Below are 45,434 nucleotides of genomic sequence, written 5' to 3'. Positions count from 1 at the left end.
CAGGCACCCACGCCCCCCCCCCCGGCCCCCCCGCCCACCCGGCCCGGGGGGGGGGGGTACGGGGGGGGGGGGGGGGGGGGGGGCCGGGTTGGGCGCCCCCCCCCCCCCGACCGCAATCCACAGGCCAAAATCACAGGCCCAAACCACAGGCCGCAAACCGCACGCCGCAGCGCGGGTACCGGCTGTCGGCTGTTGGTTGTCGTCCCTTTGAGCCCCGGGCTCAGCCCTTGAGGCGAGCCATCCACGCCTCGACGTCGTCCGAGGTGCGCGGCAGGCCGGCCGACAGGTTCCGGTTGCCGTCCTCGGTGACGAGGATGTCGTCCTCGATCCGGACACCGATGCCCCGGTACTCCTCGGGCACGGTCAGGTCGTCGGCCTGGAAGTACAGGCCCGGCTCGACGGTCAGGCACATGCCCGGCTCCAGCGTGCCGTCGACGTACGCCTCGGTGCGCGCGGCGGCGCAGTCGTGGACGTCCATGCCGAGCATGTGGCCGGTGCCGTGCAGGGTCCAGCGGCGCTGCAGGCCGAGCTCCAGGACGCGCTCGACGGGTCCTTCCAGCAGGCCCCACTCGACGAGCTTCTCGGCGAGCACGTGCTGCGAGGCGTCGTGGAAGTCGCGGAACTTGGCGCCCGGCTTGACGGCGGCGATGCCGGCTTCCTGGGACTCGTACACCGCGTCGTAGATCTTGCGCTGGATGTCGGTGTAGCTGCCGCTGATGGGCAGGGTGCGCGTGACGTCGGCGGTGTAGAGGGAGTGGGTCTCCACACCGGCGTCGAGGAGCAGCAGGTCGCCGGAGCGGACGTCGCCGTCGTTGCGGACCCAGTGCAGGGTGCAGGCGTGCGGGCCGGCGGCGCAGATGGAGCCGTAGCCGACGTCGTTGCCCTCGACGCGGGCGCGCAGGAAGAAGGTGCCCTCGATGTAGCGCTCGGACGTGGCCTCGGCCTTGTCGAGGACCTTCACGACGTCCTCGAAGCCGCGGACGGTGGAGTCGACGGCCTTCTGGAGCTCGCCGATCTCGAAGGCGTCCTTCACGGCACGGGCCTCGGAGAGGTAGACGCGCAGTTCCTCGTCGAGCTCCTTGGTCACCTTGTCGGTGAGGGCGGTCTCGACGACGGAGTCGTGGCCCCGGACGTTGCGGACCGGGCCCTCCGCCTCGGCGAGGGCCTCGGCGAGCTCGCGGACGTCCTTGGCGGGGATGCCCAGGAGCTGCTCGGCCTCGGTGAGGGAGTGACGTCGGCCGACCCACAGTTCGCCCTGGCCGGAGAGCCAGAACTCGCCGTTCTCACGGTTGGAGCGGGGCAGCAGGTAGATCGTGGCGGTGTGCCCGGTCGCGCCCGCGGGCTCCAGGACCAGGACGCCGTTCTCGGTCTGGTCACCGGTGAGGTACGCGTACTCGGTCGAGGCGCGGAACGGGTACTCGGTGTCGTTCGAGCGGGTCTTCAGCCGGCCGGCCGCGATGACGAGGCGGTCTCCGGGGAAGCGCGCGGACAGCGCGGCACGGCGCTCGGCCGTGTGCGCCGCCTGGGCGATGGGCTCCAGGCCGCGGAGTTCGGTGTCGGCCCAGCCGGTGCGCATGCTCTCCGCGAGTTCTTCGCTGACGCCCGGGTACAGCCCGTTCTTGCGCTGCTTGTGCTTCTTCTGGGGCTGCTCTTCTTCCGGGGTCTCCGGGGTGAGCTCGTCAGCCACGTCTTCTCCTCAGCTGCTACGACATGCAGGTACCGGGTATGGACCTCATCCATCGTATGTGCGAAGAGAAGGCGCCCGGAGGGACCTGTGACATATCAGTCAAACCGGACGATCGCCTTCCGCGACCTGCGCGCTCCCCCGTCTCAGTCGAACCGGACGGCGAGCAGCACCACGTCCTCGTCCGGGTTCGCCGCGGGCGCGGCCGGGTCCTCCCCGGGCAGCACGGTCCGCAGGATGTGGTCGCAGATGGCCCCCGGGTCGTCCCGGGCGCTACGGGGAACCCCCGCGGCCGCCGCGTGCAGCCGGGCGTACGCCCGGTCCATGGCGTCGCCGGTGCGCCGCAGCAGGCCGTCGGTGTAGAGCAGCACCGTTTCTCCCGAAGCGGGCTCGATCTCCACGCTCGGTGCCTCCCAGCAGGCGAGCATCCCCAGCGGCGCGGAGAGCGTGGTCTCCACGTACTCGGTGCGACGCTCGCCGATCAGCAGGGGCGGGGTGTGCCCGGCCCCGGCCAGGATGACCTTCCGCGCGGCTGGCTCGCAGTACGCGAAGAGCGCGGTCGCCGAGCGGGCGGGCTCGGTCAGGCGGAGCAGTAGTTCGAGGTCGGACAGGACGGCGACGGGGTCCTCGCCCTCCATGACGGCGTACGCGCGCAGCGAGGCCCGCAGCCGTCCCATCGCGGCGACGGCGCTCGGCCCGGAGCCCGTGACGGATCCGACGGCCAGTCCCATGGCGCCCTCGGGCAGCGGGAGGGCGTCGTACCAGTCGCCGCCGCCGCGCGGTCCGGTGTGGTGCCGGGCGGCGAGCTGTACCCCGGCGATCCGGGGCAGCCGGCTGGGCAGCAGTTCCTCGGTGACGGTGGCCAGCCGGGTGCGGGAGCGCTCCACCTCGACCATCCGCGCCAGGTGCTCGGCGGCGTGCCGGACGTAGAGCCCGGCGAGGTCGCGCTGCCGCTCGTTGGGTTCGGCCTGTTCGTCGTAGAGCCAGACGGCCGCGCCGAGCCGGCCGGTGGCGTCGGCGGTCAGCGGCAGCGCGTAGCTGGCCGCGTAGCCGAGCCGGGCCGCGACCTCGCGGTGGCGGGGGTCGACGGTGGGTTCTTGGCCGCCGGCCCCGGTGGCCGCCGGCGCGGCGCCGGGTTCGGGGAGCACCTCGGAGCCGCCGTGGGCGTCCGGGAGCCCGTCGAGGATGCGGCCGTAGGAGGTGGCGCTGCGCGGCACCGTCTCGATGTGGCCGAGGTCCGCGCGTCCCAGGCCGAGGCCGATCGTGGTGGTGGGGCCGAGCCCGTCGGAGGGTTCCAGGACGACCAGGCCGCGACGCGCGCCGACCAGGGCGGCTCCGGCCCGTAGGAACTCCCGCAGGGAGGAGTCGAGGTCCCGGGCCCGGGCGAGGCGCTCGGTGAGTTCGTGGAGGGTGGTGAGGTCGGAGACCATGCCCGCCAGCCGGTCCTGGATGACGCTGCTCGCGGCAGGCTGGGCGGCCTGGGCGGGGGTGGTGCGTACGGGCGTGGAAGCGGGCGTGGGCGCCGGAGTCTGCGCTGACGCTGTAACTGCTGGATCGATTCCAGCCACTTTCGGCAGATGCGGGGCGCTCATGGCGTCCGCCTTTCCACCTGGTGCGATTCGCCATATAGCATCGCAAACCCCCAGATCGTGCTGCGCCGCCATCGATGGATTTACATCTACACGCACACGAGGAGCGATGTCCAGCATGGCGCCAGCGGGAATCCTGGTGTCCGAGGGACGACAACTCACTGTCCGGCCAGGGCTAAAACTTGGCCGGAAAAAGCTGGAAGCGGACGGTTTTTGCGATCGACTGGGCGGGCGTCGTAGCGGCTTCGGGTACGTAATCGGTAGTGCCCAGGGTCAGTTGACGCCTCCCGGCACCGCCGGGAACCGCCCGGCACGTGCCGTCGTCCTTAGCGGCGGCAGCCGGTCTCGACACCGGTGCGGGTCGCTCTCCGCCCCCGCCGGACGTTTGATGGACCCGTAAGAAAACCGCACGGACCGTGTGAACCCGCTTCCGGTGGACAGTGACGCGAAACGTGTACGTGTGGTGAAACACCGCTCACATGGTGTGATGTGGCCCCTCGGCGTTCAACGGAAAGGAACGAGCGCTCATGCGCGAGATCCTCGGAAGGCGTCTCCAGCGGCTCCGCGACCGGTGGAAGACCCCGCGCGCCGCCTCCCGCGCCGCTTCGGCGGCCGCCGAAGCCGCGGGTCGGTCCCCGCTCGACGAGGCGCTCAGGTGCGCCACGCTCCTGCGGTGGCCCGTACTCCCGGGCGTGGGCCGGGCCGGCGCGGACAGTGCGCGCTGCGCCTGCCCCGACCCCGACTGCGTGGTGCCCGGCGCGCATCCCTTCGACCCCGGACTGCTCGCCGCCACCACCGACCCCAAAATGGTGGCCTGGTGGTGGGCCAAGCGGCCCAGTGCCCCGCTGCTGCTGGCCACCGGCGGCACCGCGCCGTGCGCGGTGAGCCTGCCGGCCGCCGCCGCCGCGCTTGCCGTCGTACGACTGGACGCGCAGGGCATGCGCCTCGGGCCGATCGTCGCCACGCCGACCCGGTGGGCGTTGCTGGTGGCGCCGTACTCGCTGGAGCGGCTCGGCGAACTCCTGTACGCCAAGGACCACGTGCCCGCCTCGTTGCGTTTCCACGGCGAGGGCGGGTACTTGCTGCTGCCGCCCTCCACCGCCTCGGGGGGTGGGCAGGTCTGCTGGGAACGCGAACCGGCGACGGGTGAAGGCGGCTTGTGGTTGCCGGACGTCGAGGCGGTCGTGGACGCGCTCGTGGAGGCGAGCAGCGGCGCCCCGGGTGGTGGCAGCCGGCTCGCCTACTGAGCGCGGCGGACCCGGGAAGGGAACGTGCGGGGAAGCGCCGGGAGATCCCGGTGGCGGCCGCATCACTCGTACGGGTGCCAGCAGGGCCGGTTTCCAAGGGAATTGGGCGCGGGGATCTCCGGGGCCCTTTCCGGCGTCGCTATCTTCGGCGAATGAATCTCCGCCTGATCGGTATCGGCGCCGGTGTGCTGGTCATCTTGTCGCTTCCCCTCGCCGGGGCGATCGCCGGGCCGGATTTCGCCGGTGAGGATGACGGAAAAGGCGGGGGTTTGCTCTCCTCGCTCGGCCTTTCCGGCCCTTCCCGTACGCCGGTGGCGCCCGGTACCCCCGGCGCGGCACGGTCGGCCGAGCGCGAGGTCCTCCCGTCGCAACCCGGGCCGGACGTGCGGCCCCGTACGGACACCCGGTGCGGTCCGGAACTCTCCTCCCCGCACGGGGTGGAGGCGCAGACCTGTGTCCTGGAGAGCGGGGGGCAGACCTGGGGGCGCAGCTACTACCGCAACACCAGTGGGCGGACCCTGGACGCCGTGCTGACCGTCATGGGGCCCGAGGGACGCACGGTGCAGATCCGCTGCGTCGTCGGGGCGGGGGACGAACCGGGTTTGTGCGAGACGCCCCAGGAGGAGTCCGCGGGAAAGCCGATCGACTACTCGGCTGTAGCGGAATTTGCAGTTCCGGATGAGGAAGGGCAGCTGCTCCTGCGGTCCGGGAGCAACTCACCGGAGCCGGGCGACGGTTGACCGCAGCCTGAAATGGAAGGGCCCGGTCGCTGGCGACGGGGGATGCACCAGCGACCGGGCTACAAGAACGGTAACAAGAGATCGCCTGTTCGCAAATTCGATCTCTGATATTCAGACACCGATTTGCAGGCGATTAGAGGGAGTTGCCGCCGCCGTCACGGCTCCCGCACGCCGGCCGGCGTCAGCTGAGCGTCACCTGGCGGTTCGTGAGACCACCGCGTGCGCGGCGTTCCTCGGCGGTGAGCGGGGCGTCCGTGGACAGGGCCGCGGCGAGCCGCTCCGCGAACTCGGCCGCCGGCTTCTCCACGTCGTCGGCGGAGACCCCGGTGGGCAGGTCCCAGACAGGGACGACGAGGCCGTGCGCGCGGAAGGAACCCACGAGTTTGGTGCCCTCGCCGAGCGAGGAGGTACCCGCGGCGTGCAGTCGCGCCAGCGCGTCGAGCAGCTTCTCCTCGGGGTGCGGCATGACCCAGCGCAGGTGGTTCTTGTCCGGCGTCTCGCACCAGTAGGCCGCGTCGACGCCCTCCAGCTTGACCGTCGGGATGGCGGCCGCGTTGGCGCGTTCCAGCGAGGCGGCGATCTCGGGGGAGGACGTCTGGGCGCTTTCCGACTCCGGAATCCAGAATTCGAAGCCGCTGTGCACAACCGGCTCGAAAACGCCGTCCAGGTCCAGCAGATCCTGCAGGCGGGTGCCCTCGGCCGGAACTCGACGGGCCGGAACCGGCGTTCCCGGTTCCGCCACGAGCGCGCGCTCCAGGGTGTCGGCCATATCGCGGGCCAGGTCACCGGTGGTCGAGTCGTTCTGCAGGCCGAGCAGGACGGAGCCGTCCTCGCGGCGCAGGGCCGGCCACGCCATGGGCAGCACGGTCACCAGCGTGACGGACGGGACGCCCTCGGGCAGTCCGTCCTTGAGGGTCAGCGGGATCGTGGCGGCGGGTACGAGCTCGCGCAGCGCCACCCAGTCGCATTCGCCCGGCAGGCCCTCGAAGGGACGCTGCACGTGCTCGGTGACGGCGTGCGCGGCGGCCGCGCCGTGGCAGGCCTTGTAGCGGCGACCGGATCCGCAGGGACAGGGCTCGCGCGCGCCCACCACCGGGATTTCCCCGTTGTTGAGCTGCGGCTTCGCGGTCTTCGCGGCGGGGCGCTTCTTGGCCATCGTGGGTGTCTCCCGGTTGCGGCGGTACGGCGGGTCTCTCTGGTCGCGAGCCTAGCCGTTCGTACCGCCGGAACCGGTGGGGTGCGGCCGGGAGCACGGTCGGCGTGCGCTCCCGGACGGCCGCCCGCGCGGATGATCCGGTACTACGGGGATCGATGCGGATGGGGCGGACGATGCGGTCGGTTGGTAGTCGGTCGCTAGTCGGTTGGTGGGTGCGGTCCCGTGCGTGGGATCCCGTCACGGATCCAGATCTTCGAAGGCCGACGCGAAGCCGATCGCCGGGGCAGTGACGCGCGTAGCGAAATCGTCGTGGCGCGCCCCACGGGCAACGATCACCCACACGGTGACCTCGCCCGCCGCCCCGTCCCGGACGCCCCAGTCCTGGGCCAGGGCGCTGATGATGTTCAGCCCGCGGCCGCCCCGCGCGGTGACCGAGGGCGTGGCCGGAACCGGGCGGGTGGGACCGCCGCCGTCCGTGACCTCGACCGTCAGTCGTCCCGCTTTGTCGACGCGCCACGCGGCGCGTATCTCCCCGTCGCCGATCTCCCGAGAGCCCAGGGGCCGGCCGTGTCGGCAGGCATTGCTGAGCAGTTCGGAAAGGATCAGTACGGCATCGTCCACGACCGATTCGGACAGGCCGCTGATGCGAAGTTGTTCGCGCATGCGGTGTCTCGCCTTGCCCACGCCCGCAGGACCATGGGACACGTCCATGCACGAAGACGTGGGCACTTCCTGTGCCATCACCAACGCCACCCCCGGTACCTCCTTAGCCCCACGCCATGATCTGGATGCCCCAATGGCCTGGACCGGAAACCGCCACAACCGGGTCCTCTGACGCATTCATGACCACCGATCGCGGAGCGGATGCGCCGGAGCACACCCTGTCACGGGCGGGTCGCCTGTGACGGGTGCGCAAATACGGACGTCAGCGCCCCAGTTGTGACAGAACCTGACGGGGCCTGTTCGTGATGATCGCTTCCACGCCCAGGTCGGCGCACAGCTGAACGTCTTCGGGTTCGTTCACGGTCCATACGTGAACGGAGTGCCCCGCGGTCTGGAGCTTGCGGATGAAGCCGGGGTGGCTGCGCACGATCCGCATGCCGGGTCCGGCGATCCGGACCCCGGCGGGCAGTCGGCCGTCGCGCATCCGGGGCGAGATGAACTGCATCAGGTACACGGTCGGGATGGTCGGGGCGGCGGAGCGCACCCGGTGCAGGGAGCGGGCGGAGAAGCTCATGACCCGGACCGGGTGGGGGCCGTCGGCGGGCGGGGCGTCCAGGCCGAAGCGCTTGAGCAGGAAGAGGAGGCGCTCCTCCACCTGTCCGGCCCAGCGGGTCGGGTGCTTCGTCTCGATCGCCAGCTGGACCGGCCGGCCGGCGTCGGACACCAGCTCCAGCAGCCTCTCCAGGGTGAGGACGGAGGTGCGCTCGGGGTCGGCGTCCCAGTCGGGGGACTCCTCGCGGTCCTTCCAGGATCCGAAGTCGAGGCCGGTGAGGTCGGCCAGCTCCAGGGCCGAGACGGCGCCGCGACCGTTCGACGTACGGTTCACCCGGCGGTCGTGGACCAGGACCAGATGGCCGTCGGCGGTCAGCCGGATGTCGCATTCGAGGGCGTCGGCGCCGTCCTCGATGGCCTTCCGGTAGGCGGCCAGGGTGTGCTCGGGGGCATCCTCCGAGGCGCCGCGGTGGGCGACGACCTGGATGGGGCGCGGCGTTGCGTGGGTCACCCGGTCATGGTGCCATCGTGGCGCACCCGCGCGTCGGGGCGAGTCCTGGGGATGCGCCCGAAATGTCGGGGATAAAGGATGGGGGAGACGCACAGGTCCGGCTTACAGTGCTCTGACGGGTCATGGGAAAAGCTTCACCCTGGAACTTGCGCGGCGCGTCGAACGTTTAGTCGGACCGAGGTCGGGTCGATATCGCCAGATATTTCCAGTAGCTGTGCCAGCCGTATAAGCCGTGTGTAAGCCGTGTGTGACGAGGAGAGAGCGCTGTGAGCACCGAGAACGAGGGCACCGCGGCCCCGACGCCCCCCGCGGCCCCGTCCGCACCTCCCGTGCCGGTGGCCGCTTCCACGCCCGACGCGGCTCCGGCCGACCGGATTCCCGGGACCCCGGCCGCGCCGGCTCCGGCCCCGGGCGTCGAGCAGACCCAGCAGCTTCCGCCGACCGCGCCGCCGGCGCCGCCGCAGGCCCCGGACCACGCCCCGCCGGCCCCGCCCGCTCCCGTGGACCCGGCCGCTCCGGCCGCTCCGGCCCAGGGCTACGCCCAGGCGCCGCCCTACGGGCAGCCGGCCCCCGCGGCCGCGTACGGCGCCGAGGGCTGGCCGCCTCCCCCGCCCGCGGTTCCCGCGTACGGGGCCGGCGGCCACGGCGGCGGTACCTGGGGCGCACCGCTCGGCACCGACGGCACCCCTCCCCCCAAGCCCAAGGGCAAGGGCGGCCTGATCGCGGGCGTGCTCGTGGCTGCCCTGCTCGCCGGCGGTGTCGGCGGTGGCATCGGGTACTGGGCCGCCGACCGGAGCGAGGGCGGCTCCGGCTCGACGACGATCACCGCGAGCACCCCCAAGGACCTCAAGCGGGACTCCGGCTCGATCGCCGGACTCGCCGCCGCGTCGCTGCCCAGCGTCGTCACCATCGAGGCCTCGGCCTCTGCGGGGGACGGCGAGGGCGGCACCGGCACCGGCTTCGTCTACGACCAGCAGGGCCACATCCTCACCAACAACCACGTGGTCGCCTCCGCGGCCAACGGCGGCAAGGTCTCCGCGACCTTCTCCGACGGCAAGAAGTACGAGGCCGAGGTGATCGGCCGGGCCCAGGGTTACGACGTGGCCGTCCTCAAGCTGAAGAACCCGCCGGCCGGCCTCAAGCCGCTCGCGCTCGGAGACTCGGACAAGGTGGCCGTCGGCGACGCGACCATCGCGATCGGCGCACCGTTCGGCCTGTCGAACACGGTCACCACCGGCATCGTCAGCGCCAAGAACCGCCCCGTGGCCTCCGGCGACGGCTCCGGCAGCAAGAACTCGTACATGAGCGCCCTGCAGACGGACGCCTCGATCAACCCCGGCAACTCCGGCGGTCCGCTGCTCGACGGCCGCGGCGCGGTGATCGGCATCAACTCGGCGATCCAGTCCGCCGGCAACGGCGGCTTCGGCGGCGGCCAGGCCGGTTCGATCGGCCTCGGCTTCGCCATCCCGATCAACCAGGCCAAGAACGTCGCCCAGTCGCTGATCAAGACGGGCAAGCCGGTCTACCCGGTGATCTCGGTCTCCGTCGACCTCCAGGCGAAGGCCGACGGCGCGAAGGTCTCCGAACAGGGTGCCCCCGCCAACGAGCTGGTCGACCCGAACGGCCCGGCCGGCAAGGCGGGCCTCAAGCCCGGCGACCTCATCACCGAGTTCGGCGGCAAGCCGGTCGACAGCGGGCCGACGCTGATCAGCATGATCTGGACGTACAAGCCCGGCGACACGGTGAAGCTCACCTACCAGCGCGACGGCAAGCCCACCACGGTCGACATCACGCTCGGCTCGCGCGTCGGCGACAAGTAGCGGGCTGATCAAGCCGGTGGACCTCGGGTCAACGGGGCGATGAAACAGGCTTGATGGGAGGGGCCGTGGGCGGGATTCCGCTTACGGCCCCTCCCAACATCCGCTTATGCTTCGGTCGTGTTCGATTCACGGCACATACGGACATTCCATGAAGTGGTCACCGCGGGGTCCTACTCGGCGGCCGCGCGCGTCCTGGGGTACACCCAGCCGGCGATCACCCAGCAGATGAAGGCGCTCGAACGCGCCGTCGGCACACCGCTGTTCACCCGCGTCGGCCGGAAGATGAAACTCACCGAGGCCGGCGAATCCCTGGCCCGCCACGCCGAGTCCATCCTGGGAAGCCTCTCGGCCGCCGAGGCCCAGCTGAAGGCCTACACGCGCCTGCGCACCGGCCGCGTACGGGTCTGCGGCTTTCCCAGCGCCAACGCCACCCTCGTCCCGGAAGCCCTCAGCCAACTCGCCAAGGAACATCCCGGCGTACAGGTCGAACTGCTCGAAGGGGAACCGCCCGAGTCGCTGCGCCGGCTCCAGCGCGGCGAGTGCGACATCACGCTGGCCTTCACCTATCCGGGCCTGCACGAGGAGGTGCCCGAGGACGTCGCCGAGGTCAGGCTGCTGGAGGACCAGCTGACGGTGCTGCTTCCGACCGGGCACCCGCTGGCCCGCCGCCGGGCGGTGCACCTGGGCGACCTCGCCGAGGAACGGTGGATCGCCGGCTGCCCGCGCTGTCAGGCGAACCTGCTGCACGAATGCGCGGAGCTGGGGTTCGTCCCCGACATACGGTTCGCGACCGATGACAACCTCGTGGTCCAGAGCCTCGTCGCGCAGGGCCTGGGCGTGGCGATGATGCCCGCGCTGGTCCTGCCCTCGCTCTCGCTCAACCGGGTCTGCGGACGCGTGCTCCAGCCGGCGGCCCGCCGCCACATCGCCGCGTACGTGTACCGGGACCACTTGCGGATCCCGGCGACGGCCGTGGTGCTGGACGCGCTGAAGCAGGCCGCGTCGAACCGCGTCGGCTGCTGATCCGACGGAACCGAACCTGCCCGACCCATAAGCGGAGCTTGGGTTTTCAGGGCAGAACTGGTGTTGGACGTGATGGACGGCCGGGCGGACGCTGCTCGTATGACCACCACCACGCCGGCCCGAACGACAGCGAGGATGGCCGCCCTCGTCAGTGAGATACGCAAGGTCGTGGACCGGGGCCTGGCCCCCGACCTGACCGCCTACCTGGTCGGAGAGCGGCTCGCCCCGCACCTGGGCACCCCCGACCTGCTCACCGAGGGACAGCGCGAAGGACACCCCGACCGCTACCGGCAGCACATCCTGCACACCGAACCGGACGGCAGCTTCTCGGCGGTCGCCCTGGTGTGGCTGCCCGGCCAGGAAACCTCCATCCACGACCACGTCTCCTGGTGCGTCGCCGGGGTGCACGAGGGCACGGAGAGCGAGATCCGCTACCGGCTGGCCCCGGCGGCGTCCCCGACGGAGCCCGCGCGCCTGGTGGCGACCGAACAGGTGGTCAACGGACAGGGCGACGTGTGCGGCTTCGCCCCGCCCGGCGACATCCACAAGGTGCGCAACTCCTGTCGTACGACGGCGATCTCCTTGCACGTCTACGGCGCCGACGTGGCCCGCCTGGGCAGCAGTGTCCGTCGGGTCTACCCGGAGCCGGTGGACTGATGGCACTGCTGAACCGCACCCCGCACCGGCCGGAGCGGGTGCGGCTGCTCGATGTTTCACGTGAAACGCCGAGCTCCTGGCCGGGGTTGATCCTGGCCGCCGCAGGCGCTCTGGTGGCCTGGGGCGTGCACCTGCTGGTCCCGGCGGTGCCGATGCTCACCGCCGCCGTCGTGCTCGGCATCGCCGTCGCCCACCTCCCCGGCCTGCGGACCGTCGTACGGGGCCCCGCCCGCCCCGGTCTGTCCCTGGCGGGCCGGCGACTGATGCGGATCGGCATCGTCCTGCTCGGCCTGGGCCTGGGCCTCGACCAGGTGGTCAGGCTGGGCTGGGCGACCGTATTGATGGTGACCGGCGTCGTCGTCGCCACCTTCCTCGGCACTCTGTGGCTGGGTCGCCGCCTCGGACTCCCCGGCGACCAACCCCTGCTGATCGCCACCGGCTACTCGATCTGCGGCGCCTCGGCGATCGGCGCGGTCAGCCAGGTCTCCGGCAGCGACGAGGAGGACGTCGCCTCCTCCGTGGCCCTCGTCACCCTCTGCGGAACCCTCGCCATCGCCGTTCTCCCGCTGCTCCAAGGCCCGTTGGGGCTCTCCGACCCGGCCTTCGGACGCTGGGTGGGCGCGAGCGTCCACGACGTCGGGCAGGTCGTGGCGACCGCGCAGACGGCGAGCCCCGGCGCGCTCGGCGAGGCCGTCCTGGTCAAGCTGATGCGGGTGGCCCTGCTGGCCCCGCTGGTGGCTGCGGTGGCCCTCTCGCTACGGGCCCGCCGACGCGGAGTGCGCACGCCGTCGGGGCGCAGGCCCGCCCCGGTACCGCTGTTCGTGGCCGGGTTCCTGGCCGCGGCCGCCGTGCGCGCCACGGGCCTGCTGCCCGACGCGGCGCTGGAGTGGGCGCACACGGCCCAGGAGGCGCTCCTGGCAGCCGCCCTGTTCGGCCTCGGCAGCGCGGTGCACCTGCCGACGCTGGCCAAGACGGGCGGGCGCGCGGCTGTGTTGGGGCTGGGGGCGTGGGTGATGGTGGCGGGAGTCTCGTACGTGGGGGTCCTGCTCACCGTATGAGTCGACCATGAGGCGGGGCAGCGAGCGGAGTTGGCCATTTCATGGCCGGAACCGACCGAACGTTCAGACTGCCCGCTGACTTCTCGCGACCTCCGTGCGACGCTGCCCCGGCCATCGCACGGCAGCACAGTCGATCGGCACCGATCGATGGAACCGAGTCCGCACCGACTGATCCGCACCGACTGATCTGCACCGACTGATCCGCACCGACAGATCCGCACAGACAGAGCTCTTCACCCCCACCCTGCCCGGGCCGGACCGGTCCGGGCACGGCAGAAGGAGTCCTGCGTGAATCGTCATCGCACGGCGGCGTCCGTCCTCCTCGCCGCGGGCACCCTGCTCGCGGGAGCCCTGACGGCGGCCACCCCCTCGGCCGCCGCGGAACCGTCGCCCACCTCGTTCCGGCAGCAGCACAGCCAGGGGTTCTGGACCGCGGAGCGGATGCGGCAGGCCGTCCCGCTCGACGTGACGGCCGCTCCGGGTTCCGTCCGGACGGCCCCCTCGACCGCCGGCCGGCCCACCCTCGTGGCACCGACGCCCGCCTCCGTCCCCGCCCCCGCCCCGGCCTCCCTCACGGCTTCCGCGGCCTCCCCCACGGCGTTCCCGCAGGCGGGCGGGGCTTGGACGGGCGGCGGGGCGGTCGTGAAGACCTCGGGCCGGGTCTTCTTCACCATGGGCGGTCGGACCGCGTCCTGCTCCGGCGACTCGGTCACGAGCGCCAACGGCAGCACGGTCATCACCGCCGGCCACTGCGTGAAGTACCAGGGTGCCTGGCACACCAACTGGGTCTTCGTGCCCGCCTACGACAACGGCAACGCGCCCTACGGCCAGTGGCCCGCGACCAAGACCTTCGCCACGGACCAGTGGGCGGCGAGCGAGGACATGAACATGGACGTCGGCCTCGCCGTCGTCGCCCCGCTGAACGGCCAGAAGCTCAGCCAGGTCGTCGGGGCCCAGGGCATCCTCTTCAACGGGGGCTACAACAAGAGGATGTACTCCTTCGGCTTCCCCGCTGCCGCGCCGTACGACGGCTCCAAACTCGTCTACTGCAGCGGGAACAGCAACAAGGACTTCCTCCTCACCAAGGACCACGGCCTGGGCTGCAACATGACCGGCGGCTCCAGCGGAGGCCCCTGGTTCCAGGACTTCAACGAGGTGACCGGCCTCGGCACCCAGGTGTCGGTGAACAGCTTCGGCTACGTCTTCCTCCCGAACCGCATGTACGGCCCGTACTTCGGCAACGAGGCCAAGGCCGCCTACGACAAGGCCCAGACGGCCTGACCCGGCCGGCTCCCGGCCCCGCCCGGAACACCCACCCCACCCACCCCCACATCCCGGTACTCTGTACCGGCCAGGTGGGTTGCCCGAGCGGCCTAAGGGAACGGTCTTGAAAACCGTCGTGGCGCGAGTCACCGTGGGTTCAAATCCCACACCCACCGCCACAGGTCAGACGACGCGCTGATCAGAAGGGGTGTCCCGACCAGGGGCACCCCTTCGTCATGCGGGCCTGTCTCACCCTGACCCGCCCCTGTGCTGCTTTGGATCATCGTGTGTGGACCAGGCGTGGACCAGGACCCGGGTCGTATCCCGCCAGCTGAACCTCTCGTCGGAGGTGGCCTCGGCAGGAGCGGGCGCAGGAGGCACTGACGCCGCAGCAGAACCACGAAACAGGTTGGTGGCCAGGACGCGGCTGAGCGCAGATTGGACATAGGGCGCGACGAGTCGGGCGCGCAGACGCGGGATGTGAAGGCCGGCGCCCGAGCCAGAAGGTCAGGCAAGTGCCCTACGGGCGAAATTTGCCCGTCGGGTCGGGACTATTGACGGGCCAACTGAGAGAACTGGCATCGAGCGCGAATGATCTCTCGATGAATTCGAGCGAGATTTGAGTATCCGGGCGCGCGTCGATGCGGGTGGCTATTCCCAGCTCCGGAGGGATTTCAAGGGCGACTTGCGAAATCCAGTCTAGGATTTCGAGGCGACTCTCCTCGGGGCTGCCGGATGGTAGCACTGCAATTATTTCGTAGCTGACACCCATAGGCGTGGTCTCGAAAGTTGCAAGAATATCTCGGGCCTCTGCTGCAATTTTTCTGGTCCGCTTCGCTTTGACTTTCTTGATGAGCGAGTCGGCCAGCTTTACATATTGCTGAGGAATGGCCGGTCGATCGTACCTAAGTCCGAGCCAAGTCTTGAGGCGGCGCGGATTGGGTGTACACGTTACATGTTCCGCTGCAGCCAGAGTCAATGGGTGTACTAGAAGGCGCGGTAGATTGTTATCGATATGGGCGCCGGAACTGTCGAGCCGAAAAAACTGGCTGCGGATTCCCCAATCAGATGGGGGGTTTTCGCGCAGTACGGGGCGTAGCTCAACCAGCACTGGGCATGCCTCTTCGAGGGTTGCCTTCCAGGCAAGCTCGCAATCCTGAGCCACCACGACCCACTCGTCGTACACTTCTCGGCGCTCTTGTGGCCGACCATCTGCGACGGAGACCCAGGACAGGGGCAGGGGGAGGTGCAGTTGGCACCCCTGTCGCCAACCCCTGGAACGAAGGGAGGTCGGAGCGCACTCTGGCTCGTCTTCGTGTTGCACGTCGATGGCGCTCAGATCATCTCCACGGTCGCATCGGGCAGAGGAGTGTTTCTGCCAGAGGTGAGCATGTCCTCTCGGGGGCCGTGTAGTGCCTCAAGCGTGCGGCTGTAGGCCCGGGGGAAGTTTTCCGAGATGAGGAGCGCAGTGGCCGTTTGCCCATCGTTCCCGCGTATTTCTAGTGCAATGGAAAGGCGATTGGGATTCGCGCCGGCTGCTTGATAAAGGCGGCGCATGAGATTGTGTAGCGCGGGGACACGTGTTGCGGCTGGGCGTGACTTCGGGGAGACAGTGCCGTCTGTCTCCAGTTTTCGCACAGTCGTGTGAGAAGTTCCTAGGACCTCGCCGAGATAGCGCTGGGACCAGCCTGTCCAGCTTCTAATCTCGCGGATCATCTGTGGGAGAGGTGAGGTGACCTCATCCGCACTCTCTGGAATCTCCACCCATCGGGTGAAATCGCTCAGGAAGTTTCTCCCCGTGCTCTGCTGGGGAGCGAGTCGGACCCACGGGTTGGAGTTTGTGGCGTTCCCCAGCACTTCGGCAGAAATCCCGAATGAGTCTGGGTTGCTGTAGCCTGACTTCCCAAGCCCTTGCGAGGGCCAGGTGGTGCTACTCATTTCCTTCCTCCCCTCGGACCGTTACTTCGAACTCTTCCTTGCCGGCATCTGTGACCGCCCAGAAAAAGATCTTCTCGATTTCCGTGTGCAGTTCATGGAACTGTTCGGCCAATGCCTTGGGGTCGAATTTTTGCGGCGCTGCGATGAACATGTCGATGTCCAGGACTAGAGACGGCGCATCGAGCGGGCGGGGCGGCACCCCAGCGATGACGCTACCGGCTGGCACCACTCCGTATCGAGTGATCCCCTCAACTGGCTTGTCCAAGGCCCAGGCGAAGTTGCCCGTAGGAGGCCGCCGTAGCCGAGTCTCAGTGATCGTCGCCACGAGGTGCTCCGGTGGTGTCAGCTCGGGATCCGCGAATCCGATGATCTGTGGCTTGAACCATGTTGACCAGCCGAGGCGATCGGTTCGGACGACGTTCATGTAGCGCGTCCCGATCCTGTCGCACCTACGAACGTTCATGGCCTCGGTGAGAGCTGTGCAAACCTGTTCGAACATGTCCTCTATGTCCTGCAGGCCCGGGTAGTCACTGCCGCCCACGCTCAGGCTGGCGCTACTCTCGGTCACCGTCAGCGTCCACCCGTCGTCGTTGGTGAACTCGTTGATCCAAATCTCGTTTGAGTCCGATGCGGCGGGGCCCGTAGGCCCTACCAGCATGGATACCTGTTGAACCCGGTTCCGATTCATGTAGGGGAACAGGTCAAAGAGAGCGTCTTGCAGGGGTGCGATGCCGTCAAGTGTCTGAAGGCGGGCCAGTACCGGGAAGCTCACCTGAATGATCACCTGAGCAAGCGGTGCTCGCCCCATGGCGTAGCGCGGAGGGTCAGGCAGCAACAGCATCCAAGCTCCAAGTTTCCAGGAAAGTTCCATCACCGTATCTCTTCCCCACCGCGGGGACGAGCAGTACGTAGCCAATGGCTGATTCCTTAGAGTCGGTGCTGGCGCAGAGAGGATTGCGATCTACTCAGCTTCAAGTGCCCTTTCGATCTGACTGTTCGCGTGCTGCTGGTTGCGGCGGATGGCCTTGGCGTAGAAGCGGAACAGCACGGCGATGCTGTGGCCGGCGCGGCGGGCGACCTCGGCCGGGGAGACGCCGGACTCCAGCCAGAGGGAGACGCACGCGGCGCGGAGTCCATAGGGGACCTCAGCCAGGGGGGTCTTCACTTCCTGCTTGGTGAGGACGGCCCGGCGAGCAGCCTTCCAGATGTCGCCGTACTCCTTGCTCAGGAGGCCGCCGCCGCGAGCGGCGCGGAAGAGTCGGCCGTCCTCGGAGGTGCCGAACTCCGCGATGTGGTCGCGGATCAGGCGGACCAGGACCGGCGGGATCGGTACCTCGCGGGTGGCCTTTCGGGCGCGCTTCTTGAGGCCCCTGGAGTCGTAGGACTCCCCCGAGTCGGTCCAGCCGGAGCCTACGCGCGGGGAACTGGACGACAGGATGACTTGGCCCCAGCCTTCCTCGGGCAGAGTGAAGTCCGACTCGCGGAGACCCACGGCTTCGCCGGGACGGGTGGCCGCGTAGTAGAGACACCCGAAGAACGCCTTGAGGTGCCGACCACGGTCGTTCTGTTCGCCCAAGGCGTCGATCAACTTGCGGGCCAGGGCCGGGCCGGGGACGTATCGGAAGTCGATCTCGTCTTCAGTCTCGGGTGCCGTCCAGTCCACCTTGGTCAGGGGCAGGGAGGGCAGGCGGTCCAGCTCGACCGCGTACCGCAGGCAGTTGCTGAATACGGGCACCTTGCGGTTCACCGTGTTGTCCGCCGCAGCGGTCCCGTCCATCTTGCGGGCGAGCGCGTCCAGGGCGGACCGCACGACCGTCGGCGTGTTCAGGGACGAGATGTCCACGGACTTCCGGCCGATCCAGTCGAGGGCTGCCACGATGGCTTCGGGTGCTTCCTCGGCTTCCACCCGGGCCACGAGTTCGCCGTCCTGGTCGAGGACGAGGCGGAAGGCCCAGGAGTAGAGGGCGGTCCGCAGGACCCGGGGAGCGGGGGCACCGCGGTTGTCCTTCACCAGGCGCGGGGTGACCGTGGCGAGCGCGTCCGCGATGCTCGCGCGGTGCTTGGCCGAAGCGTTCGGCCACTTCATTGCCACGTACTCCCGGGTGTGCGCGAACCAGGTGGGGGACTGGGCCGCCTGCACTTCGGAGGCCGGCAAGCCGGTCTCGGTGTCGAACTGCTCGCGCTTGCGCAGCGCGGCCAGCAGCTCGGAGCGCCGGCCGTCCGCCTGGGCCTTGATCTTGTAGCTCTTCGAAAACGGCTGCACGCCGACTCGCCAGCGCAGCTGATAGGCCGCAGCGCGGTCGGGGCGCTTGCGGATGCCCCAGATCTGCACGTCGAAGGTCAGCACGCGGGCACCTCGCAGCCCTCGAACCACGCGTCGAGGTCGGCACGGCGGATGCGGATCTGTCCGTTGGGGAGCTTGAGGCAGCGGGGCGCGTTGCCGCGAGCGCGGAGCCGGTAGAAGGCGGCCCGCGACATGCGCAGCTCGGCCAGCGCTTCCACCATGGTCAGCATGCGGGTGGTCGGTGCGGCGGTCACTGCCATACCTCCCCTTCGGTCTTGGCGCGTTCCTTGTCGGCGCGGGTCTGGTTGATTTCGTGGCGTGTCTGGTTGGCGAGGAGTTCTTCGCCGGGGCGGTAGCCGGAGGCGAGGTAGGCCCAGGAGGACTCGGTGACGAGCACGGTGTCCGGGGCTGGGGCGGGGTGGCCAGCGCGGACGCGGGCGGTGTCAGCCTGAGCAAGGCGCCAGGCGCGGCGGATGTCGCGGAGTGCGCTGAGGGTGGTGGAGTAGGCGCGGGACTTGGTGGAGAAGTGGCCGCGGAAGCCGAGCATGTGGGCCCACTTGCAGAGCTTGAGGTCTGCGAACTCGGGCAGGCCGCCCAGGTCCCAGGCGGTACGGATCATCTGTCGGACGTGCCGGTGTACGGGCAGCTTCCGAAGGGGTTCGGCCTGGCGGGTGCCTTCGCAGTCGGGGCAGAGATCCTTCACCCGGCCCCCGACAGTCCCCCGGCCGGAGCAGGTCCGGCAGACCAACGAGCGGTCCACGGTGCCTGAGTCCTCGGCGCTCTTGGTGGCGTACTTGGCGACGTACCCGGCCACGGCCGCGTCAGTGAGTTCGCCGTTCCCCAGCGCGGTGATCTCCCGCACGTCGAGCATGGCGCCCCAGCGAATCTCCTGGTCTCCCACGGTGTCCGAGGAGACGGTGAGGGCGGTGCGGGGGACGGCGTTGCGGATGGCGTGCGTGAGGTCATCCACAGCGGCCCAGGCCGGCGGGGTGCTGGTGTGGCCGTCGGGCCCGTCGATGCGGACGACCGCGTGGAAGTGGACCAGGCCGCGCTTCTGGTACTCGGCGACCTTGGCGAAGGACACGCGCAGGACCTGCTTCATGTCCTTCTGCGTGATCCCGAAGTGGGCGGCCAGGGCGCGGCGGAGGTTGAGAGTGAAGCGTGCCCACAGGGCCCCGGCGTGGGCGTTCCACAGCACGGCGCCGGTGTAGTCGTACGACTTAGGGGCCAGGGGCGTGCCGAGTTCGGGAGCGTCCTCGGGGTGGTGGGCGCCGCAACGGCAGGGACGGGGCTTGCCGTCCTTGGCGGTGGGCCGGTTGTGGACGGGCCCGAAGGAGGGGGCCGTGAGGGTGAGGAAGACGCGCGGGTGAGTGCGGACGGACTCGGGGACGTCCTTGCCGCCACAGAGCCCGGCGCGGACGAGGTGGAACGTGTCGGCGGCGTAGGTACGGGAGCAGGCAGGGCAGCGGGAGGCGCGGCGGTTGCCGCAGGTCGTCAGGAGCCGTCCGGTGGGCTCGTCGCTGGTGGAGTACGAGCGGATCGTTTCTCCTGTGGCGGCGTTGCGGGTGTGGGTGTGGCCGACGAGGTTGACGGGGCGGGTGCAGCCGCGCAGGCGGGTGATCTGGTCGAGGGTGCGGTCGAAGTTGTCGAGGTTGGCCAGCTCGATCAGGTCCCGGACAGCGGGGCTGATTACGTGCCGCAGGTCGAGGTTGCGGGGCATCGGCAGGAGGATCCTTTCCGCTGATGAGGGGCCCCGGGCAGCACCCCACCACGGTCGGGGTGGGGTGCTGCCCGGAGGCATGACAGGACAGGCCCGGGAGGGGCCGAGGGTGGAGAAGTGCCGGAAGGCCGGCGGGAGGATCAGGCCGACAGGGCCGCGTGCGCGGCGGTGGCGAGCGGCAGGGCGATGCCGAGGCGAGTGCGAAGCTGCACCGGAGTGATGGGTTCGCCGTGTGCGGCCAGGTGGGATGCGGCGATGGTGCGGGCCGCGTCCATCAGCGGCTCCGGGACCACAGGCGTCCGAGCCGGGGCGGTGTTCGTCACCGGGGCTCGTGTGGGGGTGGCAACCGGGGCCGGGTCGGCGAGGGGTGCCGCGGGTTCGGCGACGGATTCCATCACGGCCGGGACCGGTTCTGTGTCCGGCTCAGAAGCCGGTGCAGTGACCGGTTCGGATACCGGGACCGGCACGGGAGCAGGGGCAGCGGGGGTGATGGCGTGGAAGTGCCGGAGCAGGGCGGGGCCCACCGAGCCCCAGCCGAGCAGGAGGAGCGGGGCCACGCTGTCGAGGGCGGCCCGCCCGTAGTGTCCGGCCAGGAGCGGGTGTGCGGTGTTGAGGGCGAGGGTCAGCAGGCCGGACAGGTGCATGAGCCGAGTCGCCGAGCGCAGGTCACCGGCGGGGACTCCACGCAGAGACAGGGAGCGCAGCGCAACCAGAAGCCCGACCACCGACAGGTCCACCATGGGTGCGATCAGCGGAGCGATCGAGGCCGGGACTCCGAGGCGCAGGGCCAGGGCCCAGACGTTCCCGAAGGAGAACACGAACGCCAGGGCGGCGATCAAGATCATTACAACGGTGATGGTGCGCTGCGTAGTCCGGTCTTCCGTCAAAGTAATTCACCTCCCTTCCTGGCGAGTTGGGCGCGGGCTTGGCGTTGGGGAGTCAGGCCGCTGCGGGGATGTCGTCCTGTCCGGGGTCGTCCTTGCGCAGGTTGGGCCGGGTCAGGTTGGCGAGGAGTTTCGTGGGGTCCTGGGTGAGGTGGGCGGTTGCCTGGGCGACGGCCGCCGCGTCGGCGGGGTCGAGGTAGGGGGTGCGGACGCGGACGAAGCCGGGGCGTCCTTCGGCGGCCATGGACGCGACGCCTACGTACTGGGAGCCCTGGAGGTTGATCGGGTCCATGTCGGGCCAGTTGCGGATGTCGTCGCCGAGGGCTGCGACGGATGCTTCGGTGGTGCGCTGGTAGAAGGACAGGGCGGCGCTGCACACGTCCCGGATCGAGGTGGGGATGGCGTCGCCGGTCGCCTTCTGGGTGGCCGGCACCGTGAAGATCCCGACCGACCGGCCGCCCTTGACGAGCAGACCCACCAGGCGGACGTTCTCCGCCGCGAGGGCAGCGAGTTCGCGGGTCTCCTTGTCGCTGCCCTTGTGGTCGTGGAAGAAGGTGTGGGACTCGTCGATGACGGCGATCACCAGCGGCCACTGTGCGCTGGGGCCGACATTCCACATGTTCGCCGTGCCCAGAACCGACCTAGCCATCGTGGCGCGGTCGTGGAGCAGCTTGACCAGGCGCCGCAGCAGCTTGTTGGCCTCACGCAGGTCGTTTCCGGCGTGCGCGAACACACGGGGCAGCACGTCCGCGTAGTCACCGTGGGCGGCGTCCGACACCTTGCCGTCGAGCAGCGCGAACTGCACGGCCGGGGAGGGGCCGAAGTAGGTGATCAGCGAGGTGAGCTGGTTGGACTTGCCGCCACCGACACCGCCCGCGACCACCGCCCCCGACTTGTTCTTGAGCTCGATGTGGACCCGGGATCCGTACTCGTCGCGGCCGACCGGCCACACCGTCAGGTCAGTGGGCGGCCTCCCAGTCGGCACGTACTCGGTCTGACCGGTCAGCGGGTCGGTGCGGATCGCCCGCAGGACCGCGTGGCCAGGCTTGCCCGCCTCGACGGCGACCCGGACGCAGCCCCAGGCATCGGCCAGGAACCGGGCCTTGTCCTGGAGTTCCTTGATCCCGACCTTCGGCAGCAGCTTGATGTGGACGATCACCCCGTACCGGTCCGGCCGGGTCTTGATCACCGGGATCAGTTCGCGCGGCTTGGGTTCCGGGGCGCCCTTGCTCGTGGTGAGGAAGGACGACCAGGGCGGGGTTCGATCGGTGACCGACAGCCCGGCCATCTTCGCCAGTCGCGCCCACGTCATCCGGATCTTCACAGCCTGCCGGATACTCCGGCGCGTCTCCTTGTCCGCCCGCACATAGCGGACCGTCTTGACCACGGCCCACACCACCAGCAGCGCGGCGCAGACGACCAACACCACCGGTGCCCAACTGAATGCCTGTTCCAGGTTCATCGCGGCTTCCCCAGCCCCTTCTTCTTCATGTCCTCGATGGACCGTTTGATCTGTGCACAGATGCCGTATCCGTAGACCGACATCCGGGCCTCAAAGACCGCGTCGGAGACGTGCATCCGGGCGATCGGGTCCAGTTCGATCCCGTGGGCGGTGAAGACGGCCATCACGTCCTCGTACAGCGACGAGGCCCCCTTGCCGCCACCGGGCGGAGTAAGGGAACCCCGCCCGGCGGTGGCGCCCATTAGGCGACCTTCTTGATCGCAGCAGCCGCATCGGCCGACTCGGGGATCGTCACGGCCGGAGGGGCGGGCGCGGCCACGGCGGGGGCCTGGACCAGTTCCAGACGTGCGACCCGGTAGGCGACGCCGTCGGAGAGGCTGCCGTTGAAGATGCGGGCCCACGGGGTGGCGATCAGCTCCACCGGACGGACCATGAAGCCCGGCGCCAGACCCACCGGGAGACCGGACTCCGGCACGGTGATCTTGAGGATCTCAGCGCGGCCGTCCGACATCTGCATGACCGTGACCGTGTAGAGGGTTTCCCCCGTGTCGCGGTCCATCGCGATCTCGCCCGTCTGCGGGTTCTTGATCTTCGGGGTGCCCCCCGTGCCGGTCATGTAGGTGTCGGTCTCCTTGACGAGGACTGGGATACGAGCCATGTGGTCACTCCTGTGATTCGGAGCCCCTGGTGGGGCCGATGTGAAGACGTTAGCTCGCCAGGCTAGCCAGGTCAATGTGAAATAGATGCGTGACTTAGCTAGGTCTAGCTAGGTGGGTTGGCGGAACACGGGATAGCTGGGCTAGGGGCCGCTACGCTGGGCCCATGACGAAGCGGCCCTCCAGCGACACGCGTCCGCCCTACAAGCGGGTGGCGGACGTGCTGCGCGACGAGATCGAACGGGGTGTCCTACAGCCCGGCCAGCAGCTCCCCTCACACCGTGAGCTGCAAGAGCGGTTCGAGGTCGCCAACATGACCGCCCGCAGCGCACTGCGCGTCCTGCGGGAGGAGGGCCTGATCCACACCATCCAGGGTCGGGGCAGTTTCGTCCTGTCACCCCGGAGCCAAGAGGCCGGCGACGCCGAGCATCCGGGCGACCCGGTCGGCGACTACGTCCCTCCGGCCTGGTACACGATGCAGCTCGGCCGCAAGGAGATGTGGGTCGGCTCCGGAAGCCCGCCTTCACTGCGCGAGCTACTCAAGGGCGAGCCGAAGAGCTCCGGGGAAGCCGAGCCGAGCGCGCAGAGCCTCGCAGGCTCGACGGTCACCCCCGAGCCGGGAACGCTCACCCGGCCGGACGCCAGCCCGGAGTTCAACGCCCTGGCTCGACAGGTGGAGACCCTCACGCACCAGGTTGACCAGCTCACGCAGCTTGTGCAGCAGGTTCTCCAGGCGGTACCGAAGCCGGACCCGTCATAACGTCCAGCGCGTACGCCACCTCTTCCGCCAACTGGGCCAGACGCTCCACCCGCTCGCCCAGCTCGGCCAGGTACCCGGCCAGCACCTGCTGTTCCCACTCGTTCATGCCCACCCCGTTCTCGTTGCGCGTGTGCGGTATTTCCGACCGGACAGCACCCCCCGGCGGTGTCCGGCCAACACTGTGAGGGCTTGCAACTTCCCTGCCGATGGCCGGTAGTTGCGTCACTGTCCGGCCTCCCCTTCAGTGGCGTTCACGACCCAGAGGCCGACGGACCTGGCCCACCCTGCGACATCCCCGCGGATTGCTCGACCCCCGAATTCCGGATCTCCCGCCCCACGGGAAGGCGGCCCGGCCTCTCCCGCACCACAAGCCGCAGACCAGGCCCCACGGCCCGCCACACGGACAGCCGCCGAGACCTCCGAACCGGGCACACGCCCCCTCGGTTCCACTGACACCGCCTCCACTCGATCGTTCTGTCTGTCTCCAGGTTCCGGAGATGCCGGGAATTCGGGACTCACGGGTCGCGTGCTACAAACCGCCCGGCCCTGGCACTTGCTACAGGTGTCGGGAACCGCAAAGGTGTGACACTTTGTGATGCGCATCACGCCAACTCCTTCCGTGGTCTGCGTTTCCCGGGCTGTAGTCACAAGGTCCGGAGGATCCCCGGTTTGGCTGACCGGGGATCGTCGGCCACGTTCCGCCACCCCTGGATTTCTGGATCGCGTATAGAGGTGTCGCGATCGGCAACTCCGTGACCTCGAAAGCCTGTGACCTGGATCATGCTTCTCGCCTTCTGTGCGCATGGGCGCCGAAGCCTCCGGTGCGAGCCGCACGCAATCAGCGGAAGCGGACACCTCCCCCGAGCACGCATGACGCTCTCCCCCCACCCGGCCCCGAGACCTCCCCGGAACGGCAGTCACGGCCACGGCGGACAGGCCCGCGCGACCGCGGCACGAAGGAACCCGAACAGGACGCACCTGTGGACAACTTCGCGCAATGAGAGCCAAACACGGTCAGCCTGTGGATAAGGGAGAGCGATTCCGCGAACAGACTGGTGCAGAGCATGACGAAACAGCCCACTCCTACCGGCCGAAACGGCCGAAGGGGTGAGCTGTCGAAAGTTTCTTTACTGGATCAAGGCGGCCCGCTGACGCGGGCCGCGCGGCGCGGCGGCCCCAGGCCGCCGCTGGCTCCATGTCTCCGCCACCGCCCGCGACGGCCCCCGCCCACTCGCGCCGCAAAAGCCCGAGAAGCGGGCAGTCAGACCCGCGAAGAACCCCGCCAGCCGCCCCACGGCGAGCACGGCCGACAGCATCGGGACGTACGCCAGGGCCCGCGCGGGTCACCGCGGATTGCCCTTCACCCAGACGTGGCCGGGGCGGCCGGCCTCCACGGCTTTACCCACCTGTTCGGCTCGGGGCCCGCGTCGGGCAAGTCCAGGGGGCCACTCGTGCTAATTGCGGTCAGGCCCAAAGCCTGCCCGAGTTGCCGGCCAGCGTACGGCCCCCTGAACATGCCCGACCCCAACCCGAACAGGACACCGGCCAAAGCCGCTCCGGCCGACCGCGTGGTCACCTGACCGGATCAGGCGCCAACTCCTAAAGAAGGGGTGGTGGTTCACACGAGTGGGCCCCGGCGCGGGAGGAGTGCGCCGGGGCCCGGGGAGAGGCCAGAGTCAGGCATTGACCTCGGCGGGAGCCGAGACCGGAGGGCGGACACCGGCCAGTTCCTCGGCTCGGCCGAGGAGGTGGGGCGCCAGCTCGGGGTAGAAGCCGCGGGCGACGGCCTGGAGGAGTTCAGCGATCGCTGCCAGCTCGCCGATACGACCGGCCGGGGTGTTGAGGACCTGGGCGAAGTCGGCCCGGATGCGCTCGGCGACAGTGGGCACGAGGAGGCTGTGCGCGTGGAGGAGTCCGGGGTCGTAGCCGACGGGGACGCGGCCCCAGCGTTCCCAGTCCAGGAAGGTCAGGGGTTGGCCGGTGATGTTGCCCCAGTGGAGGTCGCCGTGGCCGGTGACGCGTTCGATCTTTGTGGGGGCGGGGATGCCGAGGAACTGGGGGAAGGCTCGCTCGATCCAGGTGTCCCGGACAGTCTCCTTGGTCCCCTCGGCCTGCGTCAGGCGGTCGAGTGAACGCCTCAGCAGGCCCCACCACGACTCCGGAAGAGCGGGGTCCCGGACCAGGTCAGCGCGAGTGGGTGAGACGACCGGGTGCGGTACGCGGTCCAGGACCTCGGACTGAAACGACCACTCGCCGTCCACCCAGTCGTGGACGCCGTGCAGCGCCGGACGTGGCACATCGCGGGGCACGAGGAGGGACGCGCCCACGGGGCCTTGTCCTGGGGTGCGCCCCGCGTTCTTCAAGTGGCCGCGGCTGACCCGAAGCCAGTACGCGCCCGCGCCGCGCCCCAGGGTGAATCCGGCGAAGCCCCACACCGGCGGGCCCGTACATGTGAGGCCCTGGGCTTTGGCCGCGCGCTCGTGCGCGGCCTCCATGAGTGCTCGGATGTCCTCATCCGGTGGCGAGTTCATCGGTCACTCTCCTGAGGTGTTCGGGGTCGAGGGGCGAAGCGAGTGCCTTCACCGCATCGTCCCAGTGATCACGATTCGTGGTGGAGGTCAGAACGAAGTCCAGGGCGGGGCAGGATGCGGCGGCCAGGACTCCAGAGGTGCCGGCCGACAGCCCAGGGCGGATCAGATCCACCAGTTCGGGTGTCATCGCATCCAGCAGTTCGCCGCCGTGCAGGGGGGCGGAGCCGAACGTGATCAGCCCGTCGTCCTTCGCCTGCACCAGCGGACCGCCCCCGTTCAGTGCCTGCGTGATCGGGGCGTCATCGATCAGGCCGACGGGCATCTGTACCGCGATCAGGTGGTGATCGGGGGACCCTGCGGCCTCCCGGGCCAGCGCCAGCAGCTCAGGCACACTGAACGCCCCCTCCCGCAGGCCCGACCAGGTGGCCACTCCGTAGCCGGGGATCTGCCCCTCGTGCACCTGCTCCTCCAGGACGGTGAACGCCTCGCGGAGCCGCCAGTGCATCGCCGACCGGTCCACTCCGCGACCAGCCCGTTCCGGGTTGTGTACGAACATCAGGTCCACCTGGCCGAGGAGGGCAAGAGCTTCTTCCACCTGATAGCCGACGAACGAGGGGTCGAGGCAGTGGCCGGCGGAGGCGTCGTGTTCGGTGAGCAGGCCCCGGCTGAGGGCGGCTCGACCCTGACTGCGGGTGAAGAAGCCCGTCTTGGTGGCGACGAGCGGAGGGCTGGGGGCTTCCCGCAGGACCCTGCCGAGGTCATGGAGGGCCTGGCCGTCGGCGTAGTTCGGGGCAGTGTCGATCCACGGGGTCCCGGCTTGCACCGCCATGCGCGCTGCTTCCACCACGTCTCGGACCCTGTAGGTGCCCAGGGCCAGGGACGCGGTCACAGCCCCGTCCCCACGACAGCGAGGGCCTGGCCCTCGATGAGGACCCAGACCAGGTCGGCCACGTCCTTGACCTCCAGGCCCGCAGCTGAGGCAAGGTTCCCCAGCGTCGCCGGCTGGCCGAGCAACAGCGTGTGAAGGACCGGCCCGGCGGACTCCGCGAAGTCCCAGGCTGTCCCGGCCGCCGAGAACGTGACTGTGCTGTGCCCGTCGTTCACCGTCACACGTGCCCGCGGGGCGGTGAGCCGTACGGTGATCTCCCGCATGGCGGGGAGCCCGTCAACGTAGGGCAGCGACGGGACGGCATGCCCGAGGTCGGTCGTGTCGCCGGACTCCGCCCAGTGCTCGATCAGCCGGGGATCGGCCAGGAAGTCGAGCACTTCGCGGCGTACGGCGGCGAGGAAGTCCGACTGTTCCGGCAGCGTGGCGAAGCGGGGGATGTCCGTGCGCAGGGGCAGGGTGGCCCGGAGCTGGTCCACGACCCAGAGCATGAGGTCGGCGCCGGTGTGCGGGACCATCCCGAAGGTCAGGTGGAGGGATTCCGAGCCCTGGTCGGCGGTGACCGCGTGCCACCAACCACGCGGCAGGTAGAGCACATCACCGGCCGCGAGCACAATGTCCGCCACCGGGTCGCCCTCCGGCTGCTCCGGCGATTCGACGTCCCGGAACGTAGGGGCCTGGCGGGTGGCTCCATACAACCGCCACCGCTTGGAGCCGTGCAGCTGCACCACCACGACGTCGTGGTCGTCCCAGTGAAGGCCAAAGCCCTCCCGCTCGGTCCAGGAGGCGTATGCGTTGGCCTGCACGGAGGTTCCGAGGAAGCGTTCCAGCCCCTCGGCCGCCGCCCCCACGGCGGGGTGGATCTTCTCGACCGCATCGAGGACCAGCGAGGCGCCTTCCTTGAGCTGGGTGTGCAGCTCCGCCGGCTGGATGCGGGACCAGGTCACGGCACGGCGGTTGGTCGTCGGGATCGCGTAGCGGTGCAACGGGACCGTCTCGCCGTCGGCCGACAGACGGAGCCGAGGCGGCTCCAGACGCTGCGTGGCGATGATCCGGTTCAGGTCGTCCCAGGTGAACAGGCTCGCCACGTCGGTGGCGCCAGGGAAGTGCGCGTAGGAGCGGTGGTACGTCTGGGCGAGGAACGTGTCCCCGCCCAGACGCCCCGCCCACGAGGCTGCATCAAGCATCGTGGGCGGCCCCGTCAGTCGTTGCCGTCGGAACGGCCACTGCTGACGTCAGACTCCTGCTCGGCGCGGGTCCGCGCGGCGACGATCTTCCGCTTCGCGACGAGCAGGCCACCCCCCTCGGGGGCTACGGAACTGGTGTTCTCTTCCACCATCGAACTTCCCTTCTACTTGGGGAACTCCCACCGGAAATTGGGTGGGAAGACTGGGGCCGAGCAGGTGAGCCGATCGGCTACGACGTGACGATGACGCCGAGGACGTACAGAGCCACCGAGCCGAAGACCATCGCCAGATACAAAGGGCCGGCGAACCGGCCGACCCGGCGAAGTACCCACATGCCTAAGCCGTGCACTACGCCGCCCCCGGCTCGGTCTCCGCGGGACGCTGGGCGCGGGCCGACACGGGCGAGGAGCCGAGGCAGCGGGGGCACTCACACGGCGGGTAGCGGCCCGGGTCCGAGAGGATGACGTACGGATCACCCGACTGGACACGGGTCGTCTGAGACCACGTACGGCCGGCGTCTCGTGAGACGCGAAGCGTCATGAGGAGGCGAGGCTCCGCAGCGAGGTCGAGAGGCCGAGAGAGCCGTTCGTGGACGTGTCCCTCAGCGCCGTTCTGCGTTGCCATACCCGCACCCTTCCGCTGCGCCATGCCCGGTCTGCTCGCGACAACTCCCAGGAAAGCGCCGGAAGTCGGCGGACTCCACGGCATACATGCCGCATTCTTGGAGCAGATCCGTGCACGGGTGCCGCAGGCTTCGAAGTCGCGGGAAGGGGTCGTCATGGGGCTAGCCGAACGGCGCAAGACCCTGGGCTACAGTCAGGAGAAATTGGCCGGGTTACTCGGCGTGGACCGCACGACGGTCGGGCGCTGGGAGAGCGGCAGGATCGAACCGCAGCCACCCCAGCGGCGAGGCTTGGCCATCGCCCTCGAAGTCAGCCTCCAAGAGCTTGACGCCCTCCTGACAGAGCTACGAGCCGCAGGGCAGGAGGCCACAGGGCAGCAGTCCAGTGACCCCCCGAGCGCGGGAGACCCCGACGAAATGATCCGCCGCGAATTCCTCCGCATCCTCACGGTCAGCGGGGCCCTGACGGCCCTACCGGTCGACGAGGCCGAGGCCCTCACCGATGGGGTGCTGAGGGGGATGCCCGCCGACTTCGAGCGGATGAACAGCCACCTGTGGCAGGTCTACCAACTGGCGCGTTCGAAAGGCTCGGTCTACCCCGTCATCCGTGACCAGCTGACGACTCTGAACGAAGCACTGGCCGCCAGCCGAGGCAGCTCCCGCCCCCTCCTGAGCGCAGCGGCCGACCTCTTCCAGATGGCCGGCGAAGTCGCCTTCGACGGGAACCGATATACCGACGCCGCAGCCTCGTACTCGCTCGCGGCCTCGGTCAGCAAGGACGCGGGCGCGTACGACCTGTGGGCCTGCGCCCTCGTACGCCACGCCTACGTGGACATGTCCGAGCAGCGCTACCGCCAGGCGGCGCAGATGCTGGGTGCGGCCGAACGGCTGGCCGGTCGAGGGAACAACGACCTTTCGACGCGGCACTGGGTCGCGTCGGTCCAAGCGGAGGCGTACGCCGGCCTTGGGGACCTCACAGCGTGCGAACGCGCGCTGGACCAGGCCGAGAAGGTCAGGGACCTCACCGCGGAGAGCACGAACGGCGGATGGCTCCGCTTCGACGGCACCCGCTTGGCCGAGGAACGCGGAGCCCGGTACGTGCAGCTCGGCCGCTTGGACCTGGCGGAGGCGACGTTGAAGGCCGCATTGGCCCAGACGGCCCTTGCCTCGGGGCAGTCGTATAGGCGCCGGGGCGCAGTGCTGACCAGCCTGGCCGCCATCGGAGCGAAGCGGCGTGATCCCGACCAGGTTCTTGCGTACGGGCGGGAGGCCGTCAGCCTGGCCCGAGCCTCAGCATCCGGGTACGTCGCCCGTAGACTCCAAGCCCTGTGCGACGAGTTCGGTCCCTTGAGCCGCGACCACCGCGTAGCGGAGCTGGGGGCGGAGATCGCCACGCTGAGCACGCCGTGACGAGAGGGGTAGGCATGTCGCAGACCGAAGGTGCACGACTGTTCCGGGAGACCTGGATTGCGGGAGTGCACCAGCACTTCCCCGGGGAGCCGAAGGCCGGCTACGTCACCCCGTGGGAAGACACCCCGCAGTGGGAGCGCGAGGCCGCAGGCTCGGTCTACGACCAGGTCCGGCAGTTCATCGAGATCAGCGGTGGCCACACGTCGAGGTTGTCCCGCGAGCAGAAGGGCCGGTTCGTCGCGACGTGCTGGACGGCACAGATGTTCAAGCACTTCGAGGAGCCGAAGCCGGGCTACGTGGCGGACTGGCCTGACCTGCCGTCCTGGCAGCGGGAGACCGACGCCGACATCTTCGAGGCCATCGAGAAGGCGTGCAGCTGATCATCGCTAGATGTGGGTGGGGGAAGAGCACCCGCTAATTGACCTACGCGCGCACGCCCCCGAGTCTGATGTGGACCGGGGGTGTGCTTTCTGTGTATGCCACAGTTGCCAGAGTGTCAGAATGGAATTTCTGTTTCCAGTTCCAGCAATCGTTGAGCCTCGGATTGCATTCCGGCGTCGTTGAGCATGCGAGAGAAATCCGCATGCTTGCCCTTGGGTACCGCTGCCAGTAGATATTCCAGCGTCGTGTGCGATTCGATCCCGGGAATCTGCTCTGTTTTCAGGCAGTCGATCAACCTCAAGAGTCGATGCGGTCCACCCTGTGATCCTGCATGCAGGATGAGCTCTCGATCCCCGAGAAAGGCTTCAGGGATAGCTCCGGCAGTCGCCAATGTTATTCTGGGCCATGCGTGCAGCCCGATATCCTCTGCGAGTTTATCGGCATCGTCCTTCAGTGTGGCCGCGCGCAGCGCTCGCAGGACGTCGGCCAGATCTGGCCTGGTGCCCCCTAGCCAGTCGCCTTTGCCGAGAATGGCGTCAACGAAATTATGCGCGTACCAGAAGCTCAGATCCCCTTCAGCCCGGCGAAGTGCGACCAGAAGCTTGGGTATCTCGGAGGGGTGCTGAGTCAGCAGGCAGGTCTGGAAGTATCGGTTGCCGATATTTTCGGGACCGTCCTCGGCGATCGATTCGAGGATTTTCACTATCTGGCCGGGTGGTGCATGGGCGGCCAAGTTGAGGAAACCTTGGTAATCCATATGCGCGTGGCCGAGTGCAACAACGACAGCTGGCAGCCATGTTTCTAGAGGTTGGCCTGCCCCCTGTCTTGCGAGATTTGCGATATCGTCCATGCCGGCGTTGATGAGAGGCGGGATTAGTGCCTCTAGATCAGACGGGTCGCCGGTCTTCTGATCCTGGGATTCCTGGGGGCCCGTCTCGTGTGGCGGTTCAACGGCATGCCGATTTTTGGGCGCAGTGGGGTGTGCTGCCTTTTCTTGCCAAACTTGCTCGTCGGTATCTTCAGGCGGAAGTGGAGCACCGATCGAATGCGCGTAGTCGGCGCATGCTCGAACCAGAGCCAGCACCTGGACCATTTTCAGACCACTAGTTCCGGAGAACTTATCCTGGATAGAGGCCCGGCTCATCCTTCTGCCTTGGCGATCGGTGAGCTTCTCCAGGTCTCGCAGCGAGGGGTTGCCAGCCCGGACACGCAAGCGACCCAGCTGTTTCGCCAGGGAGTCATCAGCCATCGCCCCGCCCCGTCTCATGGTTCGTTGCCGCCGCCTGTCCAGAGTCGTCCAGCATCGGCCACAACTGTCCAGCTCAGTTCTGTTCAGACTAGGGCGCGGTGAGCCGACTGTCCGGAGTTCAGCAGGAACGTCCGAGGCACTGGTGGACAGCTGCGACGCACAGCTTCCCTTGGAGCGTGTCCCCATCAACGGACGCGTTGTCAGACGGTGAGAGGAGCATGGAACCAGTGGATGTGACCATCACGCTCTGGGTTCTGGCCGGCTCGGGCGTGGCGAGCGTTGCATTGTTCGCTGCCAAGGGCCTGCTTGATCAACTACCTGGAGTCTTCGACTCTTGGCGTGCTGCGCAACGCGCGTGGCGAGGAGACCCGCCACCAGCACCGGAGCTTCACTCCTGCCAAGGTGCCTGCGCGCTGGATCACCCAGACGCTCGCCCCGTCTGAGCACCTGCCTAGAGGTATCTGATGGGCTAGTGGACCAGGTGTGGACCGCCAGCGGCGGTGAGTGACCCGGAGGTGGGGGAACGTGCAGGTCACGCACGACGAAGACGCTGCTCGCAGCACTCTCTTGAAAACCGTCGTGGCAGCGATGTCACCGTGGGTTCAAATCCCACACCCACCGCACGTGAACGGCCCCTGACCAGCCAACCTCGGTCGGGGGCCGTCCGCATCGGACCGTGGGCGGCCGGGAGGGCGCGCGGTTACCCGTACGGCCACTGCTCCAGCACCTCGCCGCGGGGCATCTCCGGGTGAAGAGCCGAGTCCAGGCAGTTGATGTGGGCCCACATTCGCTGTGCGCTCCGAGATCCGGCGCGCGCCACGTCCAGGGTTATCCCGTCGCCGGAGACATCCACATCGGTGGGTTCCATGCAGAACGCACAGCTCAGTGGGTTCGTGGTGCTCATCCGCCGAAGGTAGCCCGAGGCACACCGGGGAGGCCGATCAGGGTGCGCGTGACCGTCCGGACGCCGCCCCGGTCACTGGAGTGCTCCCGGTCGGGGTAACGCGTGCGAGGAGTTTTTCGGGTTGCCGGGCGGGCTTCGGCGTGCGGATGGGGCTGGCGCTCGTAGTCCTGGGCGAGGTCGGCCCAGGGGAGGACGAGGAGGGCGGGGTCGATCGTCGATCCGGAGGGGATCACGGGTTCGTCCTGGAGTCAGACCACGGCGAGCGCCGAATAGAAGGAGACGTCGTCACGTGACGGGTCGACGGGCTCCGAGGTGAGCAGGGCGATGACGGCCACCGGGGGCAGCGTCTCCACCGGGCCGAAGGCCCCGGCGGGGAGGTCCGGGAGTTCCCGCCGGGGCGGAACGACGTGGACCGGGTGGTCGGGGAACGCGCGCGTGGCCCGGTGGAGCAGCGCGCTGAGCTTCATGTCGTTCAGGCGGGAGAACGGGTAGCCCTCCAGCATGTCGCCGTAGGTAGGGGTGAGGCGGATGTCGGCGATCACGGCCGTTCGCCCGGACCTGAGGCTGAGGCGGGTGAGGGACACGGTCGACGTCCTCGTCGTGGTGGCGGCGGGCCGGGGGGTTGATGCGTCAGCGGTTGCGGGGGAGGCCGAAGCCGGCCATTTCCTTCTCGTCGTAGGAGAGGAAGCCCAGGTCGCGGTAGAAGGCGTGGCTGACCTTGCCCTCGGGGGATGCCGCGTGGTCGGTGGAGAGGAGGAAGAAGCGGCAGTGCCGGTACCGCTCCTTCAGCGCTTCGAGCAGTGCGCGGCCTATGCCCTTGCGGTGGTGGGCGGGGTCGACGAGCAGGTCCTGGACGTAGCAGACGTGCTCGTCGTCGGAGATCGTCCGGGTCAGGCCCATGAGGTGCCCCGACTCGTCCCGGGCCGTCAGGACGAGGTGCGAGTTGGCCACCCCCCGACGCAGGCGCTCCGGGTCCGAGGTGTAGCCGACCCACTCGACCGAGTCGTAGAGGGCGAGCAACTCCCCTGCCTCGAAAGAGGTTTCCTGCCTGATGATCACGCGCTTCCCCTGTCCCGTCGGGTGTCCGGACGCCGGTCGTTCCATGATCTTGTCAGATGTGGATTGGCGCCTTTTAGGCCTTTCGAGTGGTGTTTGTCGGAAGATCGGCGCGCGTTGTGGGGGCTGTCCGGTTGCGACCACATCATGACGAATGTATTCAGATCCATCCGTCGGAACATCGCGAAATGAGGCGCTCGTCATGAACAACCGCAGCACCGTCACGTCGATCTGGACCACCGTCCTCGCCGCTCTGGTGGCGCTCCTCGGCCTCCTCGGCCTCGCCTCGAAGACGGCCCCGGTGGCCGCCGCGGCGGTTGCCGCTCCCGCCGTCCCCGCCGTGCGCCGGCCGGCCGTCGTGGCGCGGCGGACGTGGCGGGCGATGATGCGGGGAGGTTCGCTCCCGCCGACGATCAAGCAGCGGATCCGGGCCGAGGCTCACGGCAAGACCCCGTCCGTCCGCCGCTCGACCACTGCTGCCGCACTCGCCGGGAACACCGGTACCGCCGCAGGAACCGAGCCGGCCGTGACCCTCCCCTCCGGGCCGGTCTCCATGACGCCGCGCCGCGCCGCGGGCCGGGGTCAGCTGGGGCTGGCGGCATAGGAGAGTCCGTTCGCCGCAGCGAGCTCGGGAGCGGTCCCGGGTGTGAGGGCGGATGAGCGAGTGGCCGTGGGAGCGAGTGCCGCGGAAGAAGTGTGATGAAGAGGCACCCACGATGGACGTAGGGCCGGTGTCGGACGACCGGTGGTCGTAGGGCCGGAAGTGGACGTGGAGTACTGGGACCCGAACCAGTGGGCCCCGGAGTGGTGGAACGGAAGCGGTACGGCCTGGAGCGGCGGATCCGGAATCAGTGGAGCCGCATGCAGCAGGAGCAGGAGCAGCAGGAATGCTGTCAGGCAGATTGCCGCCGGCAGGGTCGGACGCTGTGGCCCGGAACCCGGCAGGCTTGGCTGACGTGACGGCATGCAGGACGAAGTCCGCCGTGCGAATTCCGCTGTACGAAGTACGGAGGACACGGGGCGCAGGATCAAGAAGGCGGCCGGATTCGTGAAGGGCGAAGCGCGAAGGCAAGCAGGCGAGACGTAGGGGCGCAGGCGCGCAGGGACGTAAGCGCGGGAACGTACGGTGTAGGAACGCGAGGCGCTTGAGCCCGGTCGGATGTGGCCGTGGATCGCGTCGCGAAGTGCCCCGGTAGTGGGGCACGGTTGGTCTGCCCCGGCGGGCGCCGGGGGCGTGCAGGGGGCGTGAAGCTTGGTATCGCAGGGCCGCATGCCCGGGAGACGGTGGGGTTCCCGGATGGCGCGGCCCTCTTCGGCATGTCCGGGGTGTGGGGATTTGGCGTAACGGTTCGCCCCTTGCGCGGCAGGGGTTTCGCCGGGGTTCGGGGCGCTGAGCCGTGGCGTCGGCGGAGCGAACGGGGTTTATCCGGGGTTGCTCATGCTTGCGGGGGAATGGGGGGCTGCGGGGTGGTTCGCCGGGGATTCGGTGGGCAACTCTGGTCTCGCGACGTCGTCAGCACACGGAACGACCGAGGCGGTCGGCCAACTGCCTCGTAGTACACCCGACTTCGGTTTCTGGAGGATTCAGACATGGCAAGCATCCGTACCGCCCGCGTCATCGCCGCCGTCGCCGCTCTCCCCCTCGCCGTCGCCCTCTGCGGCGGGGTGGCCTCGGCCGACAACGGCTCCTTCGCGAACGACGGATCGAATGCGAGCGTCGCAAGCATCATCGGCAGTGGTGTGGGCGGCAACAACCACGGCAACTCCTCCACCTCGCAACAGGTGGCCACCGGCTCCGGTGCGTCGAACCAGAACAACACCGCGCAGGTCAACGGTTCGGCCTTCACGGCGATCCACCAGGCCAACTCGAACATCGCGGTGAACTTCTTCCCCTGGTGACGGCAGTTCCCCTGGCCGCACAGGCGGCCGTGGACCGTTGAGGGCGCCCGTACGACCGGACCGGCTGGGGTCCGGTAGTGCGGGCGCTCCCGCATGCCCGGCGCCGCCCCCTCGGCTCCCGACCTTGACATCGCGACCAAATCTGACGGACAGTCAGGTTCACTCTTCTGATGTCCCGCCGGGAGGCCAGCGCCGTGCACCTCGCCCCGACCGAAGGCCAGTTGCGGCTCCGCGCCGAACTGCGCGCGTACTTCCAGGACCTGCTGCCGGACGGGGTGCCCGAGGACCCCGCAGCGCAGCGCGCGGCCCTGCGCCGGATCGGCGCCGACGGACTGCTCGGACTCGGCTGGCCCGTGGAGTACGGCGGCCAAGGGCGCGGCGCCGACGAGCAGTTCGTCTTCTTCGACGAGGCCTACCGTGCGGGCGCCCCCGTCTCCATGGTCACGCTCAACACCGTCGGCCCCACCCTGATGAAGTACGGGACCCAGCGGCAGAAGGACTACTTCCTGCCCCGGATCCTCAAGGGCGAGATCGTCTTCGCCATCGGCTACTCGGAACCCGAGGCGGGTACCGACCTCGCCTCGCTGCGCACCCGCGCCGTCCGCGAGGACGACGCGTGGGTGATCGACGGGCAGAAGATCTTCACGTCCAACGCGCAGAACGCGGACTGGATCTGGCTGGCCTGCCGTACCGACCCGGAGGCCCCGAAACACAAGGGCATCTCGATCGTCCTGGTACCGACGGACAGTCCGGGCTTCGCCTGGACCCCGATCGACACGGTCGGCGGTCTCACCACCACGGCCACCTACTACGACTCCGTGCGCGTGCCGGCCGGTCACCTCGTCGGCCCCGAGCACGGTGGTTGGGGCCTGATCACCAACCAGCTGAACCACGAGCGCGTCGCCCTGGCCGCCATCGGCATGCAGGCCGAGGACTTCTACGAGGCGGCGCTCCGCCATGCCCGTACCCCCGACCCGGCCACCGGCGAGCGTCCGGCCGACCGGCCGTGGGTGCGGTCCCGGCTCGCCGAGGCGCACGCCCGGCTGGCCGCCGTACGCCTCCTCAACTGGCGCCTCGTCCAGGACGTGGGCGCGGGCGCCCTCGCCCCCGGCGACGCCAGCGGGGTGAAGTTCCTCGGCACCGAGTCCACCGTCGAGGTGTACCGGATGTGTCAGGAGGTGGTCGGCGAGGACGCCCTGGTCAGGGGGCCCGACGCCTTCGCGGGGGGCGAACTGGAGCGGATGAACCGGGCCGCCCAGATCAACACCTTCGGCGGCGGGGTCAGCGAGGTCCAGCGGGAGATCGTCGCGATGATGCGGCTCGGTATGAAGGGGAGGAAGCGATGAGCGGGGCACAGGGCGCCGAGGAGGCGGACCCGTTCCACGAGCGGCTGAAGGCCTTCGAGGGGCGGCCCGCCGCCACCGGGGGGCGCGCCAAGGACGCGGTCAACGAGCCGATGATCCGGCATTGGTGCGAGGCGATGGGCGACGCCAACCCGGCCTACACGGGGCCCGATGCCATCGCACCACCCACCATGCTCCAGGCGTGGACCATGGGCGGGCTGTCCGGCCACACCGACCGGTCCTCCGCCCACGACGAGCTGTTCGCCCTCCTCGACGCCGCGGGCTGCACCTCCGTGGTCGCCACCGACTGCGAGCAGGAGTACCTGCGGCCGCTGCGCCCGGGGGACACCGTGACCTTCGATGCGGTGATCGAGTCGGTCTCGGCGCGCAAGACGACCAAGCTGGGCAGCGGGCACTTCGTGACGACCCGGATGAACGTCCACGCGAACGGCCGGCTCGCCGGAACGCACCGCTTCCGCATCCTCAAGTACGCCCCCGCCGCCAAGCCCGCCCCGGCCGCCGCCCCGAGCCCCGCCGCGGCCCCCGTCGACCGGAAGCCCGCCGCCCGCCGCCCCCGGCCGGTGATCAACCGCGACAACCGGGGCTTCTGGGACGGGGTCGCGCGGCATCGGCTCCTCATCCAGCGTTGCACCGGCTGCGCCGCCCTCCGCTTCCCCTGGCTCCCCGGCTGCAACGCCTGCGCCGGCACGGAGTGGGACACCGTCGAGGCCTCCGGCGCCGGCACGGTGTTCTCGTACGTCGTGATGCACCACCCCCCGTTCCCGGCCTTCGCGCCCCCCTACGCGGTCGCGCTCGTCGAACTCGCCGAAGGGGTCCGGATGGTCAGCAACATCACCGGAGTCCCCCACGACAAGGTGCGCATCGGGATGCCCGTCCAACTGGAGTTCCTGCGGGTCGACGAGGAACTGGAACTGCCCGTCTTCCGGGGAGGCGAGGGCTGATGGACTTCCACCCCACCGAGGAACAGGCCGCCGCGGCCGGGCTCGCCGCCACGATCTTCGGGGACCTCGCCACGCACGAGCGCCTCGCCGCCGCGGGAACCGGCAGCGACGCCGAGCTGTGGAAGGCCCTCACCGCCGCCGGACTCACCGCCGCGGTCGAGGACGTCGGCCTGCTCGGACTCGTCCTGCTGCTGGAGGAGCAGGGCCGCGCCACCGCCCAGGTGCCGTACGCGGCCACCTGCGCGTACGGCATCCTGCCCCTGGCGCGGCACGGCAGCGACGCGCAGCGCGCCCGCCTGCTGCCCGCCCTCGGTACGGGTGAGGCGGTGGTCTGCGGGGCCTTCCCCTCCCGCGGCCGGATCGCCGCCTCGCCGGAAGGGCGGCTCACCGGCACGGCGCCGTTCGTGCCCTGGCTGCGGGACGCCACGCACGTCCTGGTCCCGGACGCGGACCACGCCCTGTGGCTCGTACGGACCGACGCGCCCGGAGTACGGACCACCCCGGTGGAGACCACCGCCCCCTGGGCGGCCGGCCGGTTGGACCTGATCGGCGCCGACGGGGAGCGCCTCGGGGACGGCCCCGGGGCGTACGAGGACACGCTCGCCGTGGCCCGCACCGCCTTCGCCGGGCTCCAGGCGGGCGTCTGCGCCGGCTCCCTGGCCCGGGCCGTGGAGTACACCTCCACCCGCGAGCAGTTCGGCCGGCCGCTGTCCACCAACCAGGGCGTCATGCTGCGTGCCGCCGACGCGTACATGGACACCGAGGCGATCCGGGTCACCGCGTACGAGGCCGCCTGGCGCATCGACGCGGGGCTCACCGCGGACACCCACGCCCTGACGGCCGGCTGGTGGGCCTCGGAGGCCGGCAAGCGGGTCGTGCACGCGGGCCAGCACCTGCACGGCGGCATGGGCGCGGACCTGGACCACCCGGTGCACCGGCACTTCCTGTGGGGGCGCCAGCTGGACGCGTACCTGGGCTGCGGCAGCGAGCTGCTGGCCGAGCTGGGCACGCTCCTGTCCGAAGACGGCGCGGCGACCGCCGCGACCCCGGCCACCGAAGGGGACGACGCATGAACGCCGGCGACACACCGCTGAAGGTCGGCGACACGCTGCCGCCCCTGGAGATACCGGTGACCCGTACCTTGATCGTCGCGGGTGCCATCGCCTCCCGCGACTACCAGGACGTGCACCACGACGCCGTGCTGGCCCGGGAGAAGGGCTCCCCCGACATCTTCATGAACATCCTGACGACCAACGGCCTCGTCGGCCGGTACGTGACCGACCGGCTGGGCCCGCACACCGTCCTGCGCAAGGTCGCCATCCGCCTGGGCGCCCCCAACCACCCGGGCGACACCATGACCCTCACCGGGACCGTGACCGCCCTTGACGGGGGCATCGCCGAGATCGGGATCGTCGGAGCCAACGGCCTCGGTCGACACGTCACCGGAACGGTCACCGTGTCCCTGCGCCCGGGAGGCGCCGCATGAGCGTCCGCACCCGCGACGAACTCGGCGGCCGGGCCGCCATCGCCGGCATCGGCGCGACGGAGTTCTCCAAGGACTCGGGGCGCAGCGAGCTCAAGCTCGCGGTCGAGGCCGTGCACGCCGCCCTCGACGACGCCGGGCTGACCCCCGCCGACGTGGACGGCATGGTCACCTTCACGATGGACACCAGTCCCGAGATCACCGTCGCCCAGGCGGCCGGCATCGGGGACCTCTCCTTCTTCTCCCGGATCCACTACGGCGGCGGCGCGGCCTGCGCCACCGTCCAGCAGGCCGCTCTGGCCGTCGCCACCGGGGTGGCGGAGGTGGTCGTCTGCTACCGGGCCTTCAACGAGCGTTCGGGCCGTCGTTTCGGCTCCGGCGTCCAGCAGCGGGAACCGTCGGCGGAGGGGGCGGCCCTGGGCTCGTCCCTGCCCTGGGGCCTGCTCACCCCGGCCTCCTGGGTGGCGATGGCCGCCCAGCGTTACCTGCACGCGTACGACCTCACCCCCGAGGCGTTCGGCCACGTCGCCGTCACCGACCGGCGGCACGCCGCCAACAACCCCGCCGCCTACTTCCACGGCAAGCCCATCACCCTCGCCGACCACGCGGCATCCCGCTGGATCGTGGAGCCGCTACGGCTGCTGGACTGCTGCCAGGAGACCGACGGCGGCCAGGCCCTCGTCGTCACCACCACCGAGCGGGCGCGGGACCTGCGGCGGGCTCCCGCCGTGATCACGGCCGCCGCGCAGGGTGCCGGGCGCCGCCAGGAGGCGATGACCTCCTTCTACCGCGACGACCTCACCGGGCTCCCGGAGATGGACGTGGTCGCCCGCCAGCTGTGGCGCACCAGCGGGCTGCGCCCCTCGGACATCGACGTCGGCATCCTGTACGACCACTTCACCCCGTTCGTGCTGATGCAGTTGGAGGAGTTCGGTTTCTGTGGGCCCGGTGAGGCCGCCGACTTCGTGGCCGCCGACGCGCTGCCGCTCAACACCCACGGCGGTCAGCTCGGCGAGGCCTACCTGCACGGCATGAACGGCATCGCCGAGGCCGTCCGCCAGCTGCGCGGCACCTCCGTCAACCAGGTCGGGGGAGCCGCGCACGCCCTGGTCACGGCGGGTACCGGGGTGCCGACCTCGGGGCTGATCCTCGGCGTCGACCGCTGACGTACGGGTGTCGGGGACGCGACCTCCGCCCACGGGAGCCGGGCCGCGTCCCTCCACCTTCAGGAGGTGGGGCACGGCCCGGTCCTACAACCTGAGATGGACCCGCCTTCGGCACCTGGGGCCGATCCGGTGGGCCCGGGCCCCTTCTAGCGTGGAGTCATGACCACGCCTGTGTGCACGCTCGCCTCGAACCCGACGCCGTACCCGTCGTTCTCGGCGTACGTACGGACCCGCGGCACGGTCCTGATGCGCACCGCGCGCTCGCTCACCGCCAACCCGTGCGATGCCGAGGACCTGCTCCAGACGGCACTCGCCAAGACGTACGTAGCCTGGGACCGCATCGAGGACCACCGCGCCCTGGACGGCTACGTCCGGCGGGCCCTGGTCAACACCCGCACCTCCCAGTGGCGCAAGCGCAAGGTCGACGAGTTCGTCTGCGACGAGCTCCCGGAGGTCGAGGAGCCGCCGGCCGCCGATCCCGCCGAGGCGCAGGCCCTGCGCGACGCGATGTGGCGTGCCGTGACCCGGCTGCCCGACCGTCAGCGGGCCATGGTGGTGTTGCGCTACTACGAGGACCTGAGCGAGGTGCAGACCGCCGAGGTGCTCGGGGTCTCGGTCGGCACCGTCAAGAGCGCCGTTTCCCGGGCCCTGGTCAAGCTCCGCGAGGACCCGGAACTGACCCCGGTGCGCTGAGCATCGGCCCGTTTCACGTGAAACGTCCGGCCGTTCCACGTGAAACGTCCGCCCGTTCCACGTGAAACATTCGCTGTTTCACGTGAAACAGCGCCGCACACGACTCCGCACGGTGATCGTCGCAGCTGTTTGTACTCCCGGGTAGTGACAGACCGACCGGTATGTGCGCAGAATCGGCAGCATCCGAAAGCCGCCGCAGCGCCGCAGCGCTCACCGGGAGGACGCTTTGCTGAGCACCATGCAGGACGTACCGCTCCTCGTCACCCGCATACTTCGACACGGGATGACGATCCACGGAAAGTCCCAGGTCACGACCTGGACCGGGGAGGCCGAGCCGCACCGACGCAGCTTCGCCGAGATCGGTACCCGCGCCAACCGTCTGGCCACCGCCCTGCGCGACGAGCTCGGCGTCCGGCAGGACGACCGCGTGGCAACCCTCATGTGGAACAACGCCGAGCACGTCGAGGCGTACTTCGCGATTCCGTCCATGGGCGCGGTCCTGCACACGCTCAACCTGCGGCTGCCTCCCGAGCAGCTGGTCTTCATCGTGAACCACGCCGTGGACCGGGTCGTCCTGGTCAACGGCACCCTGCTGCCGCTCCTCGCGCCGCTGCTGCCGCACCTGCCGACCGTCGAGCACGTCGTCGTCGCGGGCATCGGCGACCGCTCCGCCCTCGACGGGCTCGACGTGCGCGTGCACGAGTACGAGGAACTGATCGCGGGCCGCTCCGACCACTACGACTGGCCCGAGCTGGACGAGCGCCAGGCCGCGGCCATGTGCTACACCTCCGGCACCACCGGCGACCCCAAGGGCGTCGTCTACTCCCACCGGTCCATCTACCTGCACTCCATGCAGGTCAACATGGCCGAGTCGATGGGGCTGAGCGACAAGGACACCACCCTCGTCGTCGTCCCTCAGTTCCACGTGAACGCGTGGGGCCTGCCGCACGCCACCTTCATGACCGGCATCAACATGCTGATGCCCGACCGGTTCCTCCAGCCCGCCCCGCTCGCCGAGATGATCGAGCGCGAGAAGCCCTCCCACGCGGCGGCCGTTCCCACCATCTGGCAGGGACTGCTGGCCGAGGTCACCGCCCACCCGCGGGACCTGACCTCGATGAAGCAGGTCACCATCGGGGGCTCGGCGTGTCCGCCCTCCCTGATGGAGGCCTACGACCGGCTCGGCGTCCGGCTGTGCCACGCCTGGGGCATGACCGAGACCTCGCCGCTGGGCACGATGGCGCATCCCCCGGCGGGCCTGAGCGCCGAGGAGGAATGGCCTTACCGGGTCACCCAGGGCCGCTTCCCGGCGGGCGTCGAGGCACGCCTCGTCGGCCCCGGCGGCGACCACCTCCCCTGGGACGGCGAGTCCGCGGGCGAGCTGGAGGTGCGCGGCACCTGGATCGCGGGCGCGTACTACGGGGGCGCGGCCGGTGAACCCGAGCGTCCCGAGGACAAGTTCAGCGCCGACGGCTGGCTCAAGACCGGGGACGTCGGCGTGATCAGCGCCGACGGCTTCCTCACCCTGACCGACCGGGCCAAGGACGTCATCAAGTCGGGCGGCGAGTGGATCTCCAGCGTCGAGCTGGAGAACGCGCTGATGGCCCACCCCGAGGTGGCCGAGGCGGCGGTCGTCGCCGTCCCGGACGACAAGTGGGGCGAGCGTCCACTGGCCACCGTGGTCCTCAAGGAGGGCGCCACCGTGGACTACGCGGGGCTGCGCGACTTCCTCGCCGGGTCGATCGCCAAGTGGCAACTGCCGGAACGCTGGAGCCTGATCGCCGCCGTACCGAAGACCAGCGTCGGCAAGTTCGACAAGAAGGTGATCCGCAAGCAGTACGCGGAGGGCGTCCTGGACGTCACCACCCTCGGCTGACCGGGGCCGTGGCCGGGGCGGTCAGCCGCGCGTGAGCCACGGCCGCAGCAGCCTGCTGACGGCGGGCATGGCCACGTAGGTCATCAAGGTGCTGAAGACGACCGCGAACGCGGCCGTCCGCAGCACGAAGTGGAGGTCCACCAGGTACGGCCCGAGCACCGCGTTGCCCGCCAGCGAGATCGGGAAGATGGCCAGCCCCGAGCTGATCACCATCTTCCAGCGCGGCGGCGCGGGCCGGGTCGTGCCCGGCTTGGCGAACCAGGTCTCCATGCCGTGCAGTTCGCGCCGGGCTATCTCCGTGTGGTGGTGGCCGAGGCAGTTCGAGAACCATTGCGCCCGCTCGGACGAGTCCTGCCAGCGCCGCAACGCGTCCTGGTTGCGGAAGCGGTGCACGAGGAACCACGGCCCGCCCTCCACCGCGGGCCGGAACAGCCCGTACCCGAGGTGATCCGGGAAACCGGCGGCCGTCTCCAGGATCCCGTGCGCCCACGCCTCGAACGTCTCCTCGTGGCCCGGCTCCACCTGCCGGGCTATCAAGAGGCTCACTTCGCCGTTGTCGGCGGGGACGGTCTGCTCGGACGTGTCGGTGATGGCCATCGGCCCAGGATGACTAGTTGGTGCCGATCTTGGCCAGCAGGTCCACGATGCGGCCCTGTACGTCCGTGGTGGTGGCCCGCTCGGCGAGGAACAGCACGCTCTCCCCCGAGGCCAGCCGCGGCAGTTCGGACGGCTCGATGCCGGCGGTCGTGTAGACGACCAGCGGAGTGCGGTTCAGCTGCCCGTTCGCGCGCAGCCAGTCCACGATCCCGGCCCGCCGGCGCCGGACCTGCATCAGGTCCATGACGACCAGGTTGGGCCGCATCCGGCTCGCCAGTTCCACGGCGTCGGTGTCGGCGCCCGCCCGCGCGACCTGGAGGCCGCGCCGCTCCAGCGCCGCGGTCAGGGCGGTGGCGATCTCAGTGTGCTCCTCGATCAGCAGCACCCGGGAGGGGTGCTGCTCGCTGTCGCGCGGCGCCAGCGCCTTCAGCAGCACGGCCGGATCGGCCCCGTACGCCGCCTCCCGCGTGGCATGGCCCAGCCCGGCCGTGACCAGTACGGGCACCTCTGCGGCCACCGCCGCCTGACGAAGCGACTGCAGGGCGGTCCGGGTGATCGGACCGGTCAGCGGGTCGACGAACAGCGCCGCGGGGAAGGCCGCGATCTGGGCGTCGACCTCCTCGCGCGAGTGCACGATCACCGGGCGGTAGCCGCGGTCGCTGAGCGCCTGCTGGGTCTGCGCGTCGGGAGCGGGCCACACCAGCAGCCGGCGCGGGTTGTCCAGCGGCTCGGGCGGCAGTTCGTCGTCCACGGGCCGCGGTACGGGCCGGTTGACCACCTCGACGGCGCCACCGGGGCCGTCCAGCGGCTCGGGTCCCTCGTCGGATCCCGCCTCCGGGGCCCCTATGGCGAAGGCGCGTCCCTGGGGCGCGGGTTCGGAGAGCCGACGACGCCGGCCCGAGCCGGAACCGCCCTGCCCCGCGCCGTTGGTGTCGCCCGCGCCGGGGTCCACGGAGATCCCCTGGCCCAGGGTGCCGAGCGCGCGCACGCTGATCGGCTGCCCGGCGGTCGCCGGGGCGCCACCGGGGCGGCGCGCACCGGGGACGGCGGCCGGGGCGGCCGCCCCGTCGTCCTCGGAAGCGGTACGGGCCGACGGCACGGGCCAGGCCGGGGCGGCGGGCACCCCGCGGCGCCTGCCGGTCGGGTGCGCGGGGTCCTCGGCGTCCTCGGCGGAAGCCTCGGGGACCTCGGGATCGGCGCCCGCGGGCGCGCCGAGCACCCTGCGGCCACGGCGCCCGCCCGACGGGTCCGCGTCGGCGTCGGCCTCGGCGGGAGCGGGGGCCGAACCCGCCATGGCGGGGGCCTGCGGAGCGGCCGGAGCCGGACCGGCGGGCAGCGCGAAGCCGCCCTCGGGAGCGATGGGCCGGGGCGCCGCGAGCCCGGCCGCCGGAACGGGACCACCGGGCTGCGCCGCCGGAGCGACGGGGCCCAGCGCCCGGCGGCGTCCGGCCGGATGCTCGGTGACGGGGACCGGGGGCACCGTCGGTACGGGCGGCAGCGCGGGCATGCCGGTGCCCTGCGG

The 45,434-nt window shown here is 69.9% G+C and carries 43 protein-coding genes and 2 tRNA genes; 21 read left to right on the top strand and 24 right to left on the bottom strand.

The window, feature by feature from the left end; genetic code table 11:
- Positions 1-220: 220 nt before the first annotated feature.
- Positions 221-1,687, bottom strand: a complete 1,467-nt coding sequence (locus NOD94_RS20880) for an aminopeptidase P family protein (protein ID WP_281207526.1) — start codon at positions 1,685-1,687, stop codon at positions 221-223.
- A gap of 143 nt (positions 1,688-1,830) precedes the next feature.
- Positions 1,831-3,393 carry a PP2C family protein-serine/threonine phosphatase gene (locus tag NOD94_RS20875; protein WP_281207525.1) on the bottom strand — a complete coding sequence of 521 codons (1,563 nt, stop codon included), beginning with the start codon at positions 3,391-3,393 and terminating at the stop codon, positions 1,831-1,833.
- A 407-nt stretch (positions 3,394-3,800) separates the two neighbouring features.
- On the opposite strand from NOD94_RS20875, the gene NOD94_RS20870 reads away from it, so the two are divergent.
- Both NOD94_RS20870 and NOD94_RS20865 read left to right on the top strand, forming a co-directional pair.
- Entirely contained in the window at positions 3,801-4,520 is a 720-nt protein-coding gene (locus NOD94_RS20870) for a bifunctional DNA primase/polymerase (protein WP_281207524.1), read from the top strand.
- Between the two features lie 152 nt (positions 4,521-4,672).
- On the top strand, positions 4,673-5,260 hold the full coding sequence (locus tag NOD94_RS20865) for a hypothetical protein (protein WP_281207523.1): 588 nt from the start codon (positions 4,673-4,675) through the stop codon (positions 5,258-5,260).
- Between the two features lie 181 nt (positions 5,261-5,441).
- Here the strand turns inward: NOD94_RS20865 and NOD94_RS20860 are convergent, their stop codons facing one another.
- The 3 genes from NOD94_RS20860 to NOD94_RS20850 form a co-directional block, all read right to left on the bottom strand.
- Positions 5,442-6,416 (bottom strand): DUF5926 family protein, encoded by a 975-nt coding sequence (locus tag NOD94_RS20860; protein ID WP_281207522.1) that lies wholly within the window; start codon positions 6,414-6,416, stop codon positions 5,442-5,444.
- Between the two features lie 237 nt (positions 6,417-6,653).
- Positions 6,654-7,256, bottom strand: a complete 603-nt coding sequence (locus tag NOD94_RS20855; RefSeq protein WP_281207521.1) for an ATP-binding protein — start codon at positions 7,254-7,256, stop codon at positions 6,654-6,656.
- 85 nt (positions 7,257-7,341) lie between these two features.
- Positions 7,342-8,142 (bottom strand): glycerophosphodiester phosphodiesterase, encoded by an 801-nt coding sequence (locus NOD94_RS20850; protein WP_281207520.1) that lies wholly within the window; start codon positions 8,140-8,142, stop codon positions 7,342-7,344.
- Positions 8,143-8,408: 266 nt separating this feature from the next.
- On the opposite strand from NOD94_RS20850, the gene NOD94_RS20845 reads away from it, so the two are divergent.
- The 6 genes from NOD94_RS20845 to NOD94_RS20820 all read left to right on the top strand — a co-directional run bounded on the left by NOD94_RS20845 (position 8,409) and on the right by NOD94_RS20820 (position 14,142).
- On the top strand, positions 8,409-9,962 hold the full coding sequence (locus tag NOD94_RS20845) for a trypsin-like peptidase domain-containing protein (RefSeq protein ID WP_281207519.1): 1,554 nt from the start codon (positions 8,409-8,411) through the stop codon (positions 9,960-9,962).
- A 117-nt stretch (positions 9,963-10,079) separates the two neighbouring features.
- Positions 10,080-10,985 (top strand): LysR family transcriptional regulator, encoded by a 906-nt coding sequence (locus NOD94_RS20840; protein ID WP_281207518.1) that lies wholly within the window; start codon positions 10,080-10,082, stop codon positions 10,983-10,985.
- 99 nt (positions 10,986-11,084) lie between these two features.
- Positions 11,085-11,642 carry a cysteine dioxygenase family protein gene (locus tag NOD94_RS20835; RefSeq protein ID WP_281207517.1) on the top strand — a complete coding sequence of 186 codons (558 nt, stop codon included), beginning with the start codon at positions 11,085-11,087 and terminating at the stop codon, positions 11,640-11,642.
- Complete coding sequence (locus tag NOD94_RS20830; protein ID WP_281207516.1) at positions 11,642-12,700, top strand: putative sulfate exporter family transporter; 1,059 nt, start codon at positions 11,642-11,644, stop codon at positions 12,698-12,700. The genes NOD94_RS20835 and NOD94_RS20830 overlap by 1 nt, the downstream gene beginning before the upstream one ends.
- Positions 12,701-12,988: 288 nt before the next feature.
- Positions 12,989-13,981, top strand: a complete 993-nt coding sequence (locus NOD94_RS20825) for a peptidase (RefSeq protein ID WP_281207515.1) — start codon at positions 12,989-12,991, stop codon at positions 13,979-13,981.
- Positions 13,982-14,054: 73 nt separating this feature from the next.
- Positions 14,055-14,142: transfer RNA gene (locus NOD94_RS20820), tRNA-Ser, on the top strand.
- Positions 14,143-14,483: 341 nt separating this feature from the next.
- On the opposite strand, the gene NOD94_RS20815 is transcribed toward NOD94_RS20820, so the two are convergent.
- The 9 genes from NOD94_RS20815 to NOD94_RS20775 all read right to left on the bottom strand — a co-directional run bounded on the left by NOD94_RS20815 (position 14,484) and on the right by NOD94_RS20775 (position 22,909).
- Positions 14,484-15,149, bottom strand: coding sequence for a hypothetical protein (locus tag NOD94_RS20815; RefSeq protein WP_281207514.1), 666 nt, complete (start codon positions 15,147-15,149; stop codon positions 14,484-14,486).
- Positions 15,150-15,893: 744 nt separating this feature from the next.
- Positions 15,894-16,742 (bottom strand): TIGR04255 family protein, encoded by an 849-nt coding sequence (locus NOD94_RS20810; protein WP_281207513.1) that lies wholly within the window; start codon positions 16,740-16,742, stop codon positions 15,894-15,896.
- 120 nt (positions 16,743-16,862) lie between these two features.
- Positions 16,863-18,248, bottom strand: a complete 1,386-nt coding sequence (locus NOD94_RS20805; RefSeq protein ID WP_281207512.1) for a site-specific integrase — start codon at positions 18,246-18,248, stop codon at positions 16,863-16,865.
- Positions 18,242-18,445: a helix-turn-helix domain-containing protein gene (locus tag NOD94_RS20800; protein ID WP_030956933.1), complete on the bottom strand. Its 204-nt coding sequence runs from the start codon at positions 18,443-18,445 to the stop codon at positions 18,242-18,244. Before NOD94_RS20800 ends, NOD94_RS20805 begins: the two co-directional genes overlap by 7 nt.
- Positions 18,436-19,905, bottom strand: a complete 1,470-nt coding sequence (locus NOD94_RS20795; RefSeq protein ID WP_281207511.1) for a replication initiator — start codon at positions 19,903-19,905, stop codon at positions 18,436-18,438. Before NOD94_RS20795 ends, NOD94_RS20800 begins: the two co-directional genes overlap by 10 nt.
- Positions 19,906-20,045: 140 nt before the next feature.
- Positions 20,046-20,792, bottom strand: a complete 747-nt coding sequence (locus tag NOD94_RS20790; protein ID WP_281207510.1) for a DUF2637 domain-containing protein — start codon at positions 20,790-20,792, stop codon at positions 20,046-20,048.
- 52 nt (positions 20,793-20,844) lie between these two features.
- On the bottom strand, positions 20,845-22,251 hold the full coding sequence (locus tag NOD94_RS20785) for an FtsK/SpoIIIE domain-containing protein (RefSeq protein WP_281207509.1): 1,407 nt from the start codon (positions 22,249-22,251) through the stop codon (positions 20,845-20,847).
- Positions 22,248-22,493, bottom strand: coding sequence for a hypothetical protein (locus tag NOD94_RS20780; RefSeq protein ID WP_281207508.1), 246 nt, complete (start codon positions 22,491-22,493; stop codon positions 22,248-22,250). Before NOD94_RS20780 ends, NOD94_RS20785 begins: the two co-directional genes overlap by 4 nt.
- Positions 22,493-22,909, bottom strand: coding sequence for a hypothetical protein (locus NOD94_RS20775; RefSeq protein WP_281207507.1), 417 nt, complete (start codon positions 22,907-22,909; stop codon positions 22,493-22,495). Before NOD94_RS20775 ends, NOD94_RS20780 begins: the two co-directional genes overlap by 1 nt.
- 164 nt (positions 22,910-23,073) lie before the next feature.
- Between NOD94_RS20775 and NOD94_RS20770 the strand changes: the two genes are divergently transcribed.
- Complete coding sequence (locus NOD94_RS20770) at positions 23,074-23,667, top strand: GntR family transcriptional regulator (protein WP_281207506.1); 594 nt, start codon at positions 23,074-23,076, stop codon at positions 23,665-23,667.
- A 1,676-nt stretch (positions 23,668-25,343) separates the two neighbouring features.
- On the opposite strand, the gene NOD94_RS20765 is transcribed toward NOD94_RS20770, so the two are convergent.
- The 4 genes from NOD94_RS20765 to NOD94_RS20750 are packed head-to-tail and all read right to left on the bottom strand — an operon-like array spanning position 25,344 to position 28,423.
- Positions 25,344-26,198, bottom strand: a complete 855-nt coding sequence (locus tag NOD94_RS20765; RefSeq protein ID WP_281207505.1) for a hypothetical protein — start codon at positions 26,196-26,198, stop codon at positions 25,344-25,346.
- Positions 26,179-27,087 (bottom strand): aldo/keto reductase, encoded by a 909-nt coding sequence (locus NOD94_RS20760; RefSeq protein ID WP_348652344.1) that lies wholly within the window; start codon positions 27,085-27,087, stop codon positions 26,179-26,181. Before NOD94_RS20760 ends, NOD94_RS20765 begins: the two co-directional genes overlap by 20 nt.
- The gene (locus NOD94_RS20755) at positions 27,084-28,271 is read right to left on the bottom strand and encodes a cupin domain-containing protein (RefSeq protein ID WP_281207504.1); all 1,188 of its coding nucleotides are present in this window, start codon (positions 28,269-28,271) and stop codon (positions 27,084-27,086) included. Before NOD94_RS20755 ends, NOD94_RS20760 begins: the two co-directional genes overlap by 4 nt.
- 14 nt (positions 28,272-28,285) lie before the next feature.
- Complete coding sequence (locus NOD94_RS20750) at positions 28,286-28,423, bottom strand: hypothetical protein (protein WP_281207503.1); 138 nt, start codon at positions 28,421-28,423, stop codon at positions 28,286-28,288.
- Positions 28,424-29,049: 626 nt separating this feature from the next.
- Between NOD94_RS20750 and NOD94_RS20745 the strand changes: the two genes are divergently transcribed.
- Positions 29,050-30,303 (top strand): helix-turn-helix domain-containing protein, encoded by a 1,254-nt coding sequence (locus NOD94_RS20745; protein WP_281207502.1) that lies wholly within the window; start codon positions 29,050-29,052, stop codon positions 30,301-30,303.
- A 14-nt stretch (positions 30,304-30,317) separates the two neighbouring features.
- Positions 30,318-30,683 carry a hypothetical protein gene (locus NOD94_RS20740; protein ID WP_281207501.1) on the top strand — a complete coding sequence of 122 codons (366 nt, stop codon included), beginning with the start codon at positions 30,318-30,320 and terminating at the stop codon, positions 30,681-30,683.
- Between the two features lie 116 nt (positions 30,684-30,799).
- On the opposite strand, the gene NOD94_RS20735 is transcribed toward NOD94_RS20740, so the two are convergent.
- On the bottom strand, positions 30,800-31,933 hold the full coding sequence (locus NOD94_RS20735; protein ID WP_281207500.1) for a hypothetical protein: 1,134 nt from the start codon (positions 31,931-31,933) through the stop codon (positions 30,800-30,802).
- A gap of 514 nt (positions 31,934-32,447) precedes the next feature.
- Here NOD94_RS20735 and NOD94_RS20730 point away from each other — a divergent pair.
- Positions 32,448-32,554 (top strand) — tRNA-Ser (locus tag NOD94_RS20730).
- Between the two features lie 79 nt (positions 32,555-32,633).
- On the opposite strand, the gene NOD94_RS20725 is transcribed toward NOD94_RS20730, so the two are convergent.
- The 3 genes from NOD94_RS20725 to NOD94_RS20715 form a co-directional block, all read right to left on the bottom strand.
- Positions 32,634-32,837, bottom strand: a complete 204-nt coding sequence (locus NOD94_RS20725) for a hypothetical protein (RefSeq protein ID WP_281207499.1) — start codon at positions 32,835-32,837, stop codon at positions 32,634-32,636.
- A gap of 248 nt (positions 32,838-33,085) precedes the next feature.
- The gene (locus NOD94_RS20720) at positions 33,086-33,421 is read right to left on the bottom strand and encodes a hypothetical protein (protein ID WP_281207498.1); all 336 of its coding nucleotides are present in this window, start codon (positions 33,419-33,421) and stop codon (positions 33,086-33,088) included.
- A 46-nt stretch (positions 33,422-33,467) separates the two neighbouring features.
- The gene (locus NOD94_RS20715; protein WP_281207497.1) at positions 33,468-33,896 is read right to left on the bottom strand and encodes a GNAT family N-acetyltransferase; all 429 of its coding nucleotides are present in this window, start codon (positions 33,894-33,896) and stop codon (positions 33,468-33,470) included.
- Between the two features lie 199 nt (positions 33,897-34,095).
- On the opposite strand from NOD94_RS20715, the gene NOD94_RS20710 reads away from it, so the two are divergent.
- From NOD94_RS20710 to NOD94_RS20670, 9 genes are all read left to right on the top strand, one after another.
- The gene (locus tag NOD94_RS20710; protein ID WP_281207496.1) at positions 34,096-34,497 is read left to right on the top strand and encodes a DUF6344 domain-containing protein; all 402 of its coding nucleotides are present in this window, start codon (positions 34,096-34,098) and stop codon (positions 34,495-34,497) included.
- A gap of 986 nt (positions 34,498-35,483) precedes the next feature.
- Positions 35,484-35,792: a hypothetical protein gene (locus tag NOD94_RS20705; RefSeq protein ID WP_281207495.1), complete on the top strand. Its 309-nt coding sequence runs from the start codon at positions 35,484-35,486 to the stop codon at positions 35,790-35,792.
- Between the two features lie 194 nt (positions 35,793-35,986).
- Positions 35,987-37,138, top strand: coding sequence for an acyl-CoA dehydrogenase family protein (locus tag NOD94_RS20700; RefSeq protein WP_281207528.1), 1,152 nt, complete (start codon positions 35,987-35,989; stop codon positions 37,136-37,138).
- Complete coding sequence (locus NOD94_RS20695; protein WP_281207494.1) at positions 37,135-38,097, top strand: OB-fold domain-containing protein; 963 nt, start codon at positions 37,135-37,137, stop codon at positions 38,095-38,097. The genes NOD94_RS20700 and NOD94_RS20695 overlap by 4 nt, the downstream gene beginning before the upstream one ends.
- Positions 38,097-39,170: an acyl-CoA dehydrogenase family protein gene (locus NOD94_RS20690; RefSeq protein ID WP_281207493.1), complete on the top strand. Its 1,074-nt coding sequence runs from the start codon at positions 38,097-38,099 to the stop codon at positions 39,168-39,170. Before NOD94_RS20695 ends, NOD94_RS20690 begins: the two co-directional genes overlap by 1 nt.
- A gap of 17 nt (positions 39,171-39,187) precedes the next feature.
- Positions 39,188-39,583: a MaoC family dehydratase gene (locus NOD94_RS20685; protein WP_281207527.1), complete on the top strand. Its 396-nt coding sequence runs from the start codon at positions 39,188-39,190 to the stop codon at positions 39,581-39,583.
- Complete coding sequence (locus tag NOD94_RS20680; RefSeq protein ID WP_281207492.1) at positions 39,580-40,746, top strand: lipid-transfer protein; 1,167 nt, start codon at positions 39,580-39,582, stop codon at positions 40,744-40,746. The genes NOD94_RS20685 and NOD94_RS20680 overlap by 4 nt, the downstream gene beginning before the upstream one ends.
- A 159-nt stretch (positions 40,747-40,905) precedes the next feature.
- Positions 40,906-41,439 (top strand): SigE family RNA polymerase sigma factor, encoded by a 534-nt coding sequence (locus tag NOD94_RS20675; RefSeq protein WP_281207491.1) that lies wholly within the window; start codon positions 40,906-40,908, stop codon positions 41,437-41,439.
- A gap of 226 nt (positions 41,440-41,665) precedes the next feature.
- On the top strand, positions 41,666-43,315 hold the full coding sequence (locus tag NOD94_RS20670) for a long-chain fatty acid--CoA ligase (protein WP_281207490.1): 1,650 nt from the start codon (positions 41,666-41,668) through the stop codon (positions 43,313-43,315).
- 21 nt (positions 43,316-43,336) lie between these two features.
- On the opposite strand, the gene NOD94_RS20665 is transcribed toward NOD94_RS20670, so the two are convergent.
- On the bottom strand, positions 43,337-43,912 hold the full coding sequence (locus NOD94_RS20665; protein WP_281207489.1) for an antibiotic biosynthesis monooxygenase: 576 nt from the start codon (positions 43,910-43,912) through the stop codon (positions 43,337-43,339).
- Positions 43,913-43,925: 13 nt separating this feature from the next.
- Positions 43,926-45,434: response regulator (locus NOD94_RS20660; protein WP_281207488.1), on the bottom strand; the 1,509-nt coding region annotated here is incomplete at its 5' end.

It is taken from the genome of Streptomyces sp. Isolate_45 (assembly GCF_024721315.2).
In the GTDB taxonomy this organism is placed as follows: domain Bacteria; phylum Actinomycetota; class Actinomycetes; order Streptomycetales; family Streptomycetaceae; genus Streptomyces.
Note: the sequence above shows the minus strand (reverse complement) of the source record. Positions and strands in the feature narration are given on the sequence as shown.

What these genes read in the sequence shown, in the direction of transcription:
- NOD94_RS20875 (WP_281207525.1), bottom strand. Translation starts at nt 3,393, where the DNA reads ATGCTGGACATCGCTCCTCGTGTGCGTGTAGATGTAAATCCATCGATG.
- NOD94_RS20870 (WP_281207524.1), top strand. Translation starts at nt 3,801, where the DNA reads ATGCGCGAGATCCTCGGAAGGCGTCTCCAGCGGCTCCGCGACCGGTGG.
- NOD94_RS20865 (WP_281207523.1), top strand. Translation starts at nt 4,673, where the DNA reads ATGAATCTCCGCCTGATCGGTATCGGCGCCGGTGTGCTGGTCATCTTG.
- NOD94_RS20860 (WP_281207522.1), bottom strand. Translation starts at nt 6,416, where the DNA reads ATGGCCAAGAAGCGCCCCGCCGCGAAGACCGCGAAGCCGCAGCTCAAC.
- NOD94_RS20855 (WP_281207521.1), bottom strand. Translation starts at nt 7,256, where the DNA reads ATGCGTCAGAGGACCCGGTTGTGGCGGTTTCCGGTCCAGGCCATTGGG.
- NOD94_RS20835 (WP_281207517.1), top strand. Translation starts at nt 11,085, where the DNA reads ATGACCACCACCACGCCGGCCCGAACGACAGCGAGGATGGCCGCCCTC.
- NOD94_RS20830 (WP_281207516.1), top strand. Translation starts at nt 11,642, where the DNA reads ATGGCACTGCTGAACCGCACCCCGCACCGGCCGGAGCGGGTGCGGCTG.
- NOD94_RS20810 (WP_281207513.1), bottom strand. Translation starts at nt 16,742, where the DNA reads ATGCTGTTGCTGCCTGACCCTCCGCGCTACGCCATGGGGCGAGCACCG.
- NOD94_RS20800 (WP_030956933.1), bottom strand. Translation starts at nt 18,445, where the DNA reads ATGGCAGTGACCGCCGCACCGACCACCCGCATGCTGACCATGGTGGAA.
- NOD94_RS20795 (WP_281207511.1), bottom strand. Translation starts at nt 19,905, where the DNA reads ATGCCCCGCAACCTCGACCTGCGGCACGTAATCAGCCCCGCTGTCCGG.
- NOD94_RS20785 (WP_281207509.1), bottom strand. Translation starts at nt 22,251, where the DNA reads ATGAACCTGGAACAGGCATTCAGTTGGGCACCGGTGGTGTTGGTCGTC.
- NOD94_RS20780 (WP_281207508.1), bottom strand. Translation starts at nt 22,493, where the DNA reads ATGGGCGCCACCGCCGGGCGGGGTTCCCTTACTCCGCCCGGTGGCGGC.
- NOD94_RS20775 (WP_281207507.1), bottom strand. Translation starts at nt 22,909, where the DNA reads ATGGCTCGTATCCCAGTCCTCGTCAAGGAGACCGACACCTACATGACC.
- NOD94_RS20770 (WP_281207506.1), top strand. Translation starts at nt 23,074, where the DNA reads ATGACGAAGCGGCCCTCCAGCGACACGCGTCCGCCCTACAAGCGGGTG.
- NOD94_RS20765 (WP_281207505.1), bottom strand. Translation starts at nt 26,198, where the DNA reads ATGAACTCGCCACCGGATGAGGACATCCGAGCACTCATGGAGGCCGCG.
- NOD94_RS20755 (WP_281207504.1), bottom strand. Translation starts at nt 28,271, where the DNA reads ATGCTTGATGCAGCCTCGTGGGCGGGGCGTCTGGGCGGGGACACGTTC.
- NOD94_RS20750 (WP_281207503.1), bottom strand. Translation starts at nt 28,423, where the DNA reads ATGGTGGAAGAGAACACCAGTTCCGTAGCCCCCGAGGGGGGTGGCCTG.
- NOD94_RS20745 (WP_281207502.1), top strand. Translation starts at nt 29,050, where the DNA reads ATGGGGCTAGCCGAACGGCGCAAGACCCTGGGCTACAGTCAGGAGAAA.
- NOD94_RS20740 (WP_281207501.1), top strand. Translation starts at nt 30,318, where the DNA reads ATGTCGCAGACCGAAGGTGCACGACTGTTCCGGGAGACCTGGATTGCG.
- NOD94_RS20735 (WP_281207500.1), bottom strand. Translation starts at nt 31,933, where the DNA reads ATGGCTGATGACTCCCTGGCGAAACAGCTGGGTCGCTTGCGTGTCCGG.
- NOD94_RS20725 (WP_281207499.1), bottom strand. Translation starts at nt 32,837, where the DNA reads ATGAGCACCACGAACCCACTGAGCTGTGCGTTCTGCATGGAACCCACC.
- NOD94_RS20710 (WP_281207496.1), top strand. Translation starts at nt 34,096, where the DNA reads ATGAACAACCGCAGCACCGTCACGTCGATCTGGACCACCGTCCTCGCC.
- NOD94_RS20705 (WP_281207495.1), top strand. Translation starts at nt 35,484, where the DNA reads ATGGCAAGCATCCGTACCGCCCGCGTCATCGCCGCCGTCGCCGCTCTC.
- NOD94_RS20695 (WP_281207494.1), top strand. Translation starts at nt 37,135, where the DNA reads ATGAGCGGGGCACAGGGCGCCGAGGAGGCGGACCCGTTCCACGAGCGG.
- NOD94_RS20690 (WP_281207493.1), top strand. Translation starts at nt 38,097, where the DNA reads ATGGACTTCCACCCCACCGAGGAACAGGCCGCCGCGGCCGGGCTCGCC.
- NOD94_RS20680 (WP_281207492.1), top strand. Translation starts at nt 39,580, where the DNA reads ATGAGCGTCCGCACCCGCGACGAACTCGGCGGCCGGGCCGCCATCGCC.
- NOD94_RS20675 (WP_281207491.1), top strand. Translation starts at nt 40,906, where the DNA reads ATGACCACGCCTGTGTGCACGCTCGCCTCGAACCCGACGCCGTACCCG.
- NOD94_RS20665 (WP_281207489.1), bottom strand. Translation starts at nt 43,912, where the DNA reads ATGGCCATCACCGACACGTCCGAGCAGACCGTCCCCGCCGACAACGGC.